The following is a 53,794-nucleotide window of genomic DNA, read 5'->3' as shown; positions in this document are numbered from 1 at the left end:
TGTCAGGATGGCATTGCTCGTGAGCTCGCTGCCGTTGTCGCTCACCACCATCTTGGGCTTGCCGCGCTCGGCGACCAACCGGTCCAGCTCCCGGGCGACCCGGGCGCCCGAGAGTGAAGTGTCGGCCACCAGCGCCAGGCACTCGCGGGTGCAATCGTCGACCACGGTCAGGATGCGGAAGCGCTGGCCATCGGTCATCTGATCCGACACGAAGTCGAGTGACCAGCGATCATTCGGGAGCAGCAGCACCGTCATCGGCGCTCGCGTCCCGATGGCGCGCTTGCGGCCACCTCTGCGGCGCACCGTGAGCCGTTCCTCCCGGGACAGCCGGAACAGCTTCTTGTGATTGACCAGGTAGCCCTCCCGCTTGAGCAGGACGTGCAGGCGACGATAGCCGAAGCGGCGGCGCTCATGGGCGATCGCCCTCATGCGCTGCCGCAGCCCGGCATCATCGGCCCGGCTCATCTGATATCTGACTGTCATGCGGCAACATCCGATGGCTTTACACGCCCGCCGTTCGCTCATCCCGTGGACACCCATGAGATGCGCGACAGCTTTCCGCTTCGCCGCGGGCGTCACCACTTCTTTCCCAGGAGATCCTTCAGCGCTGCATTGTCCAGCATGGCGTCCGCCAGCAGCCGCTTGAGCCGCGTGTTCTCGTCCTCCAGCGTCTTCAGCCGCTTGGCCTCCGAGCGTCCATTCCGCCGAACTTGGCCTTCCACTTGTAGATGCTGGCGTCGCTCACGCCATGCTTGCGGCACAGATCGGCGACCGGAACGCCGGCCTCGTGCTCCTTCAAAATCCCGATGATCTGCTCTTCCGTAAAGCGGCTGCGCTTCATGCTCTGGTCCTCGTTGGGCCAGAACGAACTTCAAACTGGATTAAGCCCCAGGGGCAAGGTCATGGGGGCTGCGGACGAGTCTGATGTTTTGGTAGCAAACGAAACCCGGCTCGCCTCAAAAATTCATCGCGCCGGATTTTCGGTCAAGGTTTGGTCGTAAAGTGAATTCGTCGGGTGGTTGACTGTTTGGCGGCCCGAACTGTGACCTCCTGCTTGCCAGCCGTCATCACCGCAGCATCAACGCCAGCCAGCATGACGCCGCATTCGATTTGGCCTGGTCGCTACTGACTCCACGTCAGCCCTTTAGCTGGTAGCCAATCTTCCCAATCCGGAGGCAGCTGGGAATAGCTCGCTTGTTTTCTGTAGCTCCCAACGACGGGTTTCAGGTTGTCGCAGGAACAGAACCTGTCGACGACAGCCTCCTTGATGGCATGAGCGGCTCTCTTTCCCAGTCTGGCTTCTTCGCTGCGGAACTTTCTCCAAAGCAAGACTTCGATGAACTCATGGACGAGAACGCTGTTGAAATCCAATCCCTTCATTTCCGGATAGCTTACGACTAATCGCGGCGCCATCGATGCGCCATCGTGCGACCCGCCCGGACCAAACTTGGTGACATGGACGCGCACGACCTTTGGCAACTGACGCGTAAGCTGCGCAACGAAATCGGAAGCAAATCGATCCTCCACCCGCCGCCATGACTGCACGACGCGCTCCAGACTGGCGCCCGGCAAGTCGTGACGCACGATCGCGTCGCGCAGTCTCTCATCTGAAAACCGAGCTATACCTTGCGCGATCTCCGCTTTGAGCGCATCTGGCCAGGTCACATCATATTTTTCGGCGCGAAAGAATTCGAGATTTCCAAGTTGGAATCGGACGTGGGAGACCTCGTCTTCGATCGTTGAAGAAAAGCGAAACTCCATGATGGCCACCTTCATGAAACGCCAGTTGAACGACCGTCGACCGGAGCCGCCATGCCCCGATGCAAGGGTTCAGTTCCCTATATTTCGAAGATTTCCAGCTCCGAGAAGCCGTTGCAGCGGCGGTCACATTGGCCGAATCGCCTAGTCGCACGAGACGCGATTACCCATCCGCCGGCACGTCCTGCCATCACTGAAATAGGTCGTGCTTCCGACCGTGTGCGACGACGTGCCATCGCTGTAGTAGGTGTGGTTGCCGATCTGCTGCGAGCTGCTGCCGTCGTTGTTGTAGGTGAAGCGCCCGATCTGCTGGGACGAGGAGCCGTCGCTCCAATAGGTGTTGTTGCCGATCCGCTGTCCCGACGTCCTGTCGTCGCACAGGATCTGGTTGCCGATGAGCTGGCAGGTCTCGGCCTGAGCCGCTGTCGCCGCCCACAGGCCGAACGCGATCGCGAGAGCGTGGCGCATGAAGTCGATTCCCTAAATTGCAGCATCCAATCGCAACCCACGCGTGAGCGCAACGGAAAACGATCCGTGATGATCTGTGCGGATCAACGTCCGGCGCCGCGCGTCCTGGTCTTGCCGGCGGCTCCGCCGACCCGGAACGCCCGCATCTGGCCGCTGAGAAAGCGCAGCAGATGGCTGGCGGCATGCGGCAGCTCGCGGCCGCGCCGGGTGATGACGCAGGCTTCGCTCGAGGCCAGCAGGCGGTTGTCCACCGGCACGGCGGCGAGGGAGCCGTCGGCAAGATCGGCGGCGATCGCGAAGGCCGGCAGGAGCGTCAGGCCGAGGCCGCTCCTGACGAAGTGGCGGAGCACGTTGATGGAGCTGGTGGTGAGCTTCGGCGAAAGGGCGATGCGCTCGGCGGCCTCCGCCATTGCCACGACCTGACGCGTGCCGTAGCTCGGATGCATCAGTCCGAGGGGGTGATCGGCGAGCTCGCGCAAGCGCAAGGGACGGCCGAGCCGCGCGAGCGCATGATCCGGCGGCATGATCGCGCAGAGCGGCTGCCGGCTCGCGGTCGCGATCCGGATGCGCGGATCGGCTGATGGGTTGAACACCAGGCCGATGTGATGGCGATCCTCGGCGACGGCATTGACGACCTCGTTGGTGCCGGCCAGATCGAACGCCATGGTGAGGTTGGGATGGCGTTGCCAGAACTGGCCGAGCGGGCCGGACATCAGGTCGCTGACGAAACCCTCGCCGAGTACGATGTCGACATGGCCGCGTTTGAGGCCCTGCAATTCGCGCAGCTTGGCGACGGTGTCGGCCTGGTCGGCCTGCCATTGCCGGAAGCGCTCGACCAGCAGCGCGCCGGCCGCGGTGGCGCGGATGCCGCGGCTGAGGCGCTCGAGCAAAGTGAGGCCGAGCTCCTTTTCCAGCAGCGCGATCTGCCGGCTGATCACCGACGCGTTGACGTCGAGCGCTTCGGCGGCGGCGCGCACCGAGCCGAGGCGGATCGCCTCGTGCAGATAGTGCAGGCGGTGGTGATCGAGCAGGGCGGACATGGCTTCGGAACGTGTTGACCTGAGGTCAACACTAGCGGCGGACGGCGCTGATGTCTGCTCCGGAATTGCGCGGCTACGCTGGCGAGGCAAATCTGGCAGGAGGCCTCGTGACCGCGGTCGGCATCATCGGACTTGGCAACATGGGGCGCGGTATGGCGCTGACGCTGAAGGGCGCGGGCTTCGCCGTCACCGGCTACGACACGCTAGCCGCGACGCGCGCGGCGCTCGCGGCCGAGGGCATCGCGATTGCCGACGGCATCGGCGGCGTGATCGCCGCCGCCGACATCGTGATCCTGTCGCTGCCGACCGCCGGCATCGTCGCCGATATCGTGGAAGGCGCCGGCGGTATCCTCGCGCAGGCCAGGGCCGGCGTCGTCATCGTCGACACCTCGACCTCGCATCCCGAGACCTCGCGCCGGCTCGCAGCCCTTCTCAAGGCGCGCGGCATGGGCTTCGTCGATGCGCCGGTCAGCGGCGGGCCGAAGGGCGCGGCGACCGGCACCATGACGATGGTGATCGGCGCCGACGGCGATGATCTCGCGCGCGTGCTGCCGGTGCTGGAGCGCATGAGCGCCAAGCGCGTCCATGTCGGCGGCGTCGGCGCCGGCAACGTCGCCAAGATCGTCAACAATCTTCTCTGCGCCGCGCATCTGCTGACCGCCGCGGAGGCGCTGCGCATCGCCGATGCGGCGGGCGTCGACGCAGTGCGGCTGCTCGAAGGGCTCAATGCCGGCTCCGGCCGCTCCGGCGTCACGCTCGTCAACGTGCCCAACTGGATTCTCAACGGCGCCTTCGACTCCGGCTTCACCATGCAGCTGATGCGCAAGGACGTCAGGCTCGCGGCGCAGTTCATCGGCGAGCTCGGACTGTCGCTGCCGATGGCCGCCGACACCGCGCGCATCTGGGCGGACAGCGCCGCCAGCATCGCCGACACTGATGATTTCAACCGCATCGTCGAGCTGCAGCTCGGTCCGATACCGAAGCCGTGAGCGTGCCGCCATGACCCATTTCATCGATCCCCGCCTGCGCGCCGCCACGCTGCCGTTCTGGCCTGACTTGGAGGCCGTTGGCTCCCATGTCGGCGGTGACCTGATCGTCGGCGATGGCGCGACGGTCTCGGTGAATGATCCCGCCACCGGCAGATTGCTGTTCACCTATGCCGATGCCGGTGCCGACGTGGCGGCCAAGGCGGCTGCTGCTGCGGGGGCGGGGCAGGCGGAATGGGTGAAGCTGACCGCCGCGGGCCGCGGCCGCGTGATGCAGGCGGTGGCGCGGGCGATCCTCGCCGCGGCCGAGCCGCTGGCGCATCTGGAAGCGCTGTCCGCCGGCAAGCCGATCCGCGACACCAGGGGCGAGGTCGCCAAGGTCGCGGAGATGTTCGAGTACTATGCCGGCTGGGCCGACAAATTCCACGGCGACGTCATCCCGGTGCCCTCAAGCCATCTCAACTACACGCGTCGCGAGCCGATGGGCGTGGTGCTGCAGATCACGCCGTGGAATGCGCCGATCTTCACCGCGGGCTGGCAGATCGCGCCAGCGATCAGCATGGGCAACGCCGTGCTGCTCAAGCCCTCGGAGCTGACGCCGCTGACCTCGCTGGCGCTGGCAGGCATCGCCGAACGCGCGGGCTTGCCGAAGGGCGTCGTCAACGTGCTCGCCGGTTTCGGCCACACCACGGGGCAGGCGGCGCTGGTGCAGCCCGCGGTCAGGAAGGTGGTGTTCGTCGGCTCGGTACCGACCGGGCGGCTGATCGGCGAGGCTGCGGCGCGCAGGCTGTTGCCGTCGGTGCTCGAGCTCGGCGGCAAGTCCGCCAACATCGTGTTCGCCGATGCCGATCTCGAACGCGCCGCCGTCGGCGCGCAGGCCGCGATCTTCGGCGGCGCCGGACAGAGCTGCGTCGCCGGCTCCAGGCTGCTGGTGCAGAGCGCGGTCTATGACCGCTTCGTCGATCTGGTCGCAAAAGGTGCAGCGAAGATCAGATGCGGCGATCCGCTGTCGGCGGACACCGAGATCGGTCCGATCAACAACGCCAGGCAATATGATCACGTGCTGTCGTTGATCCGGGAAGGCGCGGCGGAGGGGGCGGAGATCGTCGCTGGCGCAAATGGCGTGGCGCAGGACGGCGGATATTTCGTCAAGCCGACCGTGCTCAAGAACGTCACCAACGCCATGGGTATCGCGCGCAAGGAGGTGTTTGGTCCGGTCGTCGCCGCGATCCGCTTCGACACCGAGGCGGACGCGATCGCGATCGCCAATGACAGCGAGTTCGGCCTCGCGGGCGCGGTGTGGACCAGGGATGTCGCGCGCGCGCATCGCGTCGCAGCACAGGTCAAGGCCGGGACGTTCTGGATCAACGCCTACAAGACCATCAACGTCGCCTCGCCGTTCGGCGGCTACAACAACAGCGGCCATGGCCGCTCCTCCGGCATTGAGGCGCTGTACGAATACACGCAGGTGAAGAGCGTGTGGGTCGAGACCGCGGCCGAGCCGGCCGTGGCGTTCGGCTACGCGCCGGGCTTGCGCGACTGAGCGGGCATGGCATGATCGGTGCAAGAGCTGCGCGCCACGGAACGACCACTTAGTTCCGAAATAAGGAACGGAAACATGCCGCGCTTCGTCAACGTCGCCATTGGTCAGCTCGGCCCGATTGCCAAGAGCGAAACACGGACCGCGGTGGTTGCGCGGCTGATGGCGTTGATGCGGCAGGCGCACGCCAATGGCTGCGACCTGATCGTTTATCCCGAGCTCGCGCTGACGACGTTCTTCCCGCGCTGGTACATGGCCGATCAGGCCGAGATCGACCTCTATTTCGAGCGCGAGATGCCGGGGCCGGAAACGCAGGCCTTGTTCGCGCTCGCGAAGGAGCTGCGCATCGGCTTCTGCCTGGGCTATGCCGAGCTGGCGCTCGAGGGCGGCATCGTGCACCGCTACAATACCGCCATTCTCGTCGACAAGACCGGCGCGATCGTCTCGAAATACCGCAAGGTGCATCTGCCGGGACATGCCGAGCACGAGCCGTGGCGCAAGTTCCAGCACCTGGAAAAGCGCTATTTCGAGCCCGGCAAGCGCTTCGGCGTCGCGAGCGCCTTCGGTGGCGTCATCGGCATGGCGATCTGCAACGACCGCCGCTGGCCGGAGACCTATCGCGTGATGGGGCTGCAGGGCGTCGAGATGGTGCTGATCGGCTACAACACGCCGGTGCACAATCCGCCCGCGCCGGAGCATGACGATCTCTCGCTGTTCCACAACCGCCTCGTGATGCAGTCCGGTGCCTATCAGAACGGCACCTGGGTCATCGGCGTCGCCAAGGGAGGCATCGAGGAGGGCATCGACCACATCGCCGGCAGCTGCATCATCGCACCCTCCGGCGAGATCGTCGCGGCCTGTGCCACCAAGGGCGATGAGATCGCGCTGGCGCGCTGTGACCTCGATTTGTGCAGATCCTACAAGCAGACGGTCTTCAACTTCGACGTCCATCGCCAGCCGCAGGCTTACGGCATGATCGTCGAACGCAAGGGCGAGACGCTGATGGCCGACGGCTCGCCCGTCAGAAAGCAGGCGTGACGCACGATGTTGCTGCACGGCACTTTCCGTAGCCCGCATGAGCGAAAGCAACATGCGGGTTCGCATGAACTGTGCGGGAGAACCCGGGGGCGCTGCGCTCGCCCGGGCTACGCAAAAGCTTGCGCTCCGTGCCTCATTTGCGTTCAAATGAATGCACTCCACGCGCATGGCATGGGCCTTGCTTATAATTTCGGCAATTGAACTTGGCATGTTGCATCAGGAGAGAACATGGATCGCAGGACGGTATTGAAGGGATTGGCGGGCGCGGGTGGTCTGGCGCTGACGGGGATTGCGGCACCGGCGATCGCACAAGGCGCTGCCGCACGCACCTTGCGTTTTGTGCCACAGGCCAATCTCGCCAATTTCGATCCGATCTGGGGCACGCAATATGTCGTGCGCAACGCGGCCGCGATGGTGTGGGACACGCTGTACGGCATCGACGACCAGTTCGTGCCGCAGCGCCAGATGGTGGAATCCGAGCAGGTGTCCGACGACGGCCTGACCTGGACCTTCAAGCTGCGCCCGGGACTGAAATTCCATGACGGCGAGCCGGTGCTCGCCAAGGACGTCGTCGCCAGCCTCACGCGCTGGTCGGCGCGCGATCCGATGGGCCTGATGCTGAAGGCGCTGCAGAACGAACTGACGGTCGTCGACGACAAGACCTTCAAATGGGTGTTGAAGCAGCCCTATCCGAAGATGCTGTTCGCGCTCGGCAAGGGCAATGCGCCCTGCGCCTTCATCATGCCCGAGCGCATTGCGCAGACCGACCCGTTCAAGCAGATGTCGGAATATGTCGGCTCTGGCCCGTTCAAATTCGTCAAGGGCGAGTGGGTGCCGGGCGCCAAGGCCGTGTTCGAGAAGTTCACCGACTACGTGCCGCGCCAGGAGAAGCCGGTGTGGCTCGCCGGCGGCAAGCAGGTGCTGGTCGATCGCGTCGAATGGGTGATCATGCCGGATCCTGCGACCGCGGCTGCCGCGCTGCAGAACGGTGAGGTCGACTGGTGGGAGAACCCGATCACCGATCTCGTGCCGGTGCTGAAGGGCAACAAGAACATCGGCGTCGACATCGGCGATCCCCTCGGCAATGTCGGCTCGTTCCGCATGAACCACCTGCATGCGCCGTTCAACAACGTGAAGGCGCGCCAGGCGATCCTCATGGCGATGAGCCAGGAAGATTATATGCGCGCGCTGGTCGGCGACGACAACGCGCTGTGGAAGCCGCTGCCCGGCTTCTTCACGCCGGACACGCCGCTCTATACCGAGGCGGGCGGCGACATCCTCAAAGGCAAACGCGATTTCGCGGCGGCCAAGAAGCTGCTTGAGGAGGCCGGCTATAAGGGTGAGCCGATCACCTGCGTCGTCGCGCAGGACCAGCCGATCACCAAGGCATTCGGCGACGTTACCGCCGATCTCCTCAAGAAGCTCGGCATGACCGTCGACTTCGTCGCCACCGATTGGGGCACCGTCGGCGCCCGCCGCGCGCAGAAGACGCCGCCTTCGCAAGGCGGCTGGCACATGTTCCACACCTGGCACGCAGGTGCCGACTGCATCAACCCGGCCGCCTACACCGCGCTGCGGGCCAATGGCGACAATGCCTGGTTCGGCTGGCCGACCAGCGAGCCGGTGGAGAAGGAGATCACCAACTGGTTCGCCGCCAAGTCGCTCGACGAGGAGAAGGCGGTCGCCGCGCGCATCAACAAGGCGGCGATCGACGACGTCGTGTTCGCGCCCACCGGCTTCTTCCTCGGCTATACCGCTTGGCGCAAGAACGTCTCGGGCGTGACCAAGGGGCCGATCCCCTTGTTCTGGGGCGTGTCGAAGACCGCATAGGGCGAAAGACCTCCCATGCTCACCTATGCGCTCCGCCGAGTCCTGTCGACGCTGCCGGTGATGGCGATCGTCGCGCTGTTCGTCTTCAGCCTGCTCTACATCGCGCCGGGTGATCCGGCCGTTGTGATCGCAGGCGACCAGGCGAGCCCGGCCGACGTCGAGCGTATCAGAGCCAATCTCGGACTGGACCAGCCATTCCTGGTCCAGTTCGGCAGCTGGGTTTGGCGTCTGCTGCACTTCGATCTGGGCACCTCGATCTTCACCAACCTGCCAGTGTCGGCATTGATTGCCCAGCGTATCGAGCCGACGCTGTCGCTGATGATGGTGACCCTGGTCCTCACGATCATCATCGCCGTGCCGCTCGGTGTCATCGCGGCCTGGAAGGCGGGCACCTGGATCGATCGGATCATCATGGCCTTCGCCGTGTTCGGTTTCTCGGTCCCGGTGTTCGTGGTCGGCTACATCCTGGCCTACGTCTTCGCGCTGAAGTTCGATTGGCTTCCGGTGCAGGGCTACACGCCGCTGGCCCAAGGGTTCTGGCCGTGGCTGCAGAACCTGATCCTGCCGGCGGTCGCGCTCGGCTGCGTCTACATCGCGCTGATCGCGCGCATCACCCGCGCCGCGATGCTCGAGGTGCTGCAGCAGGACTACATCCGCACCGCGCGCGCCAAGGGCCTGGGGCAGGGCGGCATCCTGTTCATCCATGCGCTGAAGAATGCCGCGGTGCCGATCGTCACCGTCGTCGGCATCGGCATCGCGCTCCTGATCGGCGGCGCCGTCGTCACCGAGAGCGTGTTCGCCATTCCGGGCCTCGGCCGGCTCACCATCGATGCCATCCTGCGCCGTGACTATCCGGTCATCCAGGGCATCGTGCTCTTGTTCAGCTTCGTCTACGTGCTCGTCAATCTCCTGATCGACGTCACCTACACCCTGGTCGACCCGAGGATCCGCTATTGACCGCCACGACCTCCACATCGCCGCCGCCAGGCCTCGTCCTCGCGCCTGTTCTGCCCGACCTGATGGTCGCGCCGAAGATCCGGCGCGGCGCCATCGGCTTCCTGCGCAACCATCCGACGGTTGCGATCGGCGGCGCGCTCCTGCTGCTGCTCGTCATCATCGGCGTGTTCGCGCCATTCCTCTTCACCGTCGATCCCACCGCGATCGCGCCGGCCAAGCGCACGCGGCTGCCGTCGGCGGATTTCTGGTTCGGTACCGATGCACTCGGCCGCGACATCTATTCCCGCGTGCTCTATGGCACCCGTGTCTCGCTGACGGTCGGCCTCGCGGTGGCGCTCGGCGCCTCCCTGATCGGCCTCACCATCGGTCTCGTCGCCGGCTTCCTGCGCTGGGCCGATGGCGTCCTGATGCGCTGCATGGACGGGCTGATGTCGATACCGCCGATCCTGCTCGCGGTGGCACTGATGGCGCTGACGCGTGGCAGCGTCGGCAACGTCATCCTCGCCATCACCATTGCCGAGATCCCGCGCGTCGCGCGGCTGGTGCGCGGTGTCGTCCTGAGCTTGCGAGAGCAGCCCTATGTCGATGGCGCGGTCGCCTCGGGCACGCGCACGCCGATGGTGATCCTGCGCCACATCCTGCCCAACACCATGGCGCCGATGCTGGTGCAGGCGACCTACATCTGCGCCAGCGCCATGATCACCGAGGCGATCCTGTCCTTCATCGGCGCCGGCACGCCGCCGACCATCCCGTCCTGGGGCAACATCATGGCCGAAGGCCGCGCGCTGTGGCAGGTCAAGCCCTTCATCGTGTTCTTCCCCGCCGCGTTCCTCTCGGTGACCGTGCTCGCCGTCAACCTCGTCGGCGACGGCCTCCGCGACGCGCTCGACCCGCGCATGGCGAAGAGCCCATGAGCAGCGCAGTCAGAGATCGCCGGGAGCTCAAATGATGTCGCTGCTCGAGGTCGAGAATCTCCAGGTCCATTTCCGCACGCCGACCGGCATCAACCGTGCCGTCGATGGCGTCTCCTTCCACGTCAACCCCGGCGAGACGCTCGCCATTGTCGGCGAATCCGGCTGCGGCAAATCGGTGACGTCAATGTCGATGATGCGGCTGATCCCGGAGCCGCCGGGCAAGATCGCGGGCTCGATCAAGCTCGAGGGCAGGGACATTCTTAGGCTCTCCGACCGCGAGATGCGTCAGCTCCGCGGCAACGACATCTCGATGATCTTCCAGGAGCCGATGACGAGCCTCAACCCGGTGCTGACGGTCGGCCGCCAGATCGGCGAGACCCTGCGGCTGCATCAGGGCCTCGATCAGGCGCAGGCCGAGGCCCGCGCGGTGGAGATGCTGACCCTGGTCGGCATCCCCGAGCCGGCACGCCGCGTGCGCGAATATCCGCATCAGCTTTCCGGCGGCATGCGCCAGCGCGTGATGATCGCGATGGCGCTGGCCTGCAACCCGAAGCTCCTGATCGCGGACGAGCCGACCACCGCGCTCGACGTCACCATCCAGGCGCAGATCCTCAAGCTGATGCTGGAGCTGAAGCAGCGCGTCGGCGCCGCGATCATCCTGATTACCCATGATCTCGGCGTCGTCGCCGAGGTCGCCGAGCGCGTGATGGTGATGTATGCCGGCCGCAAGGTCGAGGAAGCGCCGGTCAGGGAGCTGTTCCGCTCGCCCCGCCATCCCTACACTCAGGGCCTGCTCGGCGCGCTGCCCAAGCTCGGCTCGTCGCTGTCGGGCGAAACCAGGCGTCTCGCCGAAATTCCCGGTCAGGTGCCGGACCTCAAGCAGCGCATCGAGGGCTGCGTGTTCGCCGGCCGCTGCGCGCTCGCGACCGATGTCTGCCGCCAATACGCGCCGGGTCTGGAGCAGAAGGCCAAGCATCACATCGCCGCCTGCCATTTCGCCGCCAAGGAGCAGGCCGCCGCATGACCATGCCGCTGCTCCAGGTCAACGACCTCAAGAAGCACTTCCCGATCCGCAGCGGCCTGTTTGGGCGAGCCAAGAGCCGGGTGCACGCCGTCGACGGCGTGTCGTTCGAGATCGCGCGCGGCGAGACGTTGTCGCTGGTCGGCGAATCCGGCTGCGGCAAGTCCACCGTCGGTCGCGCCATCCTGCGGCTGTTCGACATCACCGCCGGGCAGATCGTGCTCGACGGCACGCGGATCGACGATCTCGGCCCGGGCAGCCTTCGCGAGATGCGCCGCCGCGTCCAGGTCGTGTTCCAGGATCCGTTCTCCAGCCTCAATCCGCGGATGCGGATCCGCGACATCCTGGCCGAGCCGATCAACAATTTCGGCCTCGCCAAGACTGCGGCCGAGCGCGATGCGCGCATCGCCGAGCTGATGGAGATCGTGCGGCTGCCGCGCGACGCCGTGAACCGCCGCCCGCACGAATTCTCCGGCGGCCAGCGCCAGCGCATCGGCATTGCGCGGGCGCTCGCCGCCAAGCCCGACCTGATCGTCTGCGACGAGGCGGTCTCCGCGCTCGACGTCTCCGTCAAGGCGCAGATCGTCAACCTCCTGCAGGACCTGCAGCGCGAATTCGGCCTCGCGCTGCTGTTCATCAGCCACGATCTCGCCATCGTCGAGCACATGACGCACCGCGTCGCCGTGATGTATCTCGGCCGCATCGTCGAGCTCGCCCCCAGACGGCAGATCTTTGCGTCTCCTGGCCATCCCTACACCAGGGCGCTTCTCTCAGCCGTCCCAATTCCCGAACCCGGCGCCGAGCGCACCCCGATCATTCTCAAGGGCGACGTTCCCAGCCCCGTCAACCCGCCCAAGGGCTGCCGCTTCAACACCCGCTGCCCGCTCGCATTCGACCGCTGCCGAATGGAGGCGCCCGAGCTGCGTCTGAAGGGCGAGGACCAGTGGGTGGCGTGCCATCTGGAGAATGCGTAGTTGTAGTAGCGAAGGGTGGGCAAAGGCGCTACGCGGCGAAAGCCGCGAAGCGACCTGCCCACTGCGCCCGGTGCGAATGACAGCTTGACGCACGAGACCGCCGCGCCAATCGTCATCGCGGGCGCAGCTCGCAATGACGGAGGAGAGATGGTGCGTTTCTCGCGCGGATATGGGTGCAGCGCGTAGCCCGCATGAGCGACGGCCGGCGCGCGGGACGCGCGTCGGCGCCAGCGACATGCGGGGTCTTACGTGCCGTGTCGGCGAACCCGGATGTCGCTGCGCTCGTCCGGGCTAGGTGGCGACCGAACGAAACTTCGACGGCACGCGGCATCGCTGCGCCGCGCGTCGTCGCTGCAGATCATGTCTTGAGGAATGGTACCGCAGCCGCGCGCGGTTGCGACCAGACGTCGGCTCACTGGGTACGGCTCTCGCCCGCTTCAGACTGCAAGCGACCGATTGAATTTCGTCCAGTAGAACGTCGCAAAGCGCGATCTGCGACAGCAGGGCGGCCTCTGTCGATCGGTGCGACGTCGGCCGATCGAGGTGCAGCTTTGCTGTGCGGATTCTGCTTAGCGATTTCAATACCGAATGATTGGACAGGTCGCCGCCTCGAATATCGGTCATTTTGCCTGCACCACCACTACACGAGATCTGTCGCATCAGGACCAATTTGGTTCAAAGCAATCGGTATGCCGCGAAGGGGGCCGCGAGCGGACAGCGCGACCTTGCGGGTCCCTCCGGCGTCTGCAAAGCAGCGCCCACGGACATCAATCGGCGGTTTACAGTCGGTTCCGAAATTGAAACTTGGCACGTTGAGTTGACGCTTTGCCTGCCTGATTGGCAACTTATCGCTCTTGGCCGAGCGATTGGCGACCTGCTGATGACCTATTGCAGTCGTGCCAAACTGGAAGACGCTCGCTGTGCCCGGCGAGGGGATGACCTGGTGCACCGCCACTGAACTGGTAATGCCTACAAGATAACTAAGAGAATGCAACGTGACCGTCTTGATAAGCATGATTGGACTCACTTCATCTCGCCTCATATCGACAGGCGTGTGGACGTTGCCAGGTTCGCGTTGTGACAAGGGCATAAGTTCATCGCTTCGGTGACCTGCTTCGCAAGATCGAGAATCTCAAGCGCCGAGCGTCGCCGGTTAGGTGTGTTGGTGTTCCGAACATTATCGTCTCCCAAAAGTGCCGCGGGTCTCGGCTCGCTCGGTCACGTTCAACCCTGTCTGTCGCTGCGAGGATGCGCCTGGCGAGTCTTGATTTCGTGGTGGAGTTTTGCCCGGCGTTGGGCAGGGGATCACCGCCTCGTCCAGCACGGAACTCATGAGTTCCACTTCGCCGGGATGCCGGTTCCCGTGCCGCCACGTTCATCCCCTCTCTTACGGTCGCACTCGACAGAACCTGCTGCCTGCTCATCTCAACGAGATTGAAGCGCGTCGCGCGGCGATTTTGAAGTTATTCTCAAGTCCAAACTCTGCAAACGTTGCTCAGAATTAGCCGCAACACTAGCCAGTTACCTGCTCAAATTAACATGTGAGAAGTCGGGAACATGATCGAGCTGCGGCGCCTGGCCGCCTGGCCGCATGGCCGCATGGCCGCCTGCCGCGTGACGGGAGTTTCTCGGAGTTGACTTGGATCAGTCGGGAGGACGTACTCTTCGGTATTCAAGCGAGCCGTGAGCGAGGACAGACCGATGAACTTGGACCGATCCGTGAGCCTATTGAGCCGGGCTCCCGTCATTCGTACGGACGATCCGGAGGCGATGGAGCACGCGTTGCGTACGGTCTATGGGGCAACGGGCTTCGCAGTCACCAAGGCAGATGGCTTCCTGGGGGTGGGCAACTATCTTCGGCTTGCGAATATCGGCCTCGGCTTTTGTGCCTATGGCGGGGCGAGGGCGGTCGTCAAGTTCCCGGAAAGCGACTACGCGCGCCTGCAAATTGGCCTCAAAGGCAGCGCTTTGACCGTTCTGAATCGCACGGCGATCGCGATAACCGAACGGCAGTCCTGCATAGTTGCGCCTGGCGAACCCAACAGGATTGTGTTCGAGCCAGGTTATGAGCAGCTCATTCTTCGAATAAGCGCGAGGGCGTTGGAGCAGACATTGACGACGCTGCTCGGTGCAAAGCCAGCCGGTGTCCTCAAGTTTGATCCCATAGCGGCTGCGGTGCAGCCGAACGCTCTGGTCTTGCGCGATCTGGCGATGTTTCTCGCTCATCAGTTGGATGCGGCGGCGACAGAGCTGCCGCGCGCGGTGCTCGTCGAACTGGAGCAGGCTCTCATCGTTTCCTTCCTGTCGGCTCACCGCCACAATTTCAGCGAGCTGTTGGAGAGAGCCGAAAAGGATGTCGTGCCGCGCATCGTCCGGCTGGCCGAGGAGTATATCGAGGCTTCTTGGGACCGCGCCATCACGATCGAGGCGCTGGCATCGCAGACAGGCGTCAGCATCCGCGCGCTCTATACTGCGTTCAAGAAGAGCCGCGGATACTCGCCGATGGCGTTTGCGAAAACGGTGCGATTGCGACGGGCAAAGCAGATGCTCTCGGGGGCAGATCAGCGCACCTCCGTCTCTGCAGTCGCCTACAATTGCGGCTTCGGAAATCTCGGACACTTCGCAAGAGACTATCGCGAGATGTTCGGTGAGCTTCCATCCGAAACTCTGTTGCGCTCGCGACGAGCCGCCTAGCTCGCCTTACAGAAGCGTCGGTCAGGCCAGTCCCAATAGCGCTTGGGCAGCGGCGAAGCAAAGCGCGGGTCGCCAACTCAAGCTGAGAGCCAATCATGATGACGCCGTCCGACTGCGGCGAGGCGCTAAGAAGCGGGTCAGGTCTTTCGAATATTCTCGTCTCGTAGAAAGCGCCGCGCTTTTCAACTTGTTCGGGTCACGTTCACCTGACGTCGCTGCTGGATACGCGTAGCGAGCTTCAACTTCATGGCGGATATTCTCTCGGGGGTAGGCGGGAGGGTTGCCGCGTCGTCCAGCGCAGACCTCATGAGATGAGGCCAAGTAGTAATCTGGAAGGAAATTGAAGCGCATCGATGAAGAAGATGGAACTGCGACACCTCGCCGCTGACCGGTGTTTTCCCGGAGTATCAGTTCGGTCAAACCGAGGTACCATCTTCCGATGAACCTAGATCAATCCGTAAGCCTGCTGAGCCGCGCTCCCGTCATTCGTACAGACGATCCGGAGGCGATGGAGCACGCGTTGCGTACCGTCTACGGGGCAACTGGCTTCACAGTCACCAAGCCAGATGGCTTCCTGGGGGTGGGCAACTACCTTCGGCTTGCGAATATCGGCCTTGGCTTTTGTTCATATGACGGGGGAACGTCGGTCGTCAAGTTCCCGGAGGGCGACTTCGCGCGCCTGCAAATTGGCCTCAAAGGCAGAGCTTTGACCGTTCTAAATCGCACGGCGATCGCGATAACGGAGCGGCAGGCCTGTATAATTCCGCCGGGTGAACCGATCAGGATTGTGTTCGAGCCAGGTTATGCGCAGCTCATTCTTCGAATAAGTACGGGGGCGCTGGAAAGGTCGTTGACGACGCTCCTGGGCGCAAAGCCGGCTGGCGTCCTCAGGTTCGATCCCATGGCGGCTGCGGTGCAGCCGAACGCTCTGGTCTTGCGCGATCTGACGATGTTCCTCGCTCATCAGCTGGATGCGACGGCGACAGAGCTGCCACGCGCGGTGCTGGCCGAACTGGAGCAGGCTCTCATCGTTTCCTTCCTGTCGGCTCACCGCCACAATTTCAGCGAGCTGTTGGAGAGAGACGAAAAGGACGTCGCGCCGCGGATCGTTCGGCTGACCGAAGAGTATATCGAGGCCTCTTGTGGGCGCGCCATCACGATCGAGGCGCTGGCATCGCAGACAGGCGTCAGCATCCGCGCGCTGTATGCGGCGTTTAAAAAAAGCCGCGGATACTCTCCGACGACGTTTGCAAAAACGGTGCGATTGCGACAGGCAAAACAGATGCTCTCGGGGGCAGATCAGCGCACCTCCGTCTCTGCAGTCGCCTTCAATTGCGGCTTCGGAAATCTCGGACACTTCGCAAGAGACTATCGCGAGATGTTCGGTGAGCTTCCATCCGACACTCTGTCGCGCTCGCGGCGAGCCGCCTAGCTCGCCTGACAGAGGCGCCGGCCAGGACCATTCCAAAGAGCGCCGGGGCCAGCAACGCGCGGTGGGCAGGTTGTGCCCGGCGAAGCTTGCTGATGATGTCCAGTATTCGCAGCCAGGCTGGGCCACCGTGCTGCGTCTGGAGGCAAAGCGACCGAACTGCGACATTACGGGCGACGTGTCATAGTCATGCGCTCGGCGGCGGACATGCTGCAGGGCGGGTCAAGGCGTGCAGGCGACCATTCGCCGCTAGCGACATGCCATGGCGATTCACGCACCTCCCGCTCGGCGATGCGGGGCAGCGGCAACCCCCCGCTTGCCCAGCCTGCGATTGAAGGCTTCGCAGCCTGCGACCGGCCTGCCACACCAATACAGCCAATCGTCCATATGCCGTGCCGTCGCCGGGTGGGTGCATTGTCAGGAGACCTTATGGCGATTAAAGATTCCGGCCCAGACCGCGTCGGCGCCGCAAGCCCTCCCGCGCGGTCGCGCGTTCGATGAGGCCGCCATGCATCTTGCCCATGATCCCACAGCGCCGGCGGCAGCAGGGATCAGCTTCGACCAGTTCCTGGCCGTCGACATCCGCGTCGGCACCATCGTCGCGGCCGAGCCCTATCCGGAGGCGCGCAAACCGTCGCTGAAGCTGACCATCGATTTCGGGCCCGGCATCGGCACCAGGCGCTCCAGCGCCCAGATCGCCACGCTCTACGATCCGGCCACCCTGGTCGGCCGCCAGGTGGCCGGCGTCGTCAACTTCCCGCCGCGCCAGATCGGCAAGTTCATGTCCGAGGTGCTGACGCTCGGCTTTCCCGATGAACAGGGCAACGTCGTGCTGTTCCAGCCCGACAAGCGCGTGCCGAACGGCGCGCGGCTGTTCTGACGCGCGGAGAGCCGACCGCCATGGATATGCTGCTCGAACCTGTTACGCTGCCGCCGTTCCCCGAAGGCCTCAGGATTTCGCTCAGGCAGATGCATCTTCTCCAGGCTCCCATGGGCGGCACCCTGGTGACCGGCGGCGCCACCTTCCGCGTGTTCGCGCCGCATGCCAAGGCGGTCTACGTCTCCGGCCCGTTCAACGACTGGGCGCAGGACGCGAGCTGCCGGCTGGCGCCGATCGGCAACGGCCATTGGGCGATCTTCGTGCCGTCTCTGAAGGACGGCGACGCCTATATGTACTTCGTCGAGGGTGAAGGCAGCTCCGGCTACAAGCGCGATCCGCATGCACGGCTGCTTACGGTCGATCCGCCGTTTCCGCAGGCGCATTCGGTGCTGCGCAATCCGCACGCTTTTCCCTGGCACGACACCGACTACACGCCGCCGCCCAACAACGAGCTCGTGATCTATCAGCTCCACGTCGGCACCTTCGACATGAAGGCGGGCAATCCCGACGGCTGCTTCTTCGACGTGATCGAGCGCGTGCCGCATCTGGCGAAGCTCGGCGTCAACGCGATCGAGCTGCTGCCGGTGCAGGAATTCCCGACCATGTTCAGCATGGGTTACAACGGCACCGACCTGTTCAGCCCGGAGAGCGAGTACGGGGAGGCAGAAGACGCGCATCTCGCGGCCTACTTCAAACGCACCAACGAGATCCTCGTCGCAGCCGGCGCGACACCTTACGCCGATATCGGCGTGGTGCGTCACTGCGACGACCAGCTCCGCGCGCTGATCGACGTCTGTCATGTCCATGGCATCGCCGTGCTGTTCGACGTCGTCTACAACCACGCCGGCGGCGGTTTTGACGAGAGCAGCATCTGGTTCTTCGACCGTCAGGCCTATGGCGATCCCAATCGCAGCCTGTATTTCACCGATCAGGGCTGGGCGGGCGGCCAGGTGTTCGCCTACTGGAACGCCGACGTGCGGCGGTATCTCGTCGACAACGCCGTGATGTTCTATCGCGAGTATCACGCCGACGGCCTGCGTTTCGACGAGGTCAGCGTGATGGACCGCTTCGGCGGCTGGGCGACCTGCCAGCAGCTCACCGAAGCGCTGCGCGCGGAGAAGCCGGATGCGATCCAGATCGCGGAATACTGGCCGGTGAACCCGTGGGTGGTGAGGGACATCGCGCATGGCGGCGCCGGCTTCGATGCGACCTGGAGCGACGGACTGCGGCTCGCGGTGCGCGGCGCCGTCGCGAGCGCGGCCGGCGGCGCCGGCGCCGTCGTCCCGATGCAGCCGATCGCCGCGGCGATCGCCGATCTCAGCCTCGACAAGCGCTGGCGCGCGGTCAACTCGATCGAGAACCACGACATCGTCTATGCCGGCCGCGAGCCGCGCATCCCGCGCCTCGCCGATCCCGTCGACAGCCGCTGCTGGTATGCGCGCAGCCGCAGCCGCGTCGCCACGGGCCTGTTGCTGACCGCGCCGGGCATCCCGATGCTGTTCATGGGCCAGGAACTGTTCGAGGACAAACCATGGAGCGACACGCCGAACCCCGACGCGACGATCAGTTGGGCGCTGCTCGACGGCGAGGACAAGATCACCGCTGATGCGATGCGCTTCACGCGCGAGCTGATCGCGATCCGCCGCACCCATCCGGCGCTGACCGCGGAGGGATGCGCCATCGTCCACGTCCATGACGGCAACCGCGTGCTCGCCTTCCACCGCTGGGACGGCCAGGGCGACGACGTGATGGTGATCGTCAGCCTCAGCGAGACGCCATGGCGCGACTACGCGATCGGCTTTCCGGCAGCGGGGCAGTGGAAGGAGGTATTCAACAGCGACGTCTATGACAACTGGGTCAATCCGGATGTGGTCGGCAACAATGGCGCGGTCAGCGCAGGCGGCCCGCCGCTGCACGGCCAGCCGTGCTCGGCTGACGTGACGATTCCGGCGAATGGCGTGCTGGTGTTCGCGAGGGAGTGACGGACGCGTAGCCCGGATGAGCGCAGCGATATCCGCGGTCCCACGACTGTTGCGATGATCCCGGATGTCGCTGCGCTCATCCGGCCTACGAGCGTCGCCGTGTGGCTACACGATCAACCGCCCCTGGCGCTCCGCGATCCCGATCACCGCTTCCGTCCCCGCATTGAAATCGAGGTGATCCGCCTCGATGCCGTCGGAGAAAATGACGCCGTTCTCGGGCATCAGCGAGCGCAGGCGCAGTGTTTCGGCGCCGTTCAGCCCTCCGCAGACCAGGGATGTCTGTGACGTCTTGCTCGGGAACGGCTCGCGCACGGCAAAGCGCAAGCTCCGGGCGTCCCAGGGCAGGGCGGTGTAGTCGCCGCCCGTCGTGGGGCTGCCGAAGTTGCCGGCGATCGCCAGCGCGCCGGTGACGATGCTCTTGAACCACGCAGTCGAGCCGAGTCCGGTCGCGACGATCAGGCCGCTGGAGGACTGCCGCTCCTGATGCTCGCGGGTCGCGATTTCGTAGCGGGCCGAGACATGCGTGCGCGCGCCGATGAAGAGGTCGTTGACCGCATGGAGCACCTGGCCGTCGGCGAGGCTCGCGCGCGCCATGGTCACCGTCTTGGCCGCACGCCGGTCGGCAGCAACCTCCGGCAGCAGGCTCGCGAGATCGGCCGGCGCGAACGGCAGCAGCACGCCGTCATGCCGGGCCGCGTCCGGGTTCAGGCCGAGCAGCGGCTGGCCGTCGAGATATTTCATGGTGTTGGCGACGAGCCCGTCGGGGCCGAGCGCCGCGACGATGTCGGCGGGGCCGAAGATGAAGTTCGGCAGGAAGCCGCGGTCGACGATCTGGTAGCGGCCCCAGCGCTCCAGCGTCTGGACGCTGGTCAAGCGCGCGGCCTGGTAGGCCGCGTGCTCGCGTTCGTAGTCGGAGAAGTCGGCGCCGAGATGCTCGACATAGAAGCGGGCCTGGTCCGCGGTGAGGAATCTGGTGATCAGCTCCTCGAGCCGCGTTCTCCTGACGACCAGCACCACCTTGCGGTCATTGCCGGACACGGGCGGCCTCCGCGGGCTTCTGCATCAGGCTGTTCAGGAGCTCCGGCGAGACGTTCAGCTGCCCGATCTTCTCGGCCTTTTCGGCGAGGCCCGAGAACGCCTGCGCGATCAACTGGCCGGGTTGCATGCCGGTGGCGGCCAGCGCCTGGATCACGCGGGTGTCGACGCCCTCGAAGATCTTCATCAGCGCGCCGACGCGATAGGCTTCGGCATCCGCCAAAGTGCGGGTGTTCGCCGCATTCAGCGACACGAAATCCTTCCGCTTGGCCTCCAGCCCGATATCGGCGACCATGCCGGCCTCGCGCAGCTCGTTCTTCTTCGCGGCGACGCTGGCCTCCGCATCCATCTGCGTCTCGCGGATCGAGCGCTTCTTCTGCTCGACCGCGATCTCCGTGTCGAGCTCGCTCTCGCGGATCGCCCGCTCGCGCTCGACGGCGAAATTGCGCCGCGCGAAGATGGCTTCGTCCGCGGTCCTCAGGATCGCCTCGCGCGCCTCGGCCTCCAGCGCCTTGGCGGTCTCCGGCGTCGGCTTCACCGCGCGCACGGCGACGCCGAGGATCTCCAGGCCCAGCGCCTCGATGTCGGCGCGCCGCTTCAGTCCGGCCGCAATCGTCTCGGCGATGCGGTCGGAGGCGCGCAGCGCTTCCTTCAGGGTCATGTCCTTGACGGCCTGCTGCGCCAGCACCTCGACCGCGCCGAGCACGCGCTGCGGCAGCTCCTCCGGGTCATCAGACTCGTAGGTCTTGCCGTCGCGCTTGAGCGTGAAGTTGAGCATCGCCGCCGCCTTCCTCGGCTCGCCGATGCGGTAGGTCACCTGGCCCTGGATCGTCAGCGTCTGAAAGTCGCGGGCGATCTGCTGGAAGATGAAGGCGGCGTCGCGGCTGCCGATGGGGATCGCGACCAGGGAAGTGGCGGGCCCGTAATAGAAGGTGGAGAGCCCGGCACCTTCCTCGACCACGCTGCCGGCGCGGTACTTGAGGAGATAGGTGGTGGGTTGGGCCTTGATGAAGCGTAAGCCGAACATGGCGGCCTCCTGACGTTCAATGGATAAGTGTGTCACACCAACTTAGTAAGTTGGACAGTACAACTAAGTATGCTAGTGTCAAGGGACAAATTCGGGGGCGGACGGTATGGCAGCACGGCAGGGGCAGGGCGGCGGAGCGGCTGCGAGGGCGGGCGGACTGGATTTTCCGCGGCCGCTGACCACGGTGGACATCGTCATCTTCGCGATCCGGCTGGAGGCGCTGCACGTGCTGCTGGTGCGGCGCGGCCACGGCGAGGGAGAGCCGTTCCCGGACGCGTTTGCGCTCCCGGGCGGCTTCGTCGATGTCGACAAGGATCGCGATCTCGAAGCCTGCGCGCGGCGCAAGCTTGCCGAGAAGACCGGCGTGATCAGCACCTATCTGGAGCAGCTCGGCAGCTGGGGCAGTGCGCACCGTGATCCGCGCGGCTGGTCGGCGACGCACGCGTATTTTGCGCTGATCCCGGCGTCAGCGGCGGAGGCCGCGCTCGCGGCCGATGCGCAATGGTTTCCGCTCGTGGGCATGAGCGTGAAGCCGAATCTCGCGTTCGATCATGCCGAGATCCTGCAGGCCGCCGTGCAGCGGCTGCGCAACAAGGCCGAGTACACCTCGCTGCCGGCCTATCTGATGCCGGAGGAGTTCACACTGCCCGAGCTGCAGCGGACTTACGAGATCGTGCTCGATCGTCCGCTGGAAAAGAGCGCCTTTCGCACCCGCATGCTCTCGGCCGACCTCATCGAGCCGATCGCCAAGATGCGCAAGGGGCCAAACCGGCCGGCGCAGCTCTATCGCCTGAAGGCGGCGGCCGCGCCGGTGTATTTCGCGCGGACGTTCAACGCGCCGGAGTGAAGCTCCGTCGCCCGCATGCGCGCAGCGATATGCGGGTTCTCGTCAGGTGCGGCGGCGAACCCGGATGTCGCTCCGCTCATCCGGGGCTACCAAGGCGAGACGGCCGCATCAGGCCGAAAAGTCCACCACCAGCGACTTGCTGGTCGAGCTCGACGAACTCGTGCCGCTGGCGCTGTAGGATGAGGTCTTGCTGTTGTTCGAGCTCTGCAGCGCCTCGAGCAGCTTCTTCAACAGCTCCTCGACCTGGGACGAGGACGATGAAGACGACGAGGAGGAGGTGCTCGACGTGGTGTCGGTGCTGGAGTCATCGCTCGGCGGGGCCGGCGGCGGGCCGCCGGCGCCACCCGCGCCGCCCGGACCGCCGGAGAAGGCGTTGGCAAATACGTTCTTCAGCTCGGTCGCCTGGTCCGAGGTCAGCTTGCCGCTGTCGACCTCGCTCTGGATGAGATCGTCGATCTTCGACTGCATCTCCTTGGGCGACGGCGGCGCGCTGGAGCTCGACGATGACGACGAGCTGCCGCTCTGCAATGCGGAATCGATGTCGTCGAGCGCCGAGGACAGCGCAGTCTGGTCGGCGGAGCTGACCTTGCCGGCCGAGACTTCCTTGGTGAGTTCCTGCTTGAGCAGGTCGAGCGGCGAATATCCGCTCATGGAGGATGCAGAGATCGACGTCATGGCGTGCTCCGGGGTGCGACATCAAACCTGCGTCCAGGTGTGACCGGAACGCTTAACAGCTCCTTGTTCCGTGTTTCTGGATGTGTCCCGCAGCAGGCTGCACACAAAACGAAGCAAGAAAGTCAGCATGGCTGCGTAGCCCGGATGAGCGCAGCGACATCCGGGTTCGGCACGAGCGCCGGTGGCGACCCCGGATGTCGCTGCGCGCATCCGGGCGACGGTCCGCGGCAAGGCGGCATGCCGCCAGCGCAATGCTCCGGCGCGGGAAATGGTGTATCCGCGGGTGACAGGCGGGGCTCTCGCTCGGGATGTCCGCCACAAGGAATAAAGCCCCCGGAGGAACTCCATGTCGGCCCTGCCGCTTTCTGGCATCAAGATTCTCGATCTGACCCGCGTGCTGGCCGGACCGCTGTCCGCGCAGATGCTGGCCGATCTCGGCGCCGAGGTGATCAAGATCGAGCGGCCCGGCACCGGCGACGATGCGCGCGCGTTCGGTCCGCCCTACCTCAGGGACCCCGATGGCAAGGCCAACAACAACAATTCCTTCTACATCTGCGCCAACCGCAACAAGAAGTCGGTCACGGTCAACATCGCGAGCCCCGAGGGGCAGGAGATCATCCGCGCGCTCGCGAGGGATTGCGACGTGTTCATGGAGAACTACAAGGTCGGCGATCTCAAGCGCTATGGCCTGGACTATGAGGCGATCCGCGCCGTCAATCCCGAGGTGATCTATTGCTCGGTCACCGGCTTCGGCCAGACCGGGCCGTATGCACCGCGGGCGGGCTACGATGCGATCTTCCAGGCCATGGGCGGGCTGATGAGCGTGACCGGCCACATGGACGGCGAACCGGGGGCGGGGCCGATGAAGGTCGGTCCCTCGATCGTCGACTACATGACCGGCATGAACACCTCGATCGGCATCCTCTCCGCGCTGTATCACCGCGACGTCAATGGCGGTGGTGGCCAGCACATCGACGTCTGCCTGTTCGACACCGTGATCGCCTCGCTGTCGCACTATGCCCAGATCTTCCTGATCAACGGCAAGTCGCCGCCGCGCCGCGGCACCTGGGGCAATGGCGGCATGCCGGCCGGCGTGTTCCGCTGCACCGACGGCGAATTGATGCTGGTGGTCGGCAACGACGCGCAGTTCGCGCGCACCTGCGCGGTGTTAGGCGCGCCCGAGCTCGCAACCGACCCGAAATTCGTCAGGAACAACGACCGCGTCGTCAACGGCAAGGAGATCATGGCGATCTTTGCCGGCCTGTTCCTGAAGAACTCGGTGGCGCATTGGCTGGAGGAGCTGGAGAAGGCGGGCGTGCCGTGCGGGCCGGTCAACGACTTCGCCCACGTGTTCGCCGATCCGCATGTCCGCTCGCGCGGCATGGAGGTGAAGGTCGAACACCCGTTCGAGCCGCATCTGTCCCTGATCCGCAACGCGCTGACCTTCTCCGGTACCCCGATCACCGAGTATCGCGCGCCGCCGCTGCTCGGCGAGCATACGCAGGATGTGCTGTCGGGGCTCGGCTATGATGAAGCGAAGATCGCGGCGCTCAAGCAACGGGGCGTGGTGTAACCGGGGCCAACGCGCCGTAGCTCGGCCGAGCGCAGCGACATCCGGGATCGCCAGGACCGCCGGTGAAGAACCCGGATGCCGCTGCGCTCAATTGGGCTACGGGCGCTACGTTCGCGGCGAGTTCACGGTCTCAATGGACGTGATGATGCCGTCGGTGCTTCGCACGAGGCTTGACGGGGGTGGGCGCTTGCGCCGTCGGCGCGCCAAGCTGCTGCCGCGATTCCTGCAGGCGGCGCTGATAGCCGGGTGAATTCATGATGCTGGCGGCGGCGCCGCGGGCCAGCACCGGCTCGCTGGCGGTCACCATCACGAGCGCCGACGTGACGAAGGCGAGCAGCAGGTTCGGTCGGTGCGTCACGAGTGGACTCCGTGGTGGATGGTGGGATCTCGTCGCCCGGATGAGCGCAGCGATATCCGGGGTTCCACAAGCTGCCGCGATGAACCCGGATGTCGCTGCGCTCATCCGGGCTACGGGCTGCGCGCTGCAATCCTGGCCTTCGACTTTGCCGCCTGATCGCGCGTGGTCAAGCCGAGCACGGCGCCGCGCACCACCCGCGCGATCACATCCTCGACATCGTCGAGGTCGCATCGGCCGTCGGAGAGCTTGGTGAGGCGCTCGCTCTCGCGGATGGTGTGATGCGCCATGGCGAGCGCAAAATGCAGGCCCCAGAACAGATCGACCTCGGAGCTGTCGGGCAGGGCGCGCTGCATTGCGCCGGCGAATTTGCGCAAATGGTCGATTTCCTTGGTCTTGATGCGGCGAATTGGCGGCACCGATTCGATCGAGGCGCGGATCATGAACTGCGCCACCGCCGAGCGTTGGTTCTCAGGGCCAAGGCAGCCGCGCAGGATCGGGCCCACGAGGGCGCGCAGGATGTCGGAGATGTCGGCGCGACCGCCGCCCGCATCCTCGGCTTCACGCAATTCGCGCAGGCGCTCGCGGTTGAGCGCGATCGAGCGGGTCACGAACAGTTCGGCGATCAGCTCGTCCTTGGAGCCGAAATGATAGTTCACCGCGGCGAGATTGACGTTCGCCTCCGCCACGATGTCGCGCAAGGTCACGTCGGAGAAGCCGCGTTCGGCATAGAGCCGCTCGGCGGCGATCAGGATCGCAGTCCGGGTCTGGTCGGTCGCCATGCTCGTCCTCCCGAACGATGAAGCGGGGTGGGGAGTTGCGTTTCAAACAATTGTATGAAACTATTGTTTGAGACGGCCGCAATGTCAATCACGGTTCTTCCGTGGGGCGACATTTCGGCGCTGCAGCGACGGTTCGCGCGGTCGTGTCGCGCAAGATCACACTTGCACGGACGCCGTGGGCGGGCCGACACTGCGGCCAAAGTTTCAGAGGAAACACCCAAGGAGAGTCCCATGGACTTCACGATGTCGGCGAAGCAGCAGGAATGGCTGGAGCGCGTGCGCAGCTTCATGACCAAGCATGTCCGCCCGGCGGTGCCGATCTACAAGCAGCAGGACGCCGAGGGCGACCGCTGGAAGGTGATCCCGATCCTGGAGGACCTCAAGGCCAAGGCGAAGGCGGAAGGCCTGTGGAACATGTTCATGCCGCCGTCGCCGCATGAGGACGACGAGTTCCGCGGCGCCGGCCTCACCAATCTCGAATATGCGCTGCTGTCCGAGGAGATGGGCCGCATCTCCTGGGCGTCCGAGGTGTTCAACTGCTCGGCGCCCGACACCGGCAACATGGAAGTGTTCATCCGCTACGGCACCAAGGAGCAGAAGCGCAAATGGTTGCGCCCGCTGATGGACGGCGAGATCCGCTCGGCCTTCCTGATGACGGAGCCGGCCGTGGCCTCGTCGGATGCCACCAACATCGAGACGCGGATCGTGCGTGACGGCGATCATTACGTCATCAACGGCCGCAAATGGTGGTCGTCGGGCGTCGGCGATCCCCGCTGCAAGATTGCGATCCTGATGGGCAAGACCGATCCGTCGGCCGCCAAGCATCAGCAGCAGTCGCAGATCCTGGTGCCGCTCGACACCCCCGGCATCAAGGTCGAGAAGATGCTGCCGGTGTTCGGCTTCGACGACGCGCCGCACGGCCACGCTCAGGTGCTGCTCGAGAACGTCCGCGTTCCTGCGGAAAACATTCTGCTCGGCGAGGGCCGCGGCTTCGAGATCGCGCAGGGCCGTCTCGGTCCGGGCCGCATCCATCACTGCATGCGCACCATCGGCAAGGCTGAGGAGTCGCTGGAGAAGATGGTGCGCCGGCTGATGACGCGCCAGGCCTTCGGCAAGAAGATCATCGAGCATTCGGTGTGGGAGCAGCGCATCGGCGAGGCCCGGACCAACATCGAGATGTGCCGGCTGTTGTGCCTCAAGGCCGCCGACATGATGGACAAGGTCGGCAACAAGACCGCCCAGGGCGAGATCGCGATGATCAAGGTCGCTGCCCCCAACATGGCGCTGAAGATCATCGACGACGCCATCCAGGCGTTCGGCGGCGCCGGCGTGTCGGATGATGCGGGTCTCGCCAAGGACTACGCCAACATCCGCACGCTCCGTCTTGCCGACGGCCCGGACGAGGTGCACAACCGCGCCATTGCCCGGCTCGAGATGAAGAAATACGCCAACGAGCCGCGGCATTGAGCGTCGACTTCTAGGGTGGGCAAAGCGTCCGTCGCCGCGCAGAGCGCGGGGGCGGATGCGTGCCCACCCACTTTCGAGTTCAAGCCAACAGGGTGGGCACGCTTCGCTTTGCCCACCCTACGAATTCTAATGCCGAGCGGTGACTCACCACTTGCGTCATTCCGGGGCGACGCGCAGCGTCGAACCCGGAATCCAGAGATGGGTCCGCCAAGATAGAGATTCCGGGTTCAGCCCTGCGGGCTGCCCCGGAATGACGAACACGTGAGAAGGGAGCCTCGTCGTGGCCGACGGCGTCAAGAAGGACGAAGAATTCTCCGGCACCAAGCCGGTCGAGGAGCGGCATCGTTTCGACGAGGCCAAGCTCGCGGCCTGGATGGCCGAGCATGTCGAAGGCTATCAGGGCCCGCTGACCGTGCTGCAGTTCAAGGGCGGCCAGTCGAACCCGACCTATCGTCTGAACACGCCGGCGCGTTCCTACGTGCTCAGGCGAAAGCCGTTCGGCAAGCTGCTGCCGTCGGCGCACGCAGTCGATCGCGAATTCCGCGTCATCGCCGCGCTCGGCAAGCAGGGCTTTCCGGTCGCCAAGGCCTATGCACTGTGCAACGACGACAGCGTCATCGGCGCTGCCTTCTACATCATGTCGATGGAGGAGGGCCGGGTGTTCTGGGATCCGACCCTGCCGCATGTCGCAGCGCCCGAGCGGCGCGCGATCTTCACCAGCAAGATCGAGACCTTGGCCAGGCTGCACAGTTATGATCCGGCGGCGATCGGCCTCGCCGACTTCGGCAAGCCCGGCAACTACTTTGCTCGCCAGGTCGACCGCTGGACCAAGCAATATCGCGCCTCCGAGACCGAGCATCTGCCGGAAATGGAGAAGCTGATCGAGTGGCTGCCGCGCACCTTGCCGGCGCAGCAGCGCGTCTCGATCGTGCATGGCGACTACCGGCTCGACAACATGATCTTCCACGCGACCGAGCCGCGCGTCATCGCGGTGCTCGACTGGGAGCTGTCGACGCTTGGTGATCCCATGGCGGACTTCACCTATCTGCTGATGCAGTGGATCATGCCGGGCCTCGACGGCGTCGACCTGAAAGCGCTGAACATCCCGACCATGGAAGAGGCGGCGGAGATCTATCGTGGGGTCACCGGCACCGAGCTGCCCGATCTCAACTGGTACTTCGCCTACAATCTGTTCCGGCTCGCCGGCATCCTGCAGGGCATCATCGGCCGCATCCGCGACGGCACCGCCGCCAACGACAAGGCGATCGAGTCGGTCAAGCGCATGGTGCCCATGACCAAGCAGGCCTGGTCCTATGCGCAGAAGGCGGGGGCGGTGTAGTCTCCTGTAGCCCCGGATGAGCGAAGCGACATCCGGGGTCACACGCGCTGCGGCGATGAACCAGGATGTCGTTTCCGCCCATCCGGGCTACGAATTCCGCGCGCCGGCTAGGCCAATCACCGCCCACCGCCGCCGCCACCACCTCCACCGCCGCCACCGGCCGTGGTCATCGCGCCGCTGTAGCGCGGATCGGTCTGCTTCATGTAGATCGGCGAGGTGTCGCGGCTCTGACGGCGCATGGCTTGCTGCACCTGGACCTCGGTGCCGCAGGCTGTCCAGGAGACGAGCTCACAGCCCGGCCACTGGAATTCACGGGCGCTTGCGTTCGTCACCAGCGAGCCAGCCGCCGTGGCGGCCATCAGGGTGAGCAGCGCGAGTTTCGATAGTCTCGACATGTTAACCATCCTTCGTTTCGGCGAGGCCGGAATGGTCCGCTTGCGAGGTTCGACGGCGGCTCGGAGAAGGGGGTTCGAGGACGTGGGCGTAAAAGATCGCCGGTCATTAGGGGGGCATGCTTGAACCCGAGCGTGGCTCATGGCGACGCGATGGTCTTGCCGCCACGCTCCATCGACACGGGTTGGTCCGCGCGGCGCATTGACCTGACTGCCGGGAGCTTGACCACGACGGGCGCGCGCAGCTAGGCACTGTCGTCGCTTGCCATCTCGCAAGAATGTCCCGCGAGCGGAGCTTTGCTGCCATGTCGCCGGTGTCCATTCGCCCGGATCTCGAGGTCGATCCCGCAACCGCCGATGCGATGCTTGCGCGCGCGGAGATCGACGCGCGGGTCGCTTCGGTGTCGCTGTTGCATGGTGGGGAGATCAGTGCCGTGTATGCGCTGGCTCTGCAAGGCAGCCAGCCGTCGCTGGTGCTGAAGATCTATCCTGACAGCATGAGCTGGAAGATGCGCAAGGAGGCGCGCCTGCTCGATCTGGTCCGGAACCGCCTGCCGGTGCCGGCGCCGCGGCTGCGCGCGGCGGACGCCTCGCGCGAGCTGATCGGCCTGGACTACGTGATCATGAGCCGGCTCGACGGCGATCCGCTCGGTCCTCTCGAACAAGCGCTGTCCGCGCCGGAGCGGCGTGAGGCTTTCGAGCAGGTCGGTCGATTGTCGCGTGCCTTTCACGACATCGCGATGGATGCGTTTGGCTACATCGGCGCCGACGGCATCATGTCGGGCCATGCCGACAATCGTAGCTATCTCACCTCTCAGTTCGAACGCAAACTGGGCGAATTCCGCAGCCGCGGCGGGCCGGCTGATCTCGCCGCGCGCATCGCGCGCCAGGTGGCCGACGCGAGTGATCTGTTCGCCGCCTGCGGCGCGCCGGTGCTGTGTCACAATGATCTTCATCCCGGGAACGTGCTTGCGCGCGTCACCGGGGGCCGGGTCGAGCTCACCGGTGTGGTCGATTTCGAGGGCGCGCTGGCCGGCGACCCGCTCAAGGATGTCGCCAAGGCGATCTACTATCTCTCGCCGGAGCAGCGCGAGGCGTTTCTGGGCGGCTATGGTCCGATGAGCCGAACGGAGATCGAGCCGACGCTCGCGATCTATCGTCTGCTGTTCTCGCTGGAGCTGTGGTGCTGGTATCGGCAGTTTGGGGCGGCCGAAAAGCTCGCGCCGCTCATCGAGGACCTCGACCGCCTTGTGAGCGGCTAGAGCATGATCCGGAAAAGTGGAAACCGGTTTTCCGAAAGGATCATGCTCAAACAAAGAGATCCGATCATGATGCGTTTCCTTGGAAACGCATCATGATCCAGGTCCGTTCGGCCAACGCTTGCCCGTCGGGCAAATCGGCATGTGAGCGTGGCGTTGTCGGCCCCGCGCAGGCTGCGGTTATGACTGCAATCATCGTCGCCGATGAAGAAAGTTCGCGAGCGCGGTCAATGTGATGGTCTCGTCCAGTCCGGAAGGCTAAAAGATTTCGCTTTCGCTTTTTCGGAATTTGTGATCTGATGCGCTCATCCCGTCCCACCGAAGGGGCGTTGCGCGCGATCGTCACGACACGCGGGGCGGGGAGCGGTGGCCGCGATCATGTCGCAGCGTGTCCGGAGGGATGCGCGGACGAACGGCATGGCGCGGACGTGAAGTCGCAGCGTGCTGGCACCCCGATGCTGGTGCTACGTCGCGACGGCGCTCGCGCGCCGCGCGGACAATGGTGGCCAGAAAGCCCGGCGCACCAGGCAGACTGCGTATAAGCGTGAAGACCATCGCGCAGGGAAGGCCGGGCGTTGTCCGGCTGCACCTGTGGTACCTGCCGCCTGCATTTTTTCTCGCAGGCGGGCCGCAGGCGTCAGCCGACGCCTGGCCTTCCCTGCGCCCTTCGCTTGAGGGGCGGTGACTATCGGGATCACTCGGGCGCGAAGGCGTCGCGGGAGGGCGTACTCATGTCTGTCGTTCGAGAGCGAAGTGATTGTTTGACGCGAGGGCCGTCGTCCCAAGCTCGTCATGCCCGGGCTTGTCCCGCCTGCGCGGCCGAAGCCGCTTCGGCGCGGCGAAGGCCCGGGCATCCACGTCGCTGCGTGCATGCCGATCGACGTGGATGGCCGGGACAGGCCCGGCCATGACGGATGAGAGAGGAGCGGCCATGTCGGCGCGCCGCCAAAAGGCGACAGCGCTAGATCGGCTTGCCTGCATACGGCATCGACGCGGTCAGGCCGCCATCCACCGGGAAGGCCTGGCCGTTGACGTAGGAGGCCTCGTCGCTGGCGAGGAACAGGGCCATGGCGGCGATCTCGTGCGGCTGGCCGGCACGCTTCAGCGGATTGAGCTGGCCGATCTTGCCTTCGGTGCCGCGCTCCTTGGCGCCGTCGAAGATCGGCTTGGTCATGCCGGTCTCGATCAGGCCGGGACAGACCGCGTTGATGCGAACGCCGGTGCCGGACAGCGAGTAGGCGGTGGTCTGCACCAGGCTGATGACGCCGGCCTTGCTCGCGGCATAGGGATGGCCCGAGGCGCCCGACTTCAGGCCCGCAACGGAGGCCGTGCAGACGATGGCGCCGCGCTGCTGCCGTACCATGTGCGGCATCGCGTATTTCACCGCGAGGAACGGGCCGATCAGGTTGATGCGCAGGATCTCCTGCCAGTGCTCGACGGTCTGCTCGGCGATCGGGATCAAGCCGCCGGAGATGCCGGCATTGGCCCAGATGACGTCGAGCTTGCCATAGGTCGCAACGGCGCGATCGATGAAGCCGCTGACGTCGGCCTCGGAGCCGGCGTCGGCCATCACGGCCTCCGCGATGCCGCCCTGCTGCTTGACGAGTTCGACCGTCTCCTTGACGCCTTCGCTGCGATCGACGGCGATCAGCCGCGCGCCTTCCCTGGTGAACATCAGCGATGCAGCGCGGCCGATGCCGCTGCCGGCGCCGGTGATGATGACGGATTTGCCTTCGAGGCGGCCCATGTTTCCTCCCTGCTTCAATTGTGATCAGTTGCGTGCCGCGCAACGGAATTCAAACGCCGTTTCAAACGTGCTGAGATCGCCAAGCGGCTTGAGACGATCTGGGCCTTCACGTACAGCGGGAGACGAGCGGAGGGAAGGGTCTGAGCGATGTCGGCTGATGGAACGAAACCTTCTGTCGTCACCACGCGCTGGTGGTGGGTGCGTCACGCGCCGGTGCGCAGCGACGGCGGCAACATCTACGGCCAGTCGGACATCGCCTGCGATACCTCCGATCGCGAGGTGTTCGAGGCGGTCGCGAAAATCCTGCCGCGCAGCGCGGTGTGGTATGCGAGCAATCTGATGCGCACGCATCAGACGGCGGAGGCGATCTGGGCCGCCGGATTCCCGCGTCCCGCAGCAATGATCAGGGAGGCCGCTTTTGCCGAGCAGCATCTCGGGCAATGGCAGGGCATGAACCGCGCCGCGTTCCTGGCCAGCCGTCCCGCGGGCAGCCACTGGTTCGCCGACATCGATGAGCCGGCGCCGGGCGGCGAGAGCTACATGGATCTGTACACCCGCGTGACAGCGGCGATTGCGCGCATCACGGTTTCGGAAGCCGGCCGCGACGTCGTCGCCGTCGGCCATGGCGGCACCATCAAGGCGGCTGTTGGCCTGGCGCTCGGCGGCCTGGTCGAGAAGGGGCTCGCCTTCGACATCGACAATTGCTCGGTGACCCGGCTCGACCACATCGTGGCCGGCGAGACGAGTACTTGGCGGCTGCCGATGGTCAATCAGCAGCCCTGGATCGCGGACGTCGCGCACCGCGCGATGCACCAGCCGGCCGGGCCGGAGGTGACGACGAGCAAGCTGGCGTGAAACGAGTAGTGAGTTGCTATGCGCGTCATTCAAAAATCTCGCCCGCCACACGGGCAGTGCACCCTCTTCCCTTGTGGGAGAGGGCGCAGTCACTGGCACCGCGGAAAAGTCTCGTGGACGTCGCCGTGCCAATTTCGAAACCGACAACAGCTAAATAAGTAGGAGGAACTCCCCATGACCCTGTTCGACATGACCGGCAAGGTCGCCGTCATCACCGGATCCACGCGTGGCATCGGGCTCGCCATTGCCGAACGCATGGCCGAGCACGGCGCCAAGGTGGTGATCTCCTCGCGCAAGGCCGATGTCTGCGACCAGGTGGCGCGCGAGATCAATGACCGCTTCGGTGCAGGCACGGCGGCGGCAGTCGCCGCCAACATCTCCAGCAAGGAGAACCTGCAGAACCTCGTCGACGAGGCCAACCGCATCTACGGCAAGATCGACGTGCTGGTCTGCAACGCGGCGTCGAATCCTTACTACGGGCCGCTCGCCGGCATCTCCGACGATCAGTTCCGCAAGATCCTCGACAACAACATCGTCGCCAACAACTGGCTGATCAGCATGGTCGTGCCGCAGATGATCGCGCGCAAGGACGGCTCGATCATCATCGTGTCGTCGATCGGCGGTCTGAAGGGCTCGACCATCCTCGGTGCCTACGCGATCTCCAAGGCTGCCGACATGCAGCTCGCGCGCAACCTCGCCTGCGAATACGGCCCGCACAATGTGCGCGTGAACTGCATCGCGCCCGGCCTGATCAAGACCGATTTCGCCAAAGCGCTGTGGGACAATCCGGAGAACCTCAAGGCCTCGACCGCGCGCTCGCCGCTGCTCCGCATCGGCATCCCCGACGAGATCGCGGGTGCTGCGGTCTTCCTGGGCTCCGCCGCGGGCAACTTCATGACCGGCCAGACCATGGTGATCGACGGCGGCGCGACGATCAGTTGAGGGGGACACACGGGTGTGGTGCGCGATGATGCCGCCACACTCTCAACTGTCGTCCGCCGGGACGACAGCATTTGCTGCGCGCCGCCCTCATTCCACCGCCGCGTACACCACGTCGCGCACCAGCGTGCGCAGATAGTCGCGTTGTCCGGGGGCCTGCGCCATGAACACGCAGAACAGCTCCTCCTTCGGATCGATCCAGAAGAACGTGCCGGCGATGCCGCTCCAGAAGAAGGTGCCGGGCGAGCCGGGGAAGGGGGCGATGCCAGCCTCGCGGCGCACCGCGAAGCCGAGGCCGAAGCCGTGACCGGGCGACAGCAGCGTGCCCTGCGTCTTCACATGGGGACCGAGGTGGTCCGACGCCATCAGCTCCAGCGTCTTGCGGCCGACCAGCCGGGTGCCGTCGAGGCTGCCCTTGCCGAGCAGCATCGCGCAGAACCGGGCGTAGTCCATCGTGGTCGCCACCAGCCCGCCGCCGCCGGATTCCATCAGCGGCTGCTCGGTCATCTTGAACAGATTGACCGCCTCGCCGGTCCACGGGTCCTTGGCGAACGGCTCGGCCAGCCGGCCAGCATTCGCCTCGGCGGTGGAGAAGCCGGTCTCCTTCATGCCGAGCGGCTCGAGGATGCGCTCGGAAAGGAAGGGGCCGAGCGTCTGGCCCGAGACGACCTCGATGATGCGCCCGAGGATGTCGGTCGAGCGGCTGTAGTTGAACTCGGCGCCCGGCTGGCAGATCAGTGGCAGGCCGGCGACGATCGTCGCGTGCTCGGCGTTGGTGATCTTGCGGCTGCGCACTCGCGATTGCTGGTAGAGTTGGTGCACCGGCCCGGTGCCGGTGTGCTCATACGCCAAGCCCGAGGTGTGGCGCAGCAGGTCCTGGACCGTCATCGGCTGGGCGACCGGGACAAGCTCCAGCTTGCCGCCGGTCTCGACGCCCACTTTCTGCTCGCCGAATTCCGGGATGAACTTGGCGACCGGGTCGGACAGCAACAGCTCGCCGTCCTCGACCAGCATCATGATCCCGAGCGAGACGATCGGCTTGGTCATCGAGAAGATGCGGAAGATCGAATCCGGCCGCATCGGCGTGTCGGCGTCGGGCGCTTGCCGGCCGATGGCGTCGAACCAGCCGATCCGGCCGCGGCGGCCGACCAGCAGGGTGGCTCCCGGGATGGTTCCCTTGTCGGCCTCGCGCTTGAACGCATCCGAAGCTCGCTGCAGCCGAGCCTGGGACAGGCCCAGCGCCTCGGGGCGGTCATCCGGCAGCGGCGGCGTCAGCGAGCGGAGCGCGGAAAGGTGCGCGCTGGATGCGGCAGTCGGCGGGGTCATGGGCTCTCCCTGAAGTCCTGTTGTCGGTTTGCATCAAGTCTGGCGCGGAAGTTGTGGTCTGACCAGTCGATTTGCCCCATTGCACCCTTGCATTCGGGGGGAGGTCTATGCTTCAAAGCGCGCGAACCGGCGACACTGTCCCGGCTCGCTAGGAGTGTAGCTCAATTGGTAGAGCACCGGTCTCCAAAACCGGGGGTTGGGAGTTCGAGCCTCTCCACTCCTGCCAGCGAGATCAAGCACTTAAGCCAAAAATCGACGAGACAGGTGAGGCCGGGGCCCGCAACGCGCGAGCCCCGAATGCATTTCAGCAACCCCTTATTGTTTCACATAAGGACAGTTGCCGTCCTTCATCGGCCGGAACACCTGGTCGCCGGGCACCTCCGCCAGCACCTTGTAATAGTCCCACGGGCCCTTCGACTCTTCGGGCTTCTTCACCTCGAACAGGAACATCGAGTGCACCATGCGGCCATCCTCGCGCAGGATGCCGTTGTCGGTGAAGGCGTCACGCACCGGGGTCTCGCGCATCTTCGCGAGCACCGGCTTGGTGTCGCGGGTGCCGGCGGCCTTGACGGCATTGAGATAGTGCAGGGTGGCGCTGTAGGTCGCGGCCTGGTTCATGGTCGGCATCCGCTTCATGCGCTCGAAGAACGTCTTGCCGAACGCGCGGGTGCGGTCGTTGAGGTCCCAGTAATAGGCCTCGGTGATGATCAGGCCCTGCGCCAGCTTCAGGCCGAGGCTGTGGATGTCGGAGATGAACATCACGATGCCGGCGAGGTTCTGGCCGCCGGCGACGATGCCGAACTCGGCGGCCTGCTTGATGGTGTTGATGGTGTCGCCACCGCCGTTGGCCATGCCGATGATCTTGGCCTTACTGGCCTGCGCCTGCAGCAGGAAGGACGAGAAGTCCTGGTTGTTGAGAGGATGCCGGGCGCTGCCGACCACCGTGCCGCCGGCGGCGCGCACGACGTCGCCGGTGTCGCGTTCGATCGAATGGCCGAACAGATAATCGGCGGTGATGAAGAACCAGGTATTGCCGCCGTTCTTGACGATCGCGCTGCCGACCGTGTGCGCGTTTCCATAAGTGTCGTAGGTCCAGTGCACGGTGTAGGGCGAGCAGGACTTGCCGGTGATGTCGGAGCTCGCGGCATCCGTCACGATCATCAGCTTCTCGAACTGCTTCGACATCTCCATGCCGGCCAGCGCGGTGGCCGAGGTCGGCATGTCGATCACCATGTCGACGGCCTCGTTCTCGTACCATTTGCGCACGATCGCGGCGGCGATGTCGGCCTTGTTCTGCGGGTCGGCGCTGATGACCTCGATCGGCTTGCCGAACATGCTGCCGCCGAACGCCTCGACCGCGAGCTTGGTCGCCTCGAGATTGCCCTGGCCGCCAATGTCCGAATAGACCGACGAGAAGTCGCCGAGCACGCCGATCTTGAGCGGGGCTTGGGCCTGGGCACAGGCAGGGACGGCGGTGAGGGCGAGAGCGGCAAGACCGAGAGCAGCAAGGCTGACGGCGGCAAGGCGCGTCCGTCCCTTGCGCGGGGCAAAGCTCATGGGTTTCCTCCGGATTGTTCTCGTGCGGACGAGAATGAGCGGGCGCCGCAGGCCCGGCAAGAGCAGGAACCGCTCCACCGCGGGCATTTCGTCGCGGCAACTGCTCAACCTGCCGTGGTGCGGAAATGGCCTGCCGCGACACGAAAAACCGCGTTGTTGCGAGCCTGGCGGGGGCCTGCCACGGGAATGACCGCCGACGCCCGGCATGCCCATATCTTGACCTTTGGCCGGCCGGACAGTAGATATCTTGGCAACCTGCAGCCGGCCCGCGACAAAAGCGGATATCCGGCGCGGCTTTTCACTCCCCGAACAAGCGAGCCCGTGGATTCGGCTCATCTCTCCGACAAGAGGGTGGGCCACGGACGGCTGTTCGGTTTTCCCAGTCAACTCTTCAATCGTCCGATGACGGACGCGGACCCCTGACGATGGCTACCAGCCCGTTCAAATTCCTGCAGGAAGTGCGCTCGGAGACCGCCAAGGTCTCGTGGCCGAGCCGTCGCGAGGTCACCATCACCACGATCATGGTGTTCGTGATGGTGGCGCTGGCCTCGGTGTTCTTCTTCGCCGCCGATCAGATCATCCGTTATCTCATCACCCTCGTGCTGGGCATCCACTGATGGCAACCGCAACGCAAAGCTCCGACAAGCGCTGGTACATCGTCCACGCCTATTCGAACTTCGAGAAGAAGGTCGCGGAGTCGATCCGCGAGCAGGCCAAGCAGCGCAATCTCGAGGACCTGTTCGAGCAGGTGCTGGTGCCGATCGAGAAGGTCACCGAGGTGCGCCGCGGCCGCAAGATCGACGCCGAGCGCAAGTTCTTCCCCGGCTACGTGCTGGTGAAGATGAAGCTGACCGACGAGGCGTTCCACCTGATCAAGAACACGCCCAAGGTGACCGGCTTCCTCGGCGCCGAGAACAAGCCGATGCCGATCTCCGAAGGCGAGGCGATGCGCATCCTGAACCAGATGCAGGAAGGCGTGGAGCGGCCGAAATCCTCGGTGTCGTTCGAGATCGGCGAGAACGTCCGCGTCGCCGACGGCCCGTTCGCCTCGTTCTCCGGCGTGGTCGAGGAAATCGACGAGGCCCGCTCGCGCGTCAAGGTCGCGGTGTCGATCTTCGGCCGTGCGACGCCGGTCGAACTGGAATTCAACCAGGTCGAGAAGATCGTCGGTTAAGGGCCGGGCTGCCGGCTCTCTCGGCGTCCCGGGCTTTCCTTTTCGTCCGATCTCGTGTATCGGGCGCGCTTCGCTCCCCGAACGGGGGGCGATTTCGTTCGTGGGAGGCGTGACCGGCTTTGCCAGCCGGGCCAAGCGCGCCGGACCACGGTCCCAAACCTCGCCTGACGGGTTTTGTCGCCCCAAGGCGTTGCGTTCGCATCAGGCAGAATCGCGAACGCATTGGAGAGTCATAATGGCAAAGAAAGTAACCGGTTACCTGAAGCTTCAGGTTCCGGCCGGCGCGGCCAATCCGTCGCCGCCGATCGGTCCGGCGCTCGGTCAGCGCGGTCTCAACATCATGGAGTTCTGCAAGGCGTTCAACGCCCAGACCCAGAAGGAAGAGAAGAACACCCCGATCCCGGTGGTCATCACCATCTATGCGGACCGGTCCTTCACCTTCGAGATGAAGACCCCGCCGATGTCCTACTTCCTCAAGCAGGCCGCCAAGATCCAGTCGGGCTCCAAGGCCCCGGGTCGCGACAAGGCCGGCAAGGTGACCAAGGCGCAGGTGCGCGAGATCGCCGAGAAGAAGATGAAGGACCTGAATTGCGACTCGATCGAGTCGGCCATGAAGATGGTCGAGGGCTCCGCCCGCTCGATGGGTCTGGAAGTTGCGGGGTAAGGCGCCATGGCACTCGGAAAGCGTTTGAAGAAGGCCCGCGAGGGCATCGATCGCACCAAGCTCTACCCGCTTGCTGACGCGATCAAGATGATCAAGGAGCGGGCCGTGTCGAAGTTCGACGAGACCATCGAGGTCTCGATCAACCTCGGCGTCGATCCGCGCCACGCCGACCAGATGGTCCGTGGCGTCGTCACGCTGCCGAACGGCACCGGCCGTACGCTCCGCGTCGGCGTGTTCGCCCGCGGCGCGAAGGCCGAGGAAGCCAAGGCCGCCGGCGCCGACGTGGTCGGCGCGGAGGACCTGGTCGAGAAGGTGCAGAACGGCAATATCGACTTCGACCGCTGTATCGCCACCCCCGACATGATGCCGCTGGTCGGCCGTCTCGGTAAGGTGCTCGGTCCGCGCGGCATGATGCCGAATCCGAAGATCGGCACCGTGACCATGGACGTCACTGGCGCCGTCAAGGGCGCCAAGGGCGGCTCGGTCGAGTTCCGCGTCGAGAAGGCCGGCATCATCCAGGCCGGCGTCGGCAAGGCCTCGTTCGCCGAGGACAAGCTGGTCGAGAACATCAAGGCGCTGGCGGATGCGGTGGTGAAGGCCAAGCCGGCCGGCGCCAAGGGCACCTACGTCCAGCGCGTCGCGGTGTCGTCGACCATGGGCCCGGGCGTCAAGGTCGAGCCGGGCACCTTGCTCGCATAACACCTTCGGACATCGTCAGCATTCAGTGGGGCGGGATCGGCAATCGATCCCGCCCTTCGCATTTCCGCACCCCAAGTGAGCGGCACGCCCGCTGCAAAATTGCAGCCGGGCCGGCGCAAAACACAACGAGGCTCAGCCCCGGGCGCCTTCGGATGTCCGGGCCTCGGATCGCATGCTGGGCCTCGCAGCCGCCAGCAGCTTGCCGATCTCGGGCTTGCAGGCGCCGCAATTGGTGCCGGCCTTCAAGCGTTGGCCGATGGCGTCGACGCTCGCAGCACCGTTCTGGATCGCCGACGAAATCTGGTTACGACCAATTCCGAAACAGGAGCAGATGACCGCACCGATGTCGTCTGCGGCCGCCGATGGCTGGCCCGCGAGCAGGGCATTGCGGGCGTTCGGTGACAGCCGCTGCTCGGCAAACAGGCCGATCAGCCACGACCGCGATCCCAGCCGCTGGTCGGGCGCGACGAAGACGCAGCCCTGCAGCCGGCCATCCGATACGCCTGCGTAGCGGAACCGGCCGGCGGCCGGGTCGCGATACGCAATCCAATCGATCTCCGTTCCGGCGATCCCAAGCTGTTCGGCGGCCCACTCGCGCCAACTCGCAGGCCGCTGATCGAAGGCAAGCTCGAGCCGGAAACACGCTCCGACCTTGCCCTGCACCCAGTACTCGCATGGCGGACGGCGGATCTCCTGCCGGCTTAGGATGAAGACGTGCCAGTTCGGCGCATAGGGCTCCGCCTTCACCGGCGTATGCTTGGACTCGGGCTGACCCGACAGCGGATCAGTCGCGGGATTGACCAGCGCGTTGACACGGCCAGCGCCGGCGAACTCCTCGTTCCAATGCATCGGAACGAACACGCAGCCCCGCCGCTGCTCGGTCGAGATCGCGACGCGCGCCACCATCTTGCCCCAGGGGCTCGTAAGCCGCACCAGCGCCTCGTTCTCCAGACCGGCCAGGCGCGCATCCTCCGGGTGGAATTCGGCGCAAGGCTCGAAGACGTGCGCGAGCAGCCGCGCGGATTTTCCCGTCCGCGTCATGGTGTGCCACTGGTCGCGAATGCGCCCGGTGTTCAGGACCAGCGGATAGTCCCGGCTGGTGGCGTTCCGCGCCGGTCGCGGCGTGACTGCCACGAAACGGGCTCTGCGATCCCCGGTGAAGAATTGCCGGTTCTCGAACATCCGCGCCGTGCCGGTCGGAAAGTCCCGCGTCACGGGCCACTGGATCGGCGCCAGCGCCTCATAGGCGCGGCCGTCGAGCGTGCTCAGGGCCGAGATGTCGAAGTCGCGCGTGTTATTGTTCTCGAAGCCGGACAGCGCGGCGTGCTCGCGAAAGATCTCGGCCGCGCTGCCATACTCGAAACCGGCGAACCCCATCCGCTGGGCGACGTCGCAGATGATTTGCCAATCCGCGCGCGCCGCGCCGGGTGCGGGCAGGAACGCCCGCTGCCGCGAGATCCGGCGCTCCGAATTGGTCACCGTGCCGTCCTTCTCGCCCCAGGCGAGCGCGGGCAGCAGGACATCGGCATGCCGGTTGGTGTCGGTGTCGCGCATGCAATCGGACGCGACCACGAACGCGCAGTGATCCAGCGCGGCACGAACCCGATCGGCGTCGGGAAGGCTGACCACGGGGTTGGTCGACATGATCCAGACTGCCTTGATGCGGCCATCGGCAATCGCATCGAACATTTCGACCGCCTTCAGCCCCGCTTTTGGCGCGACCACCGGTGACCGCCAGAATCGCTTCACCAGCTCCCGGTGCTCGGCATTCTCGATCTCGAGATGCGCGGCGAGCTGGTTGGCGAGGCCGCCCACCTCGCGGCCTCCCATCGCGTTGGGCTGGCCGGTCAGCGAGAACGGTCCCATGCCGGGACGGCCGATACGGCCAGTCAGGAGATGGCAGTTGATGATCGCATTGACCTTGTCGACCCCGCTGCTCGACTGATTGACGCCCTGGGAATAGAGCGTGACAACGCGCTCCGTCTTCGCGAACCATGAAAAGAACAGCTCGACCGCGCCCTCGCTCAGCCCGCAGGCCGCCGCCGTCTCGGCGACTGTCTGCCGGCCGGCGACCTGCAGCGCCGCTTCCGCGCCGCTGGTGACCTCACTGACAAAGCCGTCGTCCGCATAGCCGCCGCGTGCGAGATAGGCGAGCAGGCCGTTGAACAGCACCGCGTCACTTCCGGAACGCAGCGGCAAATGCAGGTCGGCGCCTTCGCAGGTCGCGGTCCTCCGCGGATCGACAACGACGATACGGCAGCCGGGATTGTGCTCCTTGGCCGCCAGCATGCGCTGGTGCAGCACCGGATGGCACCACGCGGCGTTGGAGCCGACCAGGACCAGCAGGCCGGCCTGCTCAAGGTCCTCGTAGCAGCCCGGAACGGTGTCGCTGCCGAATGCGCGCTTGTGGCCCGCGACGCTCGACGCCATGCACAGGCGCGAATTGGTGTCGATGTTCGCGGTCCCGACGAAGCCCTTGGCGAGCTTGTTGACGACGTAATAGTCCTCGGTCAGCAACTGCCCCGAAACATAGAATGCGACGGCATCCGGTCCATGGTCGCGGATGATTTCGGTGAAACGGCTCGCGACGAGGTCGAGCGCCTCATCCCAGCCGGCTGCCCGCCCGTTCACGATCGGCTCGAGCAGACGTCCCCCGAGATCGATCGTCTCCGCCAGCGCCGATCCCTTGCCGCACAGCCGGCCGAGATTGGCGGGATGCTGCGGATCGCCGCGGACGCTGATGGTCCCTGAGTCGTCCCGATCGGCGACGACGCCGCAACCGACGCCGCAATAGGGGCATGTCGTCCTGACGCTCATGCGATACCGTTCAGGCCGCGGCCGTCTGCTGCAGGGACAACCACACCACGCCATCCTCGACCTTCGCGGGATAGGATGGCGTACAGCCCTGGTCGGGTGCCACGGCCTGTCCGGTCGCGAGCTCGATGACGAAATTGTGCAGCGGGCATGTCACGCGGTGGTTGTGGACGATGCCCTGCGACAACGGGCCTGCCTTGTGCGGGCAGCGATCGTCCAGCGCGAACACCTCGTCACCATCGGTGCGGAAGACCGCGATGTTGCCGCGCGGCGTGCGCACGACGCGCGAGCCGAGCGGGGGAATGTCGTCGAGCGGGCCGACTTGAAACCAGGTGGTCATGCGAGCTCCAATTCAGCCATCGGCGTAAACTCGTTGCGATCGACGCCGCGACGGGCGCGCGCCGCCCATGGATCGCTCTGCGAGAATTGCTGCGAATAGGCGAAGCGTTCAAACAGCGCCTTGCGGTTCTTGACGTCCTCGACCACCTGCTTGTGGATGTTGTCGAAGCCGACGCGGTCGCACCATTTGTACATCCGTTCCAGGTACCAGCCCTGCTCGCGATAGAGCTGGGTCAGCGCGACGATGATCTCGAGCGCCTCGTCCTCGGTCGCGGTCTTGGTCAGGAATTCCGTGCCCTTGATGTGCAGGCCGGCGGCGCCCGCAAAATGGATCTCGTAGCCTGAATCGACGCAGATCACTCCGACATCTTTGCAGGTCGATTCCGCGCAGTTGCGCGGGCAACCGGAGACGGCGAGCTTCACCTTCGCGGGCGTCCATGATCCCCACATGAACTTCTCGATCTTGATGCCGAGGCCAGTGGAGTCCTGGGTGCCGAAGCGGCACCATTCCGACCCGACGCAGGTCTTCACGGTGCGCAGACCCTTGGCATAGGCGTGGCCGGAGACCATACCCGCATCGTTGAGATCGGCCCATACCGCCGGCAAATCTTCCTTCTTCACCCCGAGCAGATCGATACGCTGTCCGCCGGTCACCTTGACGGTCGGGATGTTGAACTTGTCGGCGACGTCGGCGATCGCGCGCAATTCGCCGGGCGTGGTCACGCCGCCCCACATCCGCGGCACCACGGAGTAGGTGCCGTCCTTCTGGATGTTGGCGTGAACGCGCTCGTTGATGAAGCGGGATTGCTGGTCGTCGCGATACTCGCCGGGCCAGGTCGCGAGCAGATAGTAGTTCAAGGCGGGCCGGCAGGAATGGCAGCCGTTCGGCGTCTTCCAGTCCATGAATCGCATGACAGCGGGGATCGACTTCAGTTGCTGTTCGACGATGACGCGCCGGACGTCGTCATGGCTGTGGTCGGTGCAGGCGCAGACCGGCTTCACCTTGGGCGCCGCCGAGTAGTCGCCGCCGAGCGTGAACGCCAGCACCTGCTCGACCAGGCCGGTGCACGAGCCGCATGAGGACGACGCCTTGGTATGGGCGCGCACGTCGTCGAGCGTGAACAGCTTCTTTTCGCTGATCGCCTTGACGATCGCGCCCTTGCAGACGCCGTTGCAGCCGCAGATTTCGGCCTCGTCGCTCATGGCGGCAACCGAGTTCTGTCCGCCGTGGCCACCGTCGCCGAGATGCGCCGAGCCGAACACCAGACGTTCGCGCATGTGGGAGACATCGGTGCCGTCGCGCATGTGCTGGAAATACCAGGGCCCGTCGATGGTGTCGCCGTACAGCACGGTGCCCACGATCTTCTTGTCGCGCAGGATGATCCGCTTGTAGACGCCGCGATTGGCATCCTGCAGGACGATCTCCTCCTTGTCGGGTCCCGGCGCGAAGTCGCCGGCCGAGAACAGGTCGATGCCCGTGACTTTCAGCTTGGTCGAGACCACTGACCCGTCATAGGTGGCGAATCCCTTCATCGCCAGATGATTGGCGCAGACCTTCGCCTGGTCGAACAGCGGCGCCACCAGACCATAGGTCTGACGGCGGTGCTGCACGCATTCGCCGACGGCGTAGATGCGACCGTCATAGGTCTGCATCGTATCGGAGACCACGATGCCTCGCTCGCAGTACAGCCCGGCCTTCTTTGCCAGTTCGATATTGGGACGGATGCCCACGGCCATCACCACGAGATCGGCCGCGACCTCGGTGCCGTCGGTGAAGCGGACGCCGGTGACGTGCGTTTCGCCGAGGATGGCCTGCGTCTGCGCCGGCATCTTGAACTCCAGCCCGCGCTCCTCCAGCGATTTGCGCAGCATGCCGCCGGCGACCGGGTCGAGCTGGCGCTCCATCAGCGTGTCGAGAAGATGCACGACCGTGACCTTCATGCCGCGCTTCATCAGACCATTGGCGGCTTCGAGGCCGAGCAGGCCGCCGCCGATCACGACCGCGTGGCGATGTCGCGTCGAGGCTTCGACCATGTGCTCGACGTCCTTGATGTCGCGGAAGCCGATGACGCCGGGCAGGGCGGCGCCGGGGACCGGAAGAACGATCGGGCTCGAGCCGGTCGCGATCAGCAACCGATCATAAGGATAGCGTTCGCCAGTTTCGGTGACCACCTCGCAGCTCCGGCGGTCGATCATCGTGACCGTCTCGCCCTTGCGCAGGGTGATCTGGTTGTCCTCGTACCACTGCTCCGTGTTCAGCATGATGTCGTCGACGGTCTTCTCGCCCGCGAGCACCGGCGACAGCAGGATGCGGTTGTAGTTGCCGTAGGGCTCGGCGCCGAAGACGCTGATGTCGTAGAGATCAGGCGCCCGTTCCAGCAGCGCCTCCACTGTGCGAATGCCGGCCATGCCGTTGCCGATCACCACCAGTTTCTGCTTGATCGTCTTGTCGAGCATGGTCTGCCTTTCGAATGCCAGCGACATCCAGCGGCGACGCGAACGGGCGTCAGCCCAATCGGTCGCTGTGGTCATGTTTGAATTTTGGGGGAGGCCCAACTGCGGGCAGAGCTGATCGTCGCCAATGACGGTCGCGAGCCAACTGATTCAAATCTCGTGCCATTCGGGTCGTCGCCGGAAATCGCGGTAATTCAAGGGTTGAGCCGCCGCTTGCGCGCGCTGCTGGCGACACCTGCGCTCAAATAGTAGCCGCGGCCGATCAGATTATGTGCATCATCGATGGAAGCGCTTCGGTTCGAGCACCGATCGCGTCGGCTTCGGCGGGCGCTCAAAAAGCCATCAGTGTGCGCGCGGTGCAGGCGGGCTCTGCGTTCATGTTGAGCATCAGCGATCCGTAGAACTGCGGCTTCGAAGTCCCAAGCTCCGGTACGGGTTGAGAAAAACGTGAATCACCAAAGTTGGTGCGAAACTTGCTGAAAGGCGAGCAGGACCGGGCGTATCTCAACGACGAGACCGCCGCTCAACTCACCCGACAATTTGTCCCCTTTACGCAGCTCCTGCCGAGCCTGCTCGCGCGCGCCTGCGTCACGAGGTTTGAGACCATGAAGCTCGACGACTTCAAGAAGGCCGGTCATTGGCCGACACTGCTGGCTGCTTTCCTCTATTTCGACATCAGCTTCATGGCCTGGGTCGCACTCGGACCGCTGATCGTCTATGTCGCCCGCGACATGAATCTTGCGGTCAACGAAAAGTTCACGCTGGTCGCGATCCCCGTGCTGGCAGGCGCGCTGCTGCGTGTTCCCATGGGCATTCTGGCCGACATCATCGGCGCCAAGCGCACGGGCGTGATCGCGCAACTGGTGGTCATGACGGCGACCGCCTGCGTTGCCTATTTCGGACTCCCCAGCAAGCTGGCCGTCGAGCTGTTCGGCGTCGTGCTCGGCATCGGCGGCGCCTCGTTCGCCGTCGCGCTGCCTCAGGCCAGCCGCTGGTATCCGCCGCAGTATCAGGGCATCGTGATGGGGATCGCAGGGGCCGGAAACATGGGCGTCGTGCTCGACACGCTGCTCGCGCCGACCATCGCCGAACATTGGGGCTGGCAGGCCGTTTTCGGGGTGCTGCTCATCCCGATGGTCATGGTCCTGATCTACTACATCGTCGCCGCGAAGGATGCGCCCGGTGAACGCAAGCCGGTCTCGCTCAAGGCCTATGGCGGCCTGCTGCGCGATCCCGACAGCCGCTGGTTCATGTTCTTCTACTTCATCACCTTCGGCGGCTTCGTCGGCCTCGCCAACGCCCTGCCGCTGTACTTCTCGGTGCAGTATCATGTCTCCGGAGTGGCGGCCGGATTGCTGGTGGCGCTGATCGTCGCTTTCGGCTCCGGCTTCCGTCCGGTGGGCGGTCTCATTGCGGACCGGATCGGTGGCATCCGGTCGCTCTCGATCCTGTTTGGCATTGTGGTCGCCGCCTATGTCGTGATCGCCTTCATGCCGGAAGGGCCGGCTGCGCCGACCCAGGCGGGCTGGGCGCTCATGAACATGCCACGCATTGCGTGGATTTCGGTGCTGTTGTTCTCGATCGGCGTGCTCGCGCTCGGGATGGGCAACGGCGCGGTGTTCCAGCTCATTCCGCTGCGCTTCCGCCACGAGATCGGCCTGATGACCGGTCTCGTCGGCTGCGCAGGCGGCATCGGCGGATTCTTCCTCGCCCAGGCGCTCGGCACGGCCAAGGGAATGACCGGCGGATTCGGGGCCGGCTTCCTGTTCTTTGGTTTGCTGGCATTGCTCGGCTTCGTCGGACTTGCCATGGTCAAGGTCCGTTGGCGCACCACGTGGGGCGCCGTTTCCGGCGCGCGCGTCTGAACCGACGCGCCGTCGCTCCATAGGCAAGGTGTTCAGGCGTGGCCGGCGCGCATCGCAATCTTCAGGTTCGCGTCGGCTTCGCTAGCGAGACCGGCAAGCGACCGAACAATGAGGATTACGTCGGCGCCCGCCTTGGCCTGCAGGGGGCGACGGATCGCGATATCGTCGCCGCCGTCGCCGACGGCGTCGGCGGCCACAAGGGTGGGCGCGAGGCGGCGGAGCTCGCCGTCCGCGGCTTCATCGATGCCTATCATTCTCTGCCCGAGACGGCGGGCGTGCGAAGCCGAGCCGCGCGTGCGCTGGAAGCCATCAATAGCTGGATCCATGCGCAGGGCCGCGTCGACCCCGAGTTGCATGGAATGAGCTGCGCCTTCTCCGCGGTGGTGCTGTCGCGGCGAACCTGCCACGTCGTCCACGTCGGGGACACTCGCGTCTATCGCCTCAGCGAAGGGCGCCTCGAGCGTCTGACGACCGACCATGTCGCGGGCCGCGCTGACCTTGCCCACGTCCTCAACCGGGGCATCGGTTTCGAGCAGTTCGCCCGCTTCGACTACACGACGCTCGGCATGCGTCAGCACGACCGGTTTCTGATCTGCAGCGACGGGATCCACGGCATCCTGCCGGATTCGCGCCTTCAGGAGATCCTCGCCGAGCGCACGCCCCCGGACGATTCCGCGCGCGGGATCGTCGCCGCCGCGCTCGCGGCCGGCAGCAATGACAATTCGACGGCGCTGGTGCTCGACGTCGTCGATCTTCCGCCCGCTGACCGCGACGAGCTCACCGGTTCGATCTCGTCCCTGCCGATCGGCGAGCTGCCTTCGCCCGGTGACGTGATCGACGGATTCCGGCTTGGCGAACTCCTGTCCGATGGCCGCTACTCCCGGCTGTTCAAGGCGATCGACGCGGGGCAGGGTGACAGGGAGGTCGTCCTGAAATTTCCGCATCCGCGCGTCGCGAGCGAAGGTTCGTTCCGCCTGGCGTTCATTCGCGAAGCCTGGGTCGCCGCGCGTGTGCGCAGCATCTGGATCGGCGAGATCATCGAGCTTCCCGTCGAGCGCCAGACCCGGCTCTATTCGGCAATGCCATTCTACGCGGGGGAGACGCTCGAGCAGCGTCTGAACCGGCCGCCCCGATTGTCGCTTGCGGAGGGCACCGCGATCGCGACCAAGCTCGTGCGCGCGGTGGTGGCGTTGCACCGGGCCGGCATCATCCATCGCGACATCAAGCCGGACAACGTGATCCTGCTCGAGAACGGCGGCTTGCGCCTGATCGATCTCGGGGTCGCGCGCGTGCCGCGGTTCGAGGACTTTCCGGCCGAGGATATTCCGGGGACCCCGAGCTACATGGCGCCGGAGCTGTTCGCCGGTAAGCCGGGTGACGAAGCGTCCGACCTGTTCGCCCTCGGCGTCACCGTCTACCGCATGTTCACGCGCTCTTATCCGTTCGGCGAGATCGAGCCGTTCTCGCGCCCGCGCTTCGGCAAACCGGTGCCGATTTCACGCTACCGACCGGAACTGCCGGCCTGGCTCGACGCCGTGATCGGAAAGGCGTTGAACGTCGATCCTGCACAGCGTTACGGTGATGCCATCGAATTCGCCCACGAGTTGGAGAACGGTGCGTCATGGGCGGGTCCGGCGATCGCCAAGCGTCGCTCGCTTCACGACCGCAACCCGCTGTTGTTCTGGAGGATGCTCTGCGCGCTTCAATTCATCATCATCATCATTCTGGTGAGCCTGCTGACGCGACACTGAGTGGCGACGTGCGACCGCCCGAATAGGTAATCCCGATGCCCGAGAAGGTCCTGATCTATTCCCGCCTGCCGAAGTCGCTGACCCAGCGCTTCGCCGATCGCTTCGAGCTGCTCGACAGCGGCGGCACGCCGGCGCACGAGGTGTTTCCGGCGGAGGAGGTTGCGCAGATCCGGGCTTTGATCACAGCCGGCGGCACGCCTCTGGGGGTCGACGACATGGACCGGCTGCCGGCGCTCGGGGCCATCGTCTGTTACGGCACGGGTTATGATGGCGTCGACCTGAAGGCGGCCGCGGCGCGCAATATCGTGGTCGGCCACAGTCCCGGCGCGAACGCTGCAGCGGTCGCCGATGTCGCGCTCATGCTGATGCTGGCGAGCGTGCGGCGGTTGACGGCGGCGGATTCCTATGTGCGCACCGGTGGCTGGGTGGAGGCCCGGCCGTCGCCGCTGTTGAAGCCGCCGCCTGGTCTGTCCGGCTGCAAGGTCGGCGTCTACGGGATGGGCGAAATCGGCCGCAAGATCGCCGCGCGCGTCGCCGCTTTGGAGACCGAGGTCGGCTATTTCAGCCGCACGCGCCACGACGATCTGCCGTATCAGTATTTTTCAAGCCTTGATGCCTTGGCCGAATGGTGCACCGTGCTGATGATCGCGGTCCGCGCCGGCGCGGAGACCACGCACGTCGTCGATGCCGATCTCCTGAAGAAGATCGGGCCCGATGGCCATGTCGTCAACATCTCGCGTGGCTCCGTGATCGAAGAAGGGGCGCTGCTTTCAGCACTGAAGGACGGCATCATCGCTGGCGCCGGGCTCGACGTATTCGAAACCGAGCCGCACGCCCCGGATGGGCTGACGTCGTTGCAGAACGTGGTGGTCACGCCGCATATCGGCGGCAACACCCGCGAGTCTCACGTGGCGATGCAGGAATGCGTGGTGGCCAATCTCACGGCGTTCTTTGCGGGGGAGCCACTGCCGTTTCGGGTCGGATAGGCAGATGGCGCTCCCCCAGCACCGCAACGTCAAACGCGCAGACCGCAGATAAGTTCCACACTTGGTGCAGAAATATTCTGATGCACTGCACGCCTCTGTGAATTGCGAGTGATTTTCAAACGCTTCTAAGTTCCTCTCCTGCAATTCAGGAGAGCGGCATGGCGGCGTTCACCCTCAAGATCAACGGACGCGAGCATCAGATCGACGTCGACCCGAATACGCCCTTGTTATGGGCGATCCGGGACAATGCCGGGCTGACCGGCACCAAATACGGATGCGGCGTGGCGCAGTGCGGTGCCTGCACCGTGCATCTCGACGGCCAGAGCGTTCGCTCCTGCTCGCTGCCGGTGTCGGCGGTGGGCAAGAGCGAGATCACCACCATCGAAGGGCTGAGCGGCAAGGAAGGTGCGGCCGTGCAGAAGGCCTGGGCGGCACTCGACGTGCCCCAATGCGGCTACTGCCAGTCCGGCCAGATCATGAGCGCGGTCGCGCTGCTCGGCCTTAATCCCAAGCCGACCGATCAGGACATCGATCTCGCGATGAACGGCAACATCTGCCGCTGCGCCACCTATGTGCGCATCCGCGCTGCCATCCATACCGCAGCCAAGACGTTGGAGGGCTGATCATGAATGTGCATATGAAGCCCGCCACGTCCGCTCCGACATTGTCCCGCCGCTCGCTGCTGAAGGCGGGAGCGGGGCTGGCGCTCGCCACCTATGTCGCCCGCAATGGTGTCGCTTACGCGCAAGACGCGGCGAAGTCCGTCAACATTGCGCCCAACACGTTCCTTGTGATCGGCCAGGACGACACTGTCACCGTTCTCTGCAAGCACATCGAGTTCGGGCAGGGCCCGTTCACCGGCATGGCCACGCTGGTGGCTGAGGAGCTCGATGCCGATTGGTCGCAGATGCGCGCCGATCATGCGCCCTCGAATCCGGTGCTCTACAAAAACCTGCTGTTCGGGGTGCAGGGTACCGGCGGCTCCAGCGCAATCGCCAATTCCTACGAGCAGATGCGCAAGGTCGGCGCCGCCGCGCGCGCGATGCTGGTGGCCGCGGCCGCCGACGAATGGAAGGTCCCGGCCGAGGAGATCACGGTCGAGAAGGGCCTCATCAAGCATCCGTCCGGCAAGCAGAGCGGCTTCGGCGCGCTGGCCGCCAAGGCGATGCAGCAGCCGGTGCCGGCGAACCCGCAGCTCAAGGATCCCTCCGCCTTCAAGCTGATTGGCAAGGAAGGCGCGGTGACCCGGCTCGACAGCGTGGCGAAGTCGAACGGCTCGGCCGAGTACACGCTCGACATCAAGGATCCGGGGACGTTGACCGTTCTGGTGGCGCGCTCGCCGCGGTTCGGCGGCACGGTGGCGTCGTTCGACGCGTCGGCGGCCAAGGCCGTGCCGGGAGTGGTCGACGTCAAGGAGGTGCCGAACGGTGTAGCCGTCTATGCCGAGGGGTTCTGGCCGGCGAAGACGGCACGTGACCTACTCAATATCACCTGGGACGACAGCAAGGCGGAGACGCGCGGCACGGCGCAACTGCTGGAGGAGTTTCGCGCCCGTGCGAAGAAGCAGGGCGCCCTGGTGAAGCAGGAGGGCGACGTTGACGCCGAGATCGCCAAGGGCGGCAAGCTGATCGAGACCGAGTTCGTCTTTCCCTATCTGGCCCATGCGCCGATGGAGCCAATCAACGCCTTCATTCACTGGAAGGGCGATACCGCCTCGGCGCGCTATGGCAGCCAGTTTCCGACGCCTGATCACGCCGTGATCGCGCAGGTGCTTGGGCTCGACATCGCCAAGGTCGATCTCAAGACGATTCTCGCCGGCGGCAGCTTCGGCCGGCGGGCGCAGCAGTCGACCCACGTCGCCATGGAGCTGGCGCAGGTCGCCAAGGCGATCGGGCCGGGACGTCCGGTCAAGCTGGTGTGGACCCGCGAGGATGACATGCGCGGCGGTTACTACCGACCGTTCAGCCTGCACCGAATGCGCGGTGTGGTCCGCGACGGCAAGATCGTGGCGTGGTCGGATACGATCGTCGGGCAGTCGATCATGAAGGGCTCGCCGTTTGAGGCGATGACCATGAAGAACGGCCTCGATTCGACGGCCTATGAGGGCTCCAACGAGATCCCTTACCAGGTGCCGAATTTCCGCTGCGACCTGCATCAGGTCGATGTCGGCGTGCCCGTGCTGTGGTGGCGCTCGGTCGGCCACACCCATACTGGCTACGCCGTCGAGGCGTTCGTCGATCAGTTGCTCGAAGCCGCCGGCCAGGATCCTGTGGAGGGACGACTGGCGATGATGGCCGACAAGCCGCGTCACGCCGGTGTGCTCAAGGCGGTCGCCGAGCTCGCGGACTGGAAGGGCGCCAAGCTCGAGGCGGGCCGCGCCCGCGGCGTTGCCGTGGTCGAGAGCTTCAACACCTACGTCGCCCAGGTGGTCGAGCTGTCGATGGGGGCCGACGGACCGGTCGTGCACAAGGTGTGGTGCGCGGTCGACTGCGGCGTCGCAGTCAATCCCGACATCATCCGCGCCCAGATGGAGGGCGGCATCGGCTTTGCGCTCGGCCACATCCTCTATGCGCAGCAGCCGCTCGACGAGGGACGACCGGTGTCGGGCAATTTCGACACCTACCGCTCGCTGCGCATCCACGAGATGCCGCAGATCGAGGTTGCGATCGTGCCGTCGACCGAGAAACCCTCGGGAGTCGGCGAGCCTGGCGTGCCGCCGCTGGGACCTGCCGTCGCCAACGCCATGGCCAGGCTGGGTCTGCCGCGCCCGACCCAACTGCCGATCCGGCCGGGAGACACCGCATGAGCCTGTTCAGAACGGCGACGATGGCGCTGCTCGCTGGCAGCCTGGCTGCGGTTGCGATCGTAGCCCTGCCGGCACTGCGGCGCGCCGATGCGGCGCCCGAGGCCACGCACGTCGCCGGCGGGCTCAAGCCGGTGGCGGACTTCGCCAGGATCAAGAGCAAGGACGAGCGCGCCGTGGCGCTGTTCGAAGAGGCCGGCAAGGTGCTGCAGTCACCGCGATGCATGAACTGCCACCCGGCCGGCGACCGGCCGACCCAGACCGACAGGATGATTCCGCATCAGCCGCTGGTGGTCCGCGGCGAGGCCGGCATGGGTGCCCCCGGCGGGCTCGCCTGCACGACCTGCCACCACGAGGCCAATTTCGACGCGGCGCGCGTGCCCGGTAATCCCAAGTGGCAGCTGGCCCCGATCGAGATGGCTTGGCAGGGCAAGTCGCTCGGCCAGATCTGCGCACAGATCAAGGATCCAAATCGCAACGGCGGCAAGACCATGGCGCAGCTGATTCACCATATGGCTGAGGATGAGCTGGTCGGCTGGGGCTGGAATCCGGGAGCTGGGCGGACCCCGGCCCCGGGAACCCAGAAGCAGTTCGGCGAGCTGATCAAGGCCTGGGCCGACGCCGGAGCGGCCTGTCCGAAGGGCTGAGGCGGGATTGCGCCCCTGCGCGTGCAATGCCCCTCGGCCCTGATGAGCGCAGCGACATCCGGGTTTTCCGGCAGAGCACGTGAGACCCCGCATGTCGCTATCGCCGACGCGCGTCCCGCGCGCCGGCTGCCGCTCATCCGGGCGACGGGGCTCCCACCCGGCTCCACGGCATGGCCCAACTGGTGCGATTTTTGCTCTTGGGGTCTTGGCAAGTCGCAATGGACCCGTTAAAGAACCGGCTTCCAGGCGGGCCGGCTGTTGCTGGCGCGCCTGTGCGCGCATTCCGAAAGTTGAGAGGAGCCAGCATTCCTTTTGAGGATATCCGTTTGGATTTCTCGGAAGGAAGAAGGATCTTTCTGCTCTCGAATGCCGCAGGGGAGGTCGGTTCGCCGATCACTCCGAATCCTGTCCGAGACTGCAGGCGCCGGCGCGGAAATCCAGTTTCCTCAATGGCTTAATCATCCAGCCTGCATAGACGGGTGAAGACCGGATTTCGGCATGTCCACTGCCTTTGTCGTGGTGGCATGCAGGTTTGGTTCGAACCTCGACACTCCGCGGGCTCTCAGGGCTTTCGGAAGGGCAGGCTATTCATCGCCGTTTTGCCTTTCGTGTCCTCGGGTTCTTCCGTCCGGAGGTCAGGTTTGGTGGGATGGCGGGTGCAACCCGGCGGTCCCGCTTTCGGGCGAAGGCCGCCAACCGGAGAGAGCTTGCTGTGGAACGAGCGGCAAAAAAAGAGGCGGTCGAGCAGCTGCACGAGGTCTTCAAGACCACGGGCGTTGCCGTCGTCGCTCACTATTCCGGCCTCACCGTGGCTCAGATGCAGAACCTGCGCAAGCAGATGAAGCAGGCTGGTGCGTCGGTGAAGGTCTCGAAGAACCGTCTCGCCAAAATTGCTCTTGAAGGCACGGACGT

At 65.2% G+C, this 53,794-nt stretch carries 46 protein-coding genes, 1 tRNA gene and 1 pseudogene (1 of these 48 only partly in view); 31 read left to right on the top strand and 17 right to left on the bottom strand.

Annotation, left to right across the window (positions count from 1 at the left end; genetic code table 11):
• From ACQR1E_RS05435 to ACQR1E_RS05420, 4 genes and pseudogenes are all read right to left on the bottom strand, one after another.
• A pseudogene (locus ACQR1E_RS05435) lies at positions 1–841 on the bottom strand (IS3 family transposase); the annotation flags it as partial.
• A 281-nt stretch (positions 842–1,122) separates the two neighbouring features.
• A complete protein-coding gene (locus ACQR1E_RS05430; RefSeq protein ID WP_434896768.1) occupies positions 1,123–1,776 on the bottom strand; it encodes a hypothetical protein in 654 nt (217 codons plus the stop codon).
• Positions 1,777–1,902: 126 nt separating this feature from the next.
• Positions 1,903–2,226 (bottom strand): hypothetical protein, encoded by a 324-nt coding sequence (locus ACQR1E_RS05425; RefSeq protein ID WP_434896767.1) that lies wholly within the window; start codon positions 2,224–2,226, stop codon positions 1,903–1,905.
• Between the two features lie 83 nt (positions 2,227–2,309).
• Positions 2,310–3,266 (bottom strand): LysR family transcriptional regulator, encoded by a 957-nt coding sequence (locus ACQR1E_RS05420; RefSeq protein WP_434896766.1) that lies wholly within the window; start codon positions 3,264–3,266, stop codon positions 2,310–2,312.
• Between the two features lie 107 nt (positions 3,267–3,373).
• Between ACQR1E_RS05420 and ACQR1E_RS05415 the strand changes: the two genes are divergently transcribed.
• From ACQR1E_RS05415 to ACQR1E_RS05380, 8 genes are all read left to right on the top strand, one after another.
• Positions 3,374–4,255, top strand: a complete 882-nt coding sequence (locus ACQR1E_RS05415) for an NAD(P)-dependent oxidoreductase (protein ID WP_434896775.1) — start codon at positions 3,374–3,376, stop codon at positions 4,253–4,255.
• Between the two features lie 10 nt (positions 4,256–4,265).
• Positions 4,266–5,795 carry an aldehyde dehydrogenase family protein gene (locus ACQR1E_RS05410; RefSeq protein ID WP_434896765.1) on the top strand — a complete coding sequence of 510 codons (1,530 nt, stop codon included), beginning with the start codon at positions 4,266–4,268 and terminating at the stop codon, positions 5,793–5,795.
• A gap of 75 nt (positions 5,796–5,870) precedes the next feature.
• Positions 5,871–6,830 carry an N-carbamoyl-D-amino-acid hydrolase gene (locus ACQR1E_RS05405; RefSeq protein WP_316164522.1) on the top strand — a complete coding sequence of 320 codons (960 nt, stop codon included), beginning with the start codon at positions 5,871–5,873 and terminating at the stop codon, positions 6,828–6,830.
• A 228-nt stretch (positions 6,831–7,058) separates the two neighbouring features.
• Complete coding sequence (locus tag ACQR1E_RS05400; RefSeq protein ID WP_434896764.1) at positions 7,059–8,660, top strand: ABC transporter substrate-binding protein; 1,602 nt, start codon at positions 7,059–7,061, stop codon at positions 8,658–8,660.
• Positions 8,661–8,675: 15 nt separating this feature from the next.
• Positions 8,676–9,617 carry an ABC transporter permease gene (locus ACQR1E_RS05395; RefSeq protein ID WP_315714604.1) on the top strand — a complete coding sequence of 314 codons (942 nt, stop codon included), beginning with the start codon at positions 8,676–8,678 and terminating at the stop codon, positions 9,615–9,617.
• Positions 9,614–10,531, top strand: a complete 918-nt coding sequence (locus tag ACQR1E_RS05390) for an ABC transporter permease (RefSeq protein ID WP_316188425.1) — start codon at positions 9,614–9,616, stop codon at positions 10,529–10,531. Before ACQR1E_RS05395 ends, ACQR1E_RS05390 begins: the two co-directional genes overlap by 4 nt.
• Positions 10,532–10,565: 34 nt before the next feature.
• Positions 10,566–11,555: an ABC transporter ATP-binding protein gene (locus tag ACQR1E_RS05385; RefSeq protein WP_434896774.1), complete on the top strand. Its 990-nt coding sequence runs from the start codon at positions 10,566–10,568 to the stop codon at positions 11,553–11,555.
• On the top strand, positions 11,552–12,526 hold the full coding sequence (locus ACQR1E_RS05380) for an ABC transporter ATP-binding protein (protein ID WP_315749538.1): 975 nt from the start codon (positions 11,552–11,554) through the stop codon (positions 12,524–12,526). Before ACQR1E_RS05385 ends, ACQR1E_RS05380 begins: the two co-directional genes overlap by 4 nt.
• A 640-nt stretch (positions 12,527–13,166) precedes the next feature.
• Here ACQR1E_RS05380 and ACQR1E_RS05375 read toward each other — a convergent pair.
• A complete protein-coding gene (locus ACQR1E_RS05375; RefSeq protein WP_434896763.1) occupies positions 13,167–13,541 on the bottom strand; it encodes a hypothetical protein in 375 nt (124 codons plus the stop codon).
• Positions 13,542–14,227: 686 nt separating this feature from the next.
• Between ACQR1E_RS05375 and ACQR1E_RS05370 the strand changes: the two genes are divergently transcribed.
• The 4 genes from ACQR1E_RS05370 to ACQR1E_RS05355 all read left to right on the top strand — a co-directional run bounded on the left by ACQR1E_RS05370 (position 14,228) and on the right by ACQR1E_RS05355 (position 19,511).
• Positions 14,228–15,220 carry an AraC family transcriptional regulator gene (locus tag ACQR1E_RS05370; RefSeq protein WP_434896762.1) on the top strand — a complete coding sequence of 331 codons (993 nt, stop codon included), beginning with the start codon at positions 14,228–14,230 and terminating at the stop codon, positions 15,218–15,220.
• 439 nt (positions 15,221–15,659) lie between these two features.
• A complete protein-coding gene (locus ACQR1E_RS05365; protein ID WP_434896761.1) occupies positions 15,660–16,652 on the top strand; it encodes an AraC family transcriptional regulator in 993 nt (330 codons plus the stop codon).
• A 505-nt stretch (positions 16,653–17,157) separates the two neighbouring features.
• Positions 17,158–17,529 carry a tRNA-binding protein gene (locus tag ACQR1E_RS05360; RefSeq protein ID WP_316164528.1) on the top strand — a complete coding sequence of 124 codons (372 nt, stop codon included), beginning with the start codon at positions 17,158–17,160 and terminating at the stop codon, positions 17,527–17,529.
• A 20-nt stretch (positions 17,530–17,549) separates the two neighbouring features.
• A complete protein-coding gene (locus ACQR1E_RS05355) occupies positions 17,550–19,511 on the top strand; it encodes an alpha amylase C-terminal domain-containing protein (RefSeq protein ID WP_434896760.1) in 1,962 nt (653 codons plus the stop codon).
• A 105-nt stretch (positions 19,512–19,616) separates the two neighbouring features.
• Here the strand turns inward: ACQR1E_RS05355 and ACQR1E_RS05350 are convergent, their stop codons facing one another.
• On the bottom strand, positions 19,617–20,549 hold the full coding sequence (locus ACQR1E_RS05350; RefSeq protein WP_316164530.1) for a sugar kinase: 933 nt from the start codon (positions 20,547–20,549) through the stop codon (positions 19,617–19,619).
• Positions 20,536–21,573, bottom strand: a complete 1,038-nt coding sequence (locus ACQR1E_RS05345; RefSeq protein ID WP_316171193.1) for an SPFH domain-containing protein — start codon at positions 21,571–21,573, stop codon at positions 20,536–20,538. Before ACQR1E_RS05345 ends, ACQR1E_RS05350 begins: the two co-directional genes overlap by 14 nt.
• 106 nt (positions 21,574–21,679) lie before the next feature.
• Here ACQR1E_RS05345 and ACQR1E_RS05340 point away from each other — a divergent pair, with 106 nt between their 5' ends.
• Complete coding sequence (locus ACQR1E_RS05340; protein WP_434896759.1) at positions 21,680–22,420, top strand: NUDIX hydrolase; 741 nt, start codon at positions 21,680–21,682, stop codon at positions 22,418–22,420.
• A gap of 108 nt (positions 22,421–22,528) precedes the next feature.
• On the opposite strand, the gene ACQR1E_RS05335 is transcribed toward ACQR1E_RS05340, so the two are convergent.
• Positions 22,529–23,095 carry a hypothetical protein gene (locus tag ACQR1E_RS05335; protein WP_316171195.1) on the bottom strand — a complete coding sequence of 189 codons (567 nt, stop codon included), beginning with the start codon at positions 23,093–23,095 and terminating at the stop codon, positions 22,529–22,531.
• A gap of 346 nt (positions 23,096–23,441) precedes the next feature.
• On the opposite strand from ACQR1E_RS05335, the gene ACQR1E_RS05330 reads away from it, so the two are divergent.
• On the top strand, positions 23,442–24,668 hold the full coding sequence (locus tag ACQR1E_RS05330) for a CaiB/BaiF CoA transferase family protein (RefSeq protein WP_434896758.1): 1,227 nt from the start codon (positions 23,442–23,444) through the stop codon (positions 24,666–24,668).
• Positions 24,669–24,798: 130 nt separating this feature from the next.
• On the opposite strand, the gene ACQR1E_RS05325 is transcribed toward ACQR1E_RS05330, so the two are convergent.
• A complete protein-coding gene (locus ACQR1E_RS05325) occupies positions 24,799–25,026 on the bottom strand; it encodes a hypothetical protein (RefSeq protein ID WP_434896757.1) in 228 nt (75 codons plus the stop codon).
• Positions 25,027–25,136: 110 nt separating this feature from the next.
• Positions 25,137–25,805 carry a TetR/AcrR family transcriptional regulator gene (locus ACQR1E_RS05320; protein ID WP_315827322.1) on the bottom strand — a complete coding sequence of 223 codons (669 nt, stop codon included), beginning with the start codon at positions 25,803–25,805 and terminating at the stop codon, positions 25,137–25,139.
• 231 nt (positions 25,806–26,036) lie between these two features.
• On the opposite strand from ACQR1E_RS05320, the gene ACQR1E_RS05315 reads away from it, so the two are divergent.
• Positions 26,037–27,272 (top strand): acyl-CoA dehydrogenase family protein, encoded by a 1,236-nt coding sequence (locus ACQR1E_RS05315; protein WP_315749560.1) that lies wholly within the window; start codon positions 26,037–26,039, stop codon positions 27,270–27,272.
• A 280-nt stretch (positions 27,273–27,552) separates the two neighbouring features.
• On the top strand, positions 27,553–28,611 hold the full coding sequence (locus tag ACQR1E_RS05310; RefSeq protein ID WP_315714587.1) for a phosphotransferase family protein: 1,059 nt from the start codon (positions 27,553–27,555) through the stop codon (positions 28,609–28,611).
• A 116-nt stretch (positions 28,612–28,727) separates the two neighbouring features.
• Here the strand turns inward: ACQR1E_RS05310 and ACQR1E_RS05305 are convergent, their stop codons facing one another.
• A complete protein-coding gene (locus ACQR1E_RS05305) occupies positions 28,728–29,006 on the bottom strand; it encodes a hypothetical protein (protein ID WP_434896756.1) in 279 nt (92 codons plus the stop codon).
• Between the two features lie 302 nt (positions 29,007–29,308).
• Here ACQR1E_RS05305 and ACQR1E_RS05300 point away from each other — a divergent pair, with 302 nt between their 5' ends.
• Positions 29,309–30,265: a phosphotransferase family protein gene (locus ACQR1E_RS05300; RefSeq protein ID WP_315714585.1), complete on the top strand. Its 957-nt coding sequence runs from the start codon at positions 29,309–29,311 to the stop codon at positions 30,263–30,265.
• A gap of 958 nt (positions 30,266–31,223) precedes the next feature.
• Here ACQR1E_RS05300 and ACQR1E_RS05295 read toward each other — a convergent pair.
• Positions 31,224–32,009, bottom strand: coding sequence for an SDR family NAD(P)-dependent oxidoreductase (locus ACQR1E_RS05295; protein ID WP_315800987.1), 786 nt, complete (start codon positions 32,007–32,009; stop codon positions 31,224–31,226).
• A gap of 147 nt (positions 32,010–32,156) precedes the next feature.
• Here ACQR1E_RS05295 and ACQR1E_RS05290 point away from each other — a divergent pair, with 147 nt between their 5' ends.
• Together ACQR1E_RS05290 and ACQR1E_RS05285 are read left to right on the top strand one after the other, a co-directional pair.
• Positions 32,157–32,864, top strand: a complete 708-nt coding sequence (locus ACQR1E_RS05290) for a histidine phosphatase family protein (protein WP_315714583.1) — start codon at positions 32,157–32,159, stop codon at positions 32,862–32,864.
• A gap of 174 nt (positions 32,865–33,038) precedes the next feature.
• Positions 33,039–33,806: an SDR family NAD(P)-dependent oxidoreductase gene (locus ACQR1E_RS05285; protein WP_315714582.1), complete on the top strand. Its 768-nt coding sequence runs from the start codon at positions 33,039–33,041 to the stop codon at positions 33,804–33,806.
• 87 nt (positions 33,807–33,893) lie between these two features.
• Here the strand turns inward: ACQR1E_RS05285 and ACQR1E_RS05280 are convergent, their stop codons facing one another.
• On the bottom strand, positions 33,894–35,129 hold the full coding sequence (locus ACQR1E_RS05280) for a serine hydrolase domain-containing protein (protein ID WP_315714581.1): 1,236 nt from the start codon (positions 35,127–35,129) through the stop codon (positions 33,894–33,896).
• Positions 35,130–35,279: 150 nt separating this feature from the next.
• Between ACQR1E_RS05280 and ACQR1E_RS05275 the strand changes: the two genes are divergently transcribed.
• Positions 35,280–35,355, top strand: a tRNA-Trp gene (locus tag ACQR1E_RS05275).
• Positions 35,356–35,444: 89 nt separating this feature from the next.
• Here ACQR1E_RS05275 and ACQR1E_RS05270 read toward each other — a convergent pair.
• Positions 35,445–36,686, bottom strand: coding sequence for an ABC transporter substrate-binding protein (locus tag ACQR1E_RS05270; protein WP_434896755.1), 1,242 nt, complete (start codon positions 36,684–36,686; stop codon positions 35,445–35,447).
• A 425-nt stretch (positions 36,687–37,111) separates the two neighbouring features.
• Here ACQR1E_RS05270 and secE point away from each other — a divergent pair, with 425 nt between their 5' ends.
• The 4 genes from secE to rplA all read left to right on the top strand — a co-directional run bounded on the left by secE (position 37,112) and on the right by rplA (position 39,223).
• Positions 37,112–37,303: a preprotein translocase subunit SecE gene (gene secE / locus ACQR1E_RS05265; protein WP_006611822.1), complete on the top strand. Its 192-nt coding sequence runs from the start codon at positions 37,112–37,114 to the stop codon at positions 37,301–37,303.
• The gene (nusG, locus tag ACQR1E_RS05260; RefSeq protein WP_284423110.1) at positions 37,303–37,860 is read left to right on the top strand and encodes a transcription termination/antitermination protein NusG; all 558 of its coding nucleotides are present in this window, start codon (positions 37,303–37,305) and stop codon (positions 37,858–37,860) included. The genes secE and nusG overlap by 1 nt, the downstream gene beginning before the upstream one ends.
• Before the next feature lie 235 nt (positions 37,861–38,095).
• Positions 38,096–38,524 carry a 50S ribosomal protein L11 gene (gene rplK, locus ACQR1E_RS05255; protein WP_012045056.1) on the top strand — a complete coding sequence of 143 codons (429 nt, stop codon included), beginning with the start codon at positions 38,096–38,098 and terminating at the stop codon, positions 38,522–38,524.
• 6 nt (positions 38,525–38,530) lie between these two features.
• Positions 38,531–39,223: a 50S ribosomal protein L1 gene (gene rplA / locus ACQR1E_RS05250; protein WP_315714579.1), complete on the top strand. Its 693-nt coding sequence runs from the start codon at positions 38,531–38,533 to the stop codon at positions 39,221–39,223.
• 132 nt (positions 39,224–39,355) lie between these two features.
• Here the strand turns inward: rplA and ACQR1E_RS05245 are convergent, their stop codons facing one another.
• From ACQR1E_RS05245 to nirB, 3 genes are read right to left on the bottom strand one after another with little or no spacing between them, the layout of a single operon-like run.
• Positions 39,356–42,040, bottom strand: coding sequence for a nitrate reductase (locus tag ACQR1E_RS05245; protein WP_434896754.1), 2,685 nt, complete (start codon positions 42,038–42,040; stop codon positions 39,356–39,358).
• 10 nt (positions 42,041–42,050) lie between these two features.
• Entirely contained in the window at positions 42,051–42,377 is a 327-nt protein-coding gene (gene nirD / locus ACQR1E_RS05240; RefSeq protein WP_434896753.1) for a nitrite reductase small subunit NirD, read from the bottom strand.
• On the bottom strand, positions 42,374–44,833 hold the full coding sequence (nirB, locus tag ACQR1E_RS05235; protein WP_316188412.1) for a nitrite reductase large subunit NirB: 2,460 nt from the start codon (positions 44,831–44,833) through the stop codon (positions 42,374–42,376). The genes nirD and nirB overlap by 4 nt, the downstream gene beginning before the upstream one ends.
• Before the next feature lie 470 nt (positions 44,834–45,303).
• On the opposite strand from nirB, the gene ACQR1E_RS05230 reads away from it, so the two are divergent.
• The 7 genes from ACQR1E_RS05230 to rplJ form a co-directional block, all read left to right on the top strand.
• Positions 45,304–46,695 (top strand): nitrate/nitrite transporter, encoded by a 1,392-nt coding sequence (locus tag ACQR1E_RS05230; protein WP_434896752.1) that lies wholly within the window; start codon positions 45,304–45,306, stop codon positions 46,693–46,695.
• A 38-nt stretch (positions 46,696–46,733) separates the two neighbouring features.
• Entirely contained in the window at positions 46,734–48,446 is a 1,713-nt protein-coding gene (locus ACQR1E_RS05225; RefSeq protein ID WP_434896751.1) for a bifunctional protein-serine/threonine kinase/phosphatase, read from the top strand.
• A 35-nt stretch (positions 48,447–48,481) separates the two neighbouring features.
• Positions 48,482–49,432: a 2-hydroxyacid dehydrogenase gene (locus ACQR1E_RS05220; protein WP_434896750.1), complete on the top strand. Its 951-nt coding sequence runs from the start codon at positions 48,482–48,484 to the stop codon at positions 49,430–49,432.
• A gap of 158 nt (positions 49,433–49,590) precedes the next feature.
• On the top strand, positions 49,591–50,055 hold the full coding sequence (locus ACQR1E_RS05215) for a (2Fe-2S)-binding protein (protein ID WP_434896749.1): 465 nt from the start codon (positions 49,591–49,593) through the stop codon (positions 50,053–50,055).
• A 2-nt stretch (positions 50,056–50,057) separates the two neighbouring features.
• Positions 50,058–52,238, top strand: coding sequence for a molybdopterin cofactor-binding domain-containing protein (locus ACQR1E_RS05210; RefSeq protein ID WP_434896748.1), 2,181 nt, complete (start codon positions 50,058–50,060; stop codon positions 52,236–52,238).
• Positions 52,235–52,882, top strand: a complete 648-nt coding sequence (locus ACQR1E_RS05205) for an Isoquinoline 1-oxidoreductase subunit (protein ID WP_315749613.1) — start codon at positions 52,235–52,237, stop codon at positions 52,880–52,882. The genes ACQR1E_RS05210 and ACQR1E_RS05205 overlap by 4 nt, the downstream gene beginning before the upstream one ends.
• Positions 52,883–53,594: 712 nt before the next feature.
• Positions 53,595–53,794, top strand: partial view of a 50S ribosomal protein L10 gene (rplJ, locus tag ACQR1E_RS05200; protein ID WP_008963452.1) — the 5' end (the start) only. The gene runs 319 nt beyond the window's last position; the window shows 200 of its 519 coding nt (coding positions 1–200); its start codon is at positions 53,595–53,597; its stop codon lies beyond the right edge, outside the window.

Origin of the sequence: Bradyrhizobium sp. HKCCYLRH1030, from assembly GCF_051168395.1 — a bacterium.
GTDB lineage: Bacteria > Pseudomonadota > Alphaproteobacteria > Rhizobiales > Xanthobacteraceae > Bradyrhizobium.
The sequence above is the reverse complement of the archived record's forward strand: the minus strand, read 5'-3'. Positions and strand labels throughout refer to the sequence as shown.

Bases quoted from the DNA above. Each gene is read 5' to 3' on its own strand.
- ACQR1E_RS05430 (WP_434896768.1), bottom strand. From the start codon at position 1,776: ATGAAGGTGGCCATCATGGAGTTTCGCTTTTCTTCAACGATCGAAGAC.
- ACQR1E_RS05425 (WP_434896767.1), bottom strand. From the start codon at position 2,226: ATGCGCCACGCTCTCGCGATCGCGTTCGGCCTGTGGGCGGCGACAGCG.
- ACQR1E_RS05420 (WP_434896766.1), bottom strand. From the start codon at position 3,266: ATGTCCGCCCTGCTCGATCACCACCGCCTGCACTATCTGCACGAGGCG.
- ACQR1E_RS05410 (WP_434896765.1), top strand. From the start codon at position 4,266: ATGACCCATTTCATCGATCCCCGCCTGCGCGCCGCCACGCTGCCGTTC.
- ACQR1E_RS05405 (WP_316164522.1), top strand. From the start codon at position 5,871: ATGCCGCGCTTCGTCAACGTCGCCATTGGTCAGCTCGGCCCGATTGCC.
- ACQR1E_RS05400 (WP_434896764.1), top strand. From the start codon at position 7,059: ATGGATCGCAGGACGGTATTGAAGGGATTGGCGGGCGCGGGTGGTCTG.
- ACQR1E_RS05395 (WP_315714604.1), top strand. From the start codon at position 8,676: ATGCTCACCTATGCGCTCCGCCGAGTCCTGTCGACGCTGCCGGTGATG.
- ACQR1E_RS05385 (WP_434896774.1), top strand. From the start codon at position 10,566: ATGTCGCTGCTCGAGGTCGAGAATCTCCAGGTCCATTTCCGCACGCCG.
- ACQR1E_RS05380 (WP_315749538.1), top strand. From the start codon at position 11,552: ATGACCATGCCGCTGCTCCAGGTCAACGACCTCAAGAAGCACTTCCCG.
- ACQR1E_RS05375 (WP_434896763.1), bottom strand. From the start codon at position 13,541: ATGCTTATCAAGACGGTCACGTTGCATTCTCTTAGTTATCTTGTAGGC.
- ACQR1E_RS05370 (WP_434896762.1), top strand. From the start codon at position 14,228: ATGAACTTGGACCGATCCGTGAGCCTATTGAGCCGGGCTCCCGTCATT.
- ACQR1E_RS05365 (WP_434896761.1), top strand. From the start codon at position 15,660: ATGAACCTAGATCAATCCGTAAGCCTGCTGAGCCGCGCTCCCGTCATT.
- ACQR1E_RS05360 (WP_316164528.1), top strand. From the start codon at position 17,158: ATGCATCTTGCCCATGATCCCACAGCGCCGGCGGCAGCAGGGATCAGC.
- ACQR1E_RS05355 (WP_434896760.1), top strand. From the start codon at position 17,550: ATGGATATGCTGCTCGAACCTGTTACGCTGCCGCCGTTCCCCGAAGGC.
- ACQR1E_RS05345 (WP_316171193.1), bottom strand. From the start codon at position 21,573: ATGTTCGGCTTACGCTTCATCAAGGCCCAACCCACCACCTATCTCCTC.
- ACQR1E_RS05340 (WP_434896759.1), top strand. From the start codon at position 21,680: ATGGCAGCACGGCAGGGGCAGGGCGGCGGAGCGGCTGCGAGGGCGGGC.
- ACQR1E_RS05335 (WP_316171195.1), bottom strand. From the start codon at position 23,095: ATGACGTCGATCTCTGCATCCTCCATGAGCGGATATTCGCCGCTCGAC.
- ACQR1E_RS05330 (WP_434896758.1), top strand. From the start codon at position 23,442: ATGTCGGCCCTGCCGCTTTCTGGCATCAAGATTCTCGATCTGACCCGC.
- ACQR1E_RS05320 (WP_315827322.1), bottom strand. From the start codon at position 25,805: ATGGCGACCGACCAGACCCGGACTGCGATCCTGATCGCCGCCGAGCGG.
- ACQR1E_RS05315 (WP_315749560.1), top strand. From the start codon at position 26,037: ATGGACTTCACGATGTCGGCGAAGCAGCAGGAATGGCTGGAGCGCGTG.
- ACQR1E_RS05305 (WP_434896756.1), bottom strand. From the start codon at position 29,006: ATGTCGAGACTATCGAAACTCGCGCTGCTCACCCTGATGGCCGCCACG.
- ACQR1E_RS05300 (WP_315714585.1), top strand. From the start codon at position 29,309: ATGTCGCCGGTGTCCATTCGCCCGGATCTCGAGGTCGATCCCGCAACC.
- ACQR1E_RS05295 (WP_315800987.1), bottom strand. From the start codon at position 32,009: ATGGGCCGCCTCGAAGGCAAATCCGTCATCATCACCGGCGCCGGCAGC.
- ACQR1E_RS05290 (WP_315714583.1), top strand. From the start codon at position 32,157: ATGTCGGCTGATGGAACGAAACCTTCTGTCGTCACCACGCGCTGGTGG.
- ACQR1E_RS05285 (WP_315714582.1), top strand. From the start codon at position 33,039: ATGACCCTGTTCGACATGACCGGCAAGGTCGCCGTCATCACCGGATCC.
- ACQR1E_RS05280 (WP_315714581.1), bottom strand. From the start codon at position 35,129: ATGACCCCGCCGACTGCCGCATCCAGCGCGCACCTTTCCGCGCTCCGC.
- ACQR1E_RS05270 (WP_434896755.1), bottom strand. From the start codon at position 36,686: ATGAGCTTTGCCCCGCGCAAGGGACGGACGCGCCTTGCCGCCGTCAGC.
- secE (WP_006611822.1), top strand. From the start codon at position 37,112: ATGGCTACCAGCCCGTTCAAATTCCTGCAGGAAGTGCGCTCGGAGACC.
- nusG (WP_284423110.1), top strand. From the start codon at position 37,303: ATGGCAACCGCAACGCAAAGCTCCGACAAGCGCTGGTACATCGTCCAC.
- rplK (WP_012045056.1), top strand. From the start codon at position 38,096: ATGGCAAAGAAAGTAACCGGTTACCTGAAGCTTCAGGTTCCGGCCGGC.
- rplA (WP_315714579.1), top strand. From the start codon at position 38,531: ATGGCACTCGGAAAGCGTTTGAAGAAGGCCCGCGAGGGCATCGATCGC.
- ACQR1E_RS05245 (WP_434896754.1), bottom strand. From the start codon at position 42,040: ATGAGCGTCAGGACGACATGCCCCTATTGCGGCGTCGGTTGCGGCGTC.
- nirD (WP_434896753.1), bottom strand. From the start codon at position 42,377: ATGACCACCTGGTTTCAAGTCGGCCCGCTCGACGACATTCCCCCGCTC.
- nirB (WP_316188412.1), bottom strand. From the start codon at position 44,833: ATGCTCGACAAGACGATCAAGCAGAAACTGGTGGTGATCGGCAACGGC.
- ACQR1E_RS05220 (WP_434896750.1), top strand. From the start codon at position 48,482: ATGCCCGAGAAGGTCCTGATCTATTCCCGCCTGCCGAAGTCGCTGACC.
- ACQR1E_RS05215 (WP_434896749.1), top strand. From the start codon at position 49,591: ATGGCGGCGTTCACCCTCAAGATCAACGGACGCGAGCATCAGATCGAC.
- ACQR1E_RS05210 (WP_434896748.1), top strand. From the start codon at position 50,058: ATGAATGTGCATATGAAGCCCGCCACGTCCGCTCCGACATTGTCCCGC.
- ACQR1E_RS05205 (WP_315749613.1), top strand. From the start codon at position 52,235: ATGAGCCTGTTCAGAACGGCGACGATGGCGCTGCTCGCTGGCAGCCTG.